Origin of the sequence: Saccharococcus sp. Marseille-Q5394 (genome assembly GCF_946901335.1) — a bacterium.
Classification (GTDB): Bacteria; Bacillota; Bacilli; order Bacillales_A; family Planococcaceae; genus Sporosarcina; species Sporosarcina luteola_C.
Genome location: NZ_CAMPPQ010000001.1, coordinates 288,357 through 345,388, shown reverse-complemented (window position 1 = coordinate 345,388; position 57,032 = coordinate 288,357). Strand labels below are relative to the sequence as shown.

Annotated in this window: 65 protein-coding genes and 2 riboswitches (2 of these 67 cut by a window edge); of the genes, 9 read left to right on the top strand and 56 right to left on the bottom strand. The window is 43.4% G+C overall.

Annotation, left to right across the window (positions count from 1 at the left end; translation table 11 throughout):
• The 7 genes from sleB to OC538_RS01690 form a co-directional block, all read right to left on the bottom strand.
• Positions 1-92, bottom strand: partial view of a spore cortex-lytic enzyme gene (gene sleB, locus OC538_RS01720; protein WP_262175082.1) — the 5' portion only. The gene continues 685 nt to the left of window position 1, outside the view; the window shows 92 of its 777 coding nt (coding positions 1-92); it begins with the start codon at positions 90-92; the stop codon falls past the left edge of the window.
• 127 nt (positions 93-219) lie between these two features.
• Positions 220-921 carry a glutamic-type intramembrane protease PrsW gene (prsW, locus tag OC538_RS01715; RefSeq protein WP_262173023.1) on the bottom strand — a complete coding sequence of 234 codons (702 nt, stop codon included), beginning with the start codon at positions 919-921 and terminating at the stop codon, positions 220-222.
• 41 nt (positions 922-962) lie between these two features.
• Positions 963-1,937 carry a YpdA family putative bacillithiol disulfide reductase gene (locus OC538_RS01710; RefSeq protein ID WP_262173022.1) on the bottom strand — a complete coding sequence of 325 codons (975 nt, stop codon included), beginning with the start codon at positions 1,935-1,937 and terminating at the stop codon, positions 963-965.
• A 43-nt stretch (positions 1,938-1,980) separates the two neighbouring features.
• Positions 1,981-2,754, bottom strand: a complete 774-nt coding sequence (locus tag OC538_RS01705) for a metallophosphoesterase (protein ID WP_262173021.1) — start codon at positions 2,752-2,754, stop codon at positions 1,981-1,983.
• Between the two features lie 212 nt (positions 2,755-2,966).
• The gene (locus tag OC538_RS01700; protein WP_262173020.1) at positions 2,967-3,662 is read right to left on the bottom strand and encodes a LysM peptidoglycan-binding domain-containing protein; all 696 of its coding nucleotides are present in this window, start codon (positions 3,660-3,662) and stop codon (positions 2,967-2,969) included.
• A gap of 80 nt (positions 3,663-3,742) precedes the next feature.
• On the bottom strand, positions 3,743-5,179 hold the full coding sequence (locus OC538_RS01695) for a RecQ family ATP-dependent DNA helicase (protein ID WP_262173019.1): 1,437 nt from the start codon (positions 5,177-5,179) through the stop codon (positions 3,743-3,745).
• The gene (locus tag OC538_RS01690; RefSeq protein ID WP_262173018.1) at positions 5,180-6,214 is read right to left on the bottom strand and encodes a helix-turn-helix domain-containing protein; all 1,035 of its coding nucleotides are present in this window, start codon (positions 6,212-6,214) and stop codon (positions 5,180-5,182) included. It lies immediately after the preceding gene.
• Positions 6,215-6,323: 109 nt separating this feature from the next.
• Between OC538_RS01690 and OC538_RS01685 the strand changes: the two genes are divergently transcribed.
• On the top strand, positions 6,324-6,584 hold the full coding sequence (locus OC538_RS01685; RefSeq protein ID WP_251694674.1) for a ferredoxin: 261 nt from the start codon (positions 6,324-6,326) through the stop codon (positions 6,582-6,584).
• 587 nt (positions 6,585-7,171) lie between these two features.
• On the opposite strand, the gene OC538_RS01680 is transcribed toward OC538_RS01685, so the two are convergent.
• The 15 genes from OC538_RS01680 to OC538_RS01610 all read right to left on the bottom strand — a co-directional run bounded on the left by OC538_RS01680 (position 7,172) and on the right by OC538_RS01610 (position 21,808).
• Entirely contained in the window at positions 7,172-7,381 is a 210-nt protein-coding gene (locus OC538_RS01680) for a DUF4083 domain-containing protein (RefSeq protein ID WP_262175077.1), read from the bottom strand.
• A gap of 116 nt (positions 7,382-7,497) precedes the next feature.
• Entirely contained in the window at positions 7,498-8,010 is a 513-nt protein-coding gene (locus OC538_RS01675) for a GNAT family N-acetyltransferase (protein ID WP_262173017.1), read from the bottom strand.
• A 156-nt stretch (positions 8,011-8,166) separates the two neighbouring features.
• A complete protein-coding gene (locus tag OC538_RS01670; RefSeq protein ID WP_262173016.1) occupies positions 8,167-9,234 on the bottom strand; it encodes a DUF4085 domain-containing protein in 1,068 nt (355 codons plus the stop codon).
• Positions 9,235-9,555: 321 nt separating this feature from the next.
• The gene (locus OC538_RS01665; protein WP_251694676.1) at positions 9,556-10,137 is read right to left on the bottom strand and encodes an ECF transporter S component; all 582 of its coding nucleotides are present in this window, start codon (positions 10,135-10,137) and stop codon (positions 9,556-9,558) included.
• Between the two features lie 217 nt (positions 10,138-10,354).
• Positions 10,355-10,486, bottom strand: a riboswitch (FMN riboswitch).
• An 80-nt stretch (positions 10,487-10,566) separates the two neighbouring features.
• The gene (locus OC538_RS01660; RefSeq protein WP_262173015.1) at positions 10,567-11,757 is read right to left on the bottom strand and encodes a hypothetical protein; all 1,191 of its coding nucleotides are present in this window, start codon (positions 11,755-11,757) and stop codon (positions 10,567-10,569) included.
• The gene (locus OC538_RS01655; protein ID WP_262173014.1) at positions 11,758-12,285 is read right to left on the bottom strand and encodes an RNA polymerase sigma factor SigX; all 528 of its coding nucleotides are present in this window, start codon (positions 12,283-12,285) and stop codon (positions 11,758-11,760) included.
• Between the two features lie 77 nt (positions 12,286-12,362).
• A complete protein-coding gene (locus tag OC538_RS01650; protein ID WP_262173013.1) occupies positions 12,363-14,165 on the bottom strand; it encodes a cell wall metabolism sensor histidine kinase WalK in 1,803 nt (600 codons plus the stop codon).
• A complete protein-coding gene (locus OC538_RS01645; protein WP_251694701.1) occupies positions 14,158-14,877 on the bottom strand; it encodes a response regulator transcription factor in 720 nt (239 codons plus the stop codon). The genes OC538_RS01650 and OC538_RS01645 overlap by 8 nt, the downstream gene beginning before the upstream one ends.
• A 103-nt stretch (positions 14,878-14,980) precedes the next feature.
• On the bottom strand, positions 14,981-16,165 hold the full coding sequence (gene ccsB, locus OC538_RS01640) for a c-type cytochrome biogenesis protein CcsB (RefSeq protein WP_251694702.1): 1,185 nt from the start codon (positions 16,163-16,165) through the stop codon (positions 14,981-14,983).
• A 2-nt stretch (positions 16,166-16,167) separates the two neighbouring features.
• The gene (locus OC538_RS01635) at positions 16,168-17,820 is read right to left on the bottom strand and encodes a cytochrome c biogenesis protein ResB (RefSeq protein WP_251694703.1); all 1,653 of its coding nucleotides are present in this window, start codon (positions 17,818-17,820) and stop codon (positions 16,168-16,170) included.
• Positions 17,821-17,836: 16 nt separating this feature from the next.
• Entirely contained in the window at positions 17,837-18,367 is a 531-nt protein-coding gene (resA, locus tag OC538_RS01630) for a thiol-disulfide oxidoreductase ResA (RefSeq protein ID WP_251694704.1), read from the bottom strand.
• Between the two features lie 234 nt (positions 18,368-18,601).
• Positions 18,602-19,333, bottom strand: coding sequence for a pseudouridine synthase (locus tag OC538_RS01625; protein ID WP_251694705.1), 732 nt, complete (start codon positions 19,331-19,333; stop codon positions 18,602-18,604).
• Between the two features lie 117 nt (positions 19,334-19,450).
• Complete coding sequence (locus OC538_RS01620) at positions 19,451-20,449, bottom strand: D-alanyl-D-alanine carboxypeptidase family protein (RefSeq protein WP_251694706.1); 999 nt, start codon at positions 20,447-20,449, stop codon at positions 19,451-19,453.
• Complete coding sequence (gene scpB, locus OC538_RS01615) at positions 20,446-21,063, bottom strand: SMC-Scp complex subunit ScpB (RefSeq protein ID WP_410055841.1); 618 nt, start codon at positions 21,061-21,063, stop codon at positions 20,446-20,448. Before scpB ends, OC538_RS01620 begins: the two co-directional genes overlap by 4 nt.
• On the bottom strand, positions 21,044-21,808 hold the full coding sequence (locus OC538_RS01610; RefSeq protein ID WP_251694707.1) for a segregation/condensation protein A: 765 nt from the start codon (positions 21,806-21,808) through the stop codon (positions 21,044-21,046). Before OC538_RS01610 ends, scpB begins: the two co-directional genes overlap by 20 nt.
• 54 nt (positions 21,809-21,862) lie before the next feature.
• On the opposite strand from OC538_RS01610, the gene OC538_RS01605 reads away from it, so the two are divergent.
• Complete coding sequence (locus OC538_RS01605) at positions 21,863-22,375, top strand: DUF309 domain-containing protein (RefSeq protein ID WP_251694708.1); 513 nt, start codon at positions 21,863-21,865, stop codon at positions 22,373-22,375.
• 14 nt (positions 22,376-22,389) lie between these two features.
• Here the strand turns inward: OC538_RS01605 and OC538_RS01600 are convergent, their stop codons facing one another.
• The 11 genes from OC538_RS01600 to OC538_RS01550 all read right to left on the bottom strand — a co-directional run bounded on the left by OC538_RS01600 (position 22,390) and on the right by OC538_RS01550 (position 33,548).
• Positions 22,390-22,758 (bottom strand): GNAT family N-acetyltransferase, encoded by a 369-nt coding sequence (locus tag OC538_RS01600; protein WP_251695291.1) that lies wholly within the window; start codon positions 22,756-22,758, stop codon positions 22,390-22,392.
• 360 nt (positions 22,759-23,118) lie between these two features.
• The gene (lysA, locus tag OC538_RS01595) at positions 23,119-24,447 is read right to left on the bottom strand and encodes a diaminopimelate decarboxylase (RefSeq protein ID WP_251694709.1); all 1,329 of its coding nucleotides are present in this window, start codon (positions 24,445-24,447) and stop codon (positions 23,119-23,121) included.
• Positions 24,448-24,506: 59 nt separating this feature from the next.
• Positions 24,507-25,955 (bottom strand): spore germination protein, encoded by a 1,449-nt coding sequence (locus OC538_RS01590; protein ID WP_251694710.1) that lies wholly within the window; start codon positions 25,953-25,955, stop codon positions 24,507-24,509.
• A 14-nt stretch (positions 25,956-25,969) separates the two neighbouring features.
• A complete protein-coding gene (locus OC538_RS01585) occupies positions 25,970-26,746 on the bottom strand; it encodes a SigF/SigG family RNA polymerase sporulation sigma factor (RefSeq protein WP_251694711.1) in 777 nt (258 codons plus the stop codon).
• A gap of 3 nt (positions 26,747-26,749) precedes the next feature.
• Complete coding sequence (gene spoIIAB / locus OC538_RS01580; RefSeq protein WP_251624179.1) at positions 26,750-27,196, bottom strand: anti-sigma F factor; 447 nt, start codon at positions 27,194-27,196, stop codon at positions 26,750-26,752.
• A complete protein-coding gene (locus OC538_RS01575; RefSeq protein WP_251694712.1) occupies positions 27,186-27,536 on the bottom strand; it encodes an anti-sigma factor antagonist in 351 nt (116 codons plus the stop codon). The genes spoIIAB and OC538_RS01575 overlap by 11 nt, the downstream gene beginning before the upstream one ends.
• Positions 27,537-28,387: 851 nt before the next feature.
• Entirely contained in the window at positions 28,388-29,686 is a 1,299-nt protein-coding gene (locus OC538_RS01570; RefSeq protein ID WP_251695292.1) for a pyrimidine-nucleoside phosphorylase, read from the bottom strand.
• Between the two features lie 14 nt (positions 29,687-29,700).
• Entirely contained in the window at positions 29,701-30,894 is a 1,194-nt protein-coding gene (deoB, locus tag OC538_RS01565) for a phosphopentomutase (RefSeq protein ID WP_251694713.1), read from the bottom strand.
• A gap of 46 nt (positions 30,895-30,940) precedes the next feature.
• A complete protein-coding gene (gene xerD / locus OC538_RS01560) occupies positions 30,941-31,840 on the bottom strand; it encodes a site-specific tyrosine recombinase XerD (RefSeq protein WP_251694714.1) in 900 nt (299 codons plus the stop codon).
• Between the two features lie 51 nt (positions 31,841-31,891).
• The gene (locus OC538_RS01555) at positions 31,892-32,350 is read right to left on the bottom strand and encodes a Fur family transcriptional regulator (protein WP_251694715.1); all 459 of its coding nucleotides are present in this window, start codon (positions 32,348-32,350) and stop codon (positions 31,892-31,894) included.
• Positions 32,351-33,002: 652 nt separating this feature from the next.
• A complete protein-coding gene (locus OC538_RS01550) occupies positions 33,003-33,548 on the bottom strand; it encodes an NUDIX hydrolase (RefSeq protein WP_251694716.1) in 546 nt (181 codons plus the stop codon).
• A 104-nt stretch (positions 33,549-33,652) separates the two neighbouring features.
• On the opposite strand from OC538_RS01550, the gene OC538_RS01545 reads away from it, so the two are divergent.
• Positions 33,653-34,555, top strand: coding sequence for an aldo/keto reductase (locus OC538_RS01545; RefSeq protein WP_262173010.1), 903 nt, complete (start codon positions 33,653-33,655; stop codon positions 34,553-34,555).
• A gap of 103 nt (positions 34,556-34,658) precedes the next feature.
• Positions 34,659-34,892 carry a hypothetical protein gene (locus OC538_RS01540; RefSeq protein WP_262173009.1) on the top strand — a complete coding sequence of 78 codons (234 nt, stop codon included), beginning with the start codon at positions 34,659-34,661 and terminating at the stop codon, positions 34,890-34,892.
• 56 nt (positions 34,893-34,948) lie between these two features.
• Here the strand turns inward: OC538_RS01540 and OC538_RS01535 are convergent, their stop codons facing one another.
• On the bottom strand, positions 34,949-36,247 hold the full coding sequence (locus OC538_RS01535; RefSeq protein WP_251694719.1) for a nucleobase:cation symporter-2 family protein: 1,299 nt from the start codon (positions 36,245-36,247) through the stop codon (positions 34,949-34,951).
• Complete coding sequence (locus OC538_RS01530; protein WP_251695293.1) at positions 36,244-36,831, bottom strand: xanthine phosphoribosyltransferase; 588 nt, start codon at positions 36,829-36,831, stop codon at positions 36,244-36,246. Before OC538_RS01530 ends, OC538_RS01535 begins: the two co-directional genes overlap by 4 nt.
• A gap of 150 nt (positions 36,832-36,981) precedes the next feature.
• Positions 36,982-37,083, bottom strand: a riboswitch (purine riboswitch).
• A gap of 306 nt (positions 37,084-37,389) precedes the next feature.
• Here OC538_RS01530 and OC538_RS01525 point away from each other — a divergent pair.
• Complete coding sequence (locus tag OC538_RS01525; protein ID WP_251694720.1) at positions 37,390-37,692, top strand: KGG domain-containing protein; 303 nt, start codon at positions 37,390-37,392, stop codon at positions 37,690-37,692.
• 85 nt (positions 37,693-37,777) lie between these two features.
• Here the strand turns inward: OC538_RS01525 and OC538_RS01520 are convergent, their stop codons facing one another.
• From OC538_RS01520 to OC538_RS01505, 4 genes are all read right to left on the bottom strand, one after another.
• The gene (locus tag OC538_RS01520; protein ID WP_262173008.1) at positions 37,778-38,536 is read right to left on the bottom strand and encodes an exodeoxyribonuclease III; all 759 of its coding nucleotides are present in this window, start codon (positions 38,534-38,536) and stop codon (positions 37,778-37,780) included.
• A gap of 291 nt (positions 38,537-38,827) precedes the next feature.
• A complete protein-coding gene (locus tag OC538_RS01515) occupies positions 38,828-39,736 on the bottom strand; it encodes a pseudouridine-5'-phosphate glycosidase (RefSeq protein ID WP_262173007.1) in 909 nt (302 codons plus the stop codon).
• Complete coding sequence (locus OC538_RS01510; protein ID WP_262173006.1) at positions 39,733-40,830, bottom strand: carbohydrate kinase; 1,098 nt, start codon at positions 40,828-40,830, stop codon at positions 39,733-39,735. The genes OC538_RS01515 and OC538_RS01510 overlap by 4 nt, the downstream gene beginning before the upstream one ends.
• A gap of 79 nt (positions 40,831-40,909) precedes the next feature.
• A complete protein-coding gene (locus OC538_RS01505; RefSeq protein WP_262173005.1) occupies positions 40,910-42,058 on the bottom strand; it encodes an NAD(P)/FAD-dependent oxidoreductase in 1,149 nt (382 codons plus the stop codon).
• Positions 42,059-42,255: 197 nt separating this feature from the next.
• On the opposite strand from OC538_RS01505, the gene OC538_RS01500 reads away from it, so the two are divergent.
• Positions 42,256-43,353 (top strand): branched-chain amino acid aminotransferase, encoded by a 1,098-nt coding sequence (locus OC538_RS01500; protein ID WP_251694725.1) that lies wholly within the window; start codon positions 42,256-42,258, stop codon positions 43,351-43,353.
• Positions 43,354-43,391: 38 nt separating this feature from the next.
• On the opposite strand, the gene OC538_RS01495 is transcribed toward OC538_RS01500, so the two are convergent.
• The 4 genes from OC538_RS01495 to OC538_RS01480 form a co-directional block, all read right to left on the bottom strand.
• Positions 43,392-43,550 (bottom strand): aspartyl-phosphate phosphatase Spo0E family protein, encoded by a 159-nt coding sequence (locus OC538_RS01495; protein ID WP_251694726.1) that lies wholly within the window; start codon positions 43,548-43,550, stop codon positions 43,392-43,394.
• Positions 43,551-43,751: 201 nt separating this feature from the next.
• Positions 43,752-44,267: a YhcN/YlaJ family sporulation lipoprotein gene (locus tag OC538_RS01490; RefSeq protein WP_262173004.1), complete on the bottom strand. Its 516-nt coding sequence runs from the start codon at positions 44,265-44,267 to the stop codon at positions 43,752-43,754.
• 119 nt (positions 44,268-44,386) lie between these two features.
• Positions 44,387-44,635: a YqkE family protein gene (locus OC538_RS01485; RefSeq protein ID WP_251694728.1), complete on the bottom strand. Its 249-nt coding sequence runs from the start codon at positions 44,633-44,635 to the stop codon at positions 44,387-44,389.
• An 18-nt stretch (positions 44,636-44,653) separates the two neighbouring features.
• Positions 44,654-45,841, bottom strand: a complete 1,188-nt coding sequence (locus OC538_RS01480; protein ID WP_316044294.1) for an acetyl-CoA C-acetyltransferase — start codon at positions 45,839-45,841, stop codon at positions 44,654-44,656.
• A gap of 105 nt (positions 45,842-45,946) precedes the next feature.
• Between OC538_RS01480 and OC538_RS01475 the strand changes: the two genes are divergently transcribed.
• Positions 45,947-46,849, top strand: a complete 903-nt coding sequence (locus OC538_RS01475) for a hydroxymethylglutaryl-CoA lyase (protein ID WP_262173002.1) — start codon at positions 45,947-45,949, stop codon at positions 46,847-46,849.
• 15 nt (positions 46,850-46,864) lie between these two features.
• Complete coding sequence (locus OC538_RS01470) at positions 46,865-47,794, top strand: alpha/beta hydrolase (RefSeq protein ID WP_251694731.1); 930 nt, start codon at positions 46,865-46,867, stop codon at positions 47,792-47,794.
• Between the two features lie 56 nt (positions 47,795-47,850).
• Here the strand turns inward: OC538_RS01470 and OC538_RS01465 are convergent, their stop codons facing one another.
• The 12 genes from OC538_RS01465 to OC538_RS01410 form a co-directional block, all read right to left on the bottom strand.
• Complete coding sequence (locus OC538_RS01465) at positions 47,851-48,051, bottom strand: cold-shock protein (protein WP_147058293.1); 201 nt, start codon at positions 48,049-48,051, stop codon at positions 47,851-47,853.
• A gap of 162 nt (positions 48,052-48,213) precedes the next feature.
• Complete coding sequence (locus OC538_RS01460; RefSeq protein WP_262173001.1) at positions 48,214-48,723, bottom strand: YfiT family bacillithiol transferase; 510 nt, start codon at positions 48,721-48,723, stop codon at positions 48,214-48,216.
• Between the two features lie 27 nt (positions 48,724-48,750).
• Positions 48,751-49,380, bottom strand: coding sequence for a kinase (locus tag OC538_RS01455; protein ID WP_262175067.1), 630 nt, complete (start codon positions 49,378-49,380; stop codon positions 48,751-48,753).
• Positions 49,381-49,421: 41 nt separating this feature from the next.
• Positions 49,422-49,886 carry an NUDIX hydrolase gene (locus OC538_RS01450; RefSeq protein ID WP_262173000.1) on the bottom strand — a complete coding sequence of 155 codons (465 nt, stop codon included), beginning with the start codon at positions 49,884-49,886 and terminating at the stop codon, positions 49,422-49,424.
• Between the two features lie 25 nt (positions 49,887-49,911).
• Positions 49,912-50,160: a hypothetical protein gene (locus OC538_RS01445; protein WP_262172999.1), complete on the bottom strand. Its 249-nt coding sequence runs from the start codon at positions 50,158-50,160 to the stop codon at positions 49,912-49,914.
• 40 nt (positions 50,161-50,200) lie between these two features.
• Positions 50,201-50,374 carry a hypothetical protein gene (locus OC538_RS01440; RefSeq protein ID WP_251694735.1) on the bottom strand — a complete coding sequence of 58 codons (174 nt, stop codon included), beginning with the start codon at positions 50,372-50,374 and terminating at the stop codon, positions 50,201-50,203.
• A 395-nt stretch (positions 50,375-50,769) separates the two neighbouring features.
• The gene (locus OC538_RS01435; protein WP_060208743.1) at positions 50,770-51,006 is read right to left on the bottom strand and encodes a YneF family protein; all 237 of its coding nucleotides are present in this window, start codon (positions 51,004-51,006) and stop codon (positions 50,770-50,772) included.
• Positions 51,007-51,127: 121 nt separating this feature from the next.
• Positions 51,128-51,574, bottom strand: coding sequence for a sporulation inhibitor of replication protein SirA (sirA, locus tag OC538_RS01430; protein ID WP_251694739.1), 447 nt, complete (start codon positions 51,572-51,574; stop codon positions 51,128-51,130).
• 170 nt (positions 51,575-51,744) lie between these two features.
• Positions 51,745-53,754 carry a transketolase gene (gene tkt, locus OC538_RS01425; protein ID WP_262172997.1) on the bottom strand — a complete coding sequence of 670 codons (2,010 nt, stop codon included), beginning with the start codon at positions 53,752-53,754 and terminating at the stop codon, positions 51,745-51,747.
• A 104-nt stretch (positions 53,755-53,858) separates the two neighbouring features.
• Complete coding sequence (locus OC538_RS01420) at positions 53,859-54,092, bottom strand: DUF896 domain-containing protein (RefSeq protein WP_251624111.1); 234 nt, start codon at positions 54,090-54,092, stop codon at positions 53,859-53,861.
• Positions 54,093-54,345: 253 nt separating this feature from the next.
• On the bottom strand, positions 54,346-55,008 hold the full coding sequence (locus tag OC538_RS01415; protein ID WP_262172994.1) for a recombinase family protein: 663 nt from the start codon (positions 55,006-55,008) through the stop codon (positions 54,346-54,348).
• 2 nt (positions 55,009-55,010) lie between these two features.
• Positions 55,011-55,325, bottom strand: a complete 315-nt coding sequence (locus OC538_RS01410; RefSeq protein WP_262172993.1) for a LysM peptidoglycan-binding domain-containing protein — start codon at positions 55,323-55,325, stop codon at positions 55,011-55,013.
• Positions 55,326-55,527: 202 nt separating this feature from the next.
• On the opposite strand from OC538_RS01410, the gene lexA reads away from it, so the two are divergent.
• The gene (lexA, locus tag OC538_RS01405) at positions 55,528-56,148 is read left to right on the top strand and encodes a transcriptional repressor LexA (protein ID WP_251694743.1); all 621 of its coding nucleotides are present in this window, start codon (positions 55,528-55,530) and stop codon (positions 56,146-56,148) included.
• Positions 56,149-56,220: 72 nt separating this feature from the next.
• Here lexA and OC538_RS01400 read toward each other — a convergent pair whose 3' ends face one another.
• Positions 56,221-57,032, bottom strand: the 3' portion of a protein-coding gene (locus OC538_RS01400; protein WP_262172992.1) for an aminotransferase class I/II-fold pyridoxal phosphate-dependent enzyme. 454 nt of this gene lie beyond the right edge of the window; the window shows 812 of its 1,266 coding nt (coding positions 455-1,266); its start codon lies off the right edge, out of view; its stop codon occupies positions 56,221-56,223.

Here is a 57,032-nt window from a genome sequence, read left to right as displayed (position 1 = left end):
GTAGCCCCTCTTGCAATTTCGCGTGAGCTGAACGCATCGATTTCAATCGGGGAAGTTGCATAAGCCGTTCCAAGCAATAATGCAACAGTCATTATACGTAATAGTAATTTCTTCACATTCATGCCCTCCTTTCTCTCAGTTTGTCCAAACAAATTCTTTTTATTATCCTCACAACATAAAAAAAGATCTGGCTTCTTTAGCCAGACCTTCTCTTGACAATCATATGCTATTATCCTTAACTTTCATTTCGTTATCAGCTTTACTCCGGAATTGCTGCATCGCGAAAGTATGGGCGAATTTCACCCGTGTCAATCCGAACCACCAGAGACAGAGCATAAATGGAATGATTAAGTACAATGAGAAATCATTCACTCCCAAGATCCCATTGTATATGAGATGGAGGATGAAGGGTGCGAAGAAGGCGAAGAACAACATGCCTTTACGGTTTGAGACGGTCGTAAACTTCGCCCTCCCTAAGTAATACCCCATTACGACACCGAACAGCGCATGGCTTGATACAGGCAAGAGGGCCCTTAGAAAAGCCGTGTCCATACCGAAAATGAATAAATAAAGGATATTTTCGACAGTCGCGAAACCGAGCGACACACTGGCACCATATAGAATTCCATCATATGCGTCTTCAAATTCGACATGCTTAAATATTGCTATTAACAGGATAAGCCATTTAAAGAACTCTTCAATCCAACTCGTAAAAATCGCATTCCTGAAAAAATCATTCGGTATGATGTTCTCCTCTTCGAAAACGTGCTGTATGAACATGATCGGAAAAGTCATCATCGCTCCATATATGAATGTATGAAACAATGTACGAGAAGGCTCTTTTGCAATCTGCTTCCTCAAATAGAAATAGCTGAAAAGCGCCAGTCCCGGCGCAATCGCGACTGTCAGCAATATGATCATTACCAGGAGGCCCCCTTCCCTGCCATTCTAACGTACTGCCATCATTTACGGTCGCTTAAAATCAACTCAATATGTTCTGCAATCAAACCGCCATGCCAACGTCCATTTTCTATGAAAATTTCGTTTGCATTATTCCCTGCAGCAATCACTCCTGCTATATATAAACCTTCCACATTGGACTCCATCGTATTTTCATTGAAAGCAGGTCGGCCGCTCTCCTCGTCGACTTTGATTCCCATCCTTTTCAGAAACTCGTGGTCAGGGTGATAACCGATCATCGCAAAAACAGCATCGTTTTCAATCGTCTTGCGCACGCCATCCGTTTCAAAACTAATGGAATCAGTTGTTATTTCGACAACATTCGCATTAAAGTACATATCAATTTCACCGCTGCGAACCAAACTATCGAAACCGGGTAAGATCCATGGCTTGACGCTAGGTGAATAATTGGATCCCCTATATATGACTGTCACAGCAGCGCCAGCTCGTGCCAATTCGATGGCAGCATCCACTGCTGAGTTTTTGCCGCCTATGACTGCTACTCTTCTCCTATAAAACGGGTGTGCTTCCTTGAAGTAATGGTACACTTTCGGTAATGAATCGCCGGGTACGTCCAACGAATTAGGGTTGTCATAATAACCTGTCGCGACGATGACGAACCTCGCATTGTAGGTCGCGACATCTGTTTTCACCGTAAAAAGACCATTTGCTTTCTCGACTGTTTCAACCGTTTCAAAACTATTGACAGAAAGGTCTTTTAGTTCTGCCACTGTCCGGTAATAGACGAGCGCGTCATTCCGTTTGGGTTTTTCTTTCGCAGTAATAAAAGGGATATTTCCAATGGATAACTTAATACTCGAACTGAAAAAAGTTTGATGAGTCGGATAACGATAAATCGAGTTGACGATATTCCCTTTCTCGATTATTAATACGTCCAACCCGATATTCTTCAATTCGATGGCGGCAGATAGACCACACGGCCCTCCACCGATCACAATTGCATCTTTATAAATCAATTTTCATCATTCTCCTTACAATCGTTCGCAACTTGCTTAGTATTCAATATTTTATCGTTATGACATGGCTTTCCGGAGCAGCCCCAAAACGAAGCGGGACTAGAGAGGTGCCATATCCATTACTGATCAATCTCGCTTTTCCGTTCACTTCGTTGAACTGTCCTAAAGGATGTAATGCAAATCTACCAAATCTGATTTGACCTCCGTGCATATGTCCAGCCACCATCAGCTCGGGTTTGCAAACCTTCTCCACTTTACGGAATAAGGATGGGGTATGAGTCGCGACAATCAAATAATCGTATGAATCTGCATTTTTCAATGCAGCGTCTATGTCCACATTACCGCTTGATGGGTCATCCGTTCCACAAATTCCCCAATGCGGATGACTTTCGATAATCGCGTCCGAATTTTCCAATATTATACCGCCATGCTTTTCAATAATACTTCGTATCTCCAGTTCCCCGACTTCCCGGTCATTATTGCCCCATATGAAAAATAATGGAGCAAGCTGTGAGAGCTGTTTCACATTCCAATCAATGCGTGAAAGAGGGACGCCGCCTTCTGCAAGATCTCCACCTATGATGATGATATCAATCTTTCCAAAAGACTTTACTCTACTCATCAGTTGTCCATCAATCCTTCTTCGGTGAATGTCCGAAATAAAAAAAACGGACAACTCCTTATCACTCAAGCCATCTTTTCGAACGGAAAATGAATGGTGAATGATATTCTTCTGACGTGCATAAATGAACATATATGCAAGAATACCAGAAATCATTCCTGCAAAGCACGCTAAACCAGTCAATACACTTTTCATTTTACACCTGCCATAAAGTGAAACTACAATCAGTGATGTTATCCACTGATTGTGTAGTTGAAACAAACGGGCATTTACTGGCTGTTGATCCCTACCTCTCATTTTATTTCTAGCTCCAACCTGAAGCGGTGATCTTACAGCCCGTTAATGCGGGATAAAAAGAAAAAGGCAAAGAGCCGACTTTGCCTTGTCTTCCATTTCTTTAGTGTCCATCAGGGAATAATCAGCTTTTGCCCCGCCATAATATCGTTTGATGAGAGGCCGTTCGCTTTTTTAATTTTATCGATTCCGGAGTCAGATCCGTAGTAATTCATAGAAATCCGGTAAAGCGTTTCATTAGCCGCGACAATATGTGTCCTAGCTTTTGTGTTATCCTCGGTCTTCTTTTCAGTCTTCGGTTTTTCTTCTGCTTTCGGAGCTTCTGTCTGCTTAGGTGTTTCTGTCTGCTTCGGAGTTTCCTTCTCAACTGCCGGTGGATTTACGCTTACAGGCGGTTTAGTGGATTCTTTCTCCGGAACTGCTGCCGTTCCCTTGTCAGCATCCCCACTCGATTGCTCTTCATCCTTATTTTCCTTATTGGAATCAACACCAACCGATCCAGGACCATCACCTTTTCCAGGTGATGCATTCGTTCCGTACTCTACAGGTGTTTGTAAATTGTCGACCTTAGCGGATCCGCTATCCGACCCAAAGTAGAAATTATAAATGACATAGACAAATATTAAGATCGGAATGAATGTAAAAATGCCTAGGATTAAATTGATCGTCGTATAGCGTGAATTTTTCTTCCTCTTCCGTCGTGTGCCATAGCGTTCCGCACGCGACGGCAGGACTACATCATCAGTACGTTCAATACCGATCTCTCTGCGATGCTCTTCGAATTCAACTTTGTAATCATTATTTTTCATCGACATATTCTCCTATTCAGTGGTGCTCTTCTTTATATTATGACGAATATTGTCGTAAAAGTAAACGGACATCAGAACTGTTATCCAAGTAGATTGGTAATTCTTTCATCCCAACTGACTTTTTTCACAGCACTTTGCTTAGTCGCTTTTTCATAAAGCCAATTTACGTGACCGAGACCGCATATTGAACAACACTCCACAGGCTTGTTCCTACCCGTTTCTCCAAAATACGACAATGCTCGTTGACGGATGCACGTTCCGCCTGTGACAAGTTGAACCATTTGCAAAAGCTGTTCGTTCTTTTCATTGGAAAGCGCATGTAACCGAAGCACAATTTCTTCAAGCGGATAATGCTCCATATAATAATCAAGTACCCGTTTGCCTGTCTCTGTCAAACTAGCAAGCTCTGAAGCTGATCCAGGAGAATGCCCCTCTAAAATCATCCTATGGTAATGGCGTATCTCCTCTTCTCGAGGCATATCCGATTGGATGATGAAACTAGTCGTCTGCTCATCAGTCGGCATATAAAGCAGCGAGGCGGCAGCAGGATGTCCGTCCCTCCCCGCCCTTCCGACTTCTTGGATATACGCAGCTATCGTCGAAGGGAGGTGGTCATGTATTACTTGACGAATATCGTCTTTATGAACGCCCATTCCGAATGCATTTGTTGCACATATCCATTCTAGGTCGCCGTTTAGGAACTGTTCCTGGATGATGGAACGGTCATCCTGTTCCTTTCCTGCATGATACGATTGTACGGCAATCCCAGCCAGTTGAAGTTCGAACGCCAATTCGTCCGCCCGCTTTCTGGAAGATGCATATATGATTCCCGGACCAACTGTTTGAGCGACCCTGTCCTTGATCCATTCTGTTTTTTCAAGCGATGAGTTCACTTCCACTATAGAATAGGAGATATTCGGCCGATCCAAGGAATGTCTTTGGACAATCGGTTTTTCCATTTGCAGATATTGCTGGATATCGTTCAATACTTTTTCATCCGCCGTAGCGGTTAATGCCAATAGAGGAGGACGCCCCTTCAGTTTCAGGAAATCACCAATCCGTAAATAATCCGGCCTGAAATCAAACCCCCATTGGGAAATGCAGTGAGCTTCATCTACGACAACGAGCGAAATCCGTATCCGGTTCAATTGACGGCCAAATGACTCCTGTGACAGCATCTCCGGAGAAATGAAGATGAATTTGTAGTTTTGAAGCTGCCCAAGAATCCTCTGCCGCTCACTATATGGCAAAAAGGAATTCAACGCGATGACCCTCTTTTCACCGCTCTGCCGCATTCGCATCGCTTGGTCTTCCATCAAGGAAACGAGCGGGGAAATAATTATAACTGATCCATCCATCACAGAACCTGGCAGCTGATAGCAAAGCGACTTACCCATTCCGGTCGGTAAAATGGCAATTGTATCCCGCTTGTCCAATAGATGACGAATCACTTCTTCTTGCCCAGGCCGGAAGTTCTCATATCCGAATCGATCCAGCAGAATTCTTTTCAAATCCATCTACTCCACTTCCTTATAAGCAGTCAAAATAAGCCTCAGCTCAAAATAGGATAATGTTTCAAACTCATCTTTCAATAGCTTAAGGCGCTTCGTTCCCAACTCTAGCGATTTTGAAACGACAGCATGGATGAGCTCTTCTGAAACGAAATGAGTAACCGGGAATCGTTTATCATTCATCGCCATCTCTATGATATGGTCTTCAATTGTACTCATCTTCAATTTTCGAATCGAAGCGATGCTTGCCATTGAATGTCCTTGGTCAAAAAGCCTTTTCGTATGCATCGCTGAATCAGTCAAATAGGAATGCACTTTTATACCGAAAGCGATTTTGTTTAGAAAAGAAAATTCATCCGAGTCTTCTACGATTGGCAAAAGTCTATGCAGGCTTTCAATGTACTGCAGACGCAGGGCATCAGTGCCCATCTCCAATTCAGAACTCAATTGATCCCATGTCTTCGCCGTTTCGGTTTTGCCAGTCAACCGGCAAACGAATATGTATTTCTGGATATCGTTCATTCCACTTTTCAAAACTGCCTTTTTCAACTCGTCGCCTATTTGCTTGGCAAATCCGGGATCGGTAATTGGTTGGCGTTCAAGAAATCTTTTAACGAAAATCTGGATATCCCGATCTTTTTGAATCGGATTGAATGAGAATTCCCCTTTCCGCACGTAGGATAGGGTTTGGACCAGTAAAGCAATTCTGCCAAAGAATATCATTTCACGTCCTCGATAGTCCCATCCTCTGAAATGAAAGTCGGGCAAATCTTTAATGCTTTTACTCCCTTCTTCAGTCAGTTTGATGAATTTCTCGTCTTGGATAATTAATCCCGAGTCGAGTAATTTGTCAATTGCTTTTGTGTAAGTCGTTTCTTCCAATTTCGGAAGAATGGCGAAGAAAGGCTTGACATTAAAATATTCCACGTCTGTCAATGTTTGGCCTGATTTTTTTCCGCGTAATAGATGGAGTCCGGCATTCAAAGTCCGTTGGCCATTCATTTTACTTATGACAAATAGAAGAATGGAAGACAAATTCATGGTTGGCCCCCCTTAAAATTAATGTTTTATTGTTGAAAACAAATGAAAACAGCTTTAGAATGGTAAGGGAACTAAATAGATAGTGCGGAGAAAAGAGGAGAGAACGTCAATGTCTACTAGCAAAAAATACACCATCGTTGACCAAGATACATGTATTGCATGTGGTGCTTGTGGCGCTGCTGCACCTGACATCTATGATTATGACGATGAGGGGATTGCCTACGTTATTCTTGATGATAACACGGGCGTTACAGAAGTTCCAGAAGAACTATTGGAAGATATGGAAGACGCTTTTGACGGTTGTCCGACGGATTCGATCAAAGTCGCTGATGCACCGTTCGACGGCGATCCGTTAAAATATGAGGACTGAAACAAAAGCGTAGGACGCTCTAACACTGCTCGTAACACTACGCTTTTACTCGCAAAAGCTGTTCTACGTTACAGCTTTAGCTGCGACAGGCATAAGACGGACATGCGAACCGGCGCTTTTTGCCGTACAGTAGGGCTGGCTTATGACCCGAGCAGCTAGCGCCCGGAGCTGGACGTAAACGCACTAACCAAGAGGCTGCCCGGAATAAAATCCGGACAGCCTTTTGGTTTTTTATTACGGATTTCCGCTTCAGACGGACGCTTTCCGCGGGCACGGCTTCAAGCTCCTCGCCACTGCGTGTCTGCGGGGCTTTCAGCTCGCGCTGTTCCCGCTGGAGTCGCCGTCTTCCGCTCCACTCCTTAGTATGTCCATATCAACAAAAGCAGCGGAAATTTTGAAGGATAAAAACCCTTACTCCTCCTCGAAGTATTAATGAATTCTAGAAAGCGCCAGATTACCAACTTAAATACTCGCTCCGTTTGCGAAATGGAATTAATATTATTTTGAGTTTATAATTTCAATATTTAATGCTTTTGCAGATGCAGGTGAAGAGGTATCTATTCCACCATCTACGCCTTTAGTGAGTCTTATTTAATCGTTTTATCTTGCTCTAACAATTCAATTATTCTATCTAGTTTTTGCTCCACTTTGATATTGTTGTCGGCTTTATTTCTTTGAGTAAACGACAATCTTCTGATGAAAACCGTAAATGAAACAAAAAATAGGATTATTAGCAGAATAAAAATCGTCGTAGATATTATATCACCAATGTTAACTGAGCTATTTATTAATTCCAAAGTAATCTCCCTCTCCACTTTACACCTTCTGCTAAATGGCTCCGATTGCATAACGGACGCAGATTGCTTCTTACGTAATCGCGCCCGTTTGCTTAAATTGATTAATGCTTTGCTTCTTAGAGAACAGGGCTTATTAATTTCGACATGTAATATTCATCAACAAACTCATCATTGATGAGTAGAGAATGTCTTTTTGTTCCCTCGACTTCGAAGCCCATTTTCTTATATAAAGACAGACCAACTTGGTTCCGAGTAACGACTGTTAGTTCCAAACGATGAATATCGTGTTGTGCAGCCCATTGTTCCAACTCTTTAAATAGTTTTGTCCCTACACCTTGTCCTCGATAATTTTCGGATATACCAATAACAATATAAGCCGAGTGCTTGCTTCTTTTCGCATTGCCCCCGATTGCAAATAAGTATCCCACAAGTTCATTATTTTTGTTTTCTGCTACTAAAATAGTTGAATTATTACTATCCTTCATACTCTCTATCATCTTTTTTTGACGTTCGCCTTCAACTTCCCTTTCCCCAGCTTCCCAAAGCATATATTCAGAACTTGCTTCTACTAGTTGAATTAGGAGGGAAAGTTTTTCGGCATCTGTAATTTCTATTTCCCTTGCTATCAAATTACTTCTCTCTCCCATCATAATTATCCAACAATCTGTCCGATTAAAGAAAAGGCGTTGTGAAGCACATTTAATTGCGAAGTATTTTATCAACACATTTGGTACCACAAGCAAGAGGCTGTTCAAAACGGTTTCCTATTTTGAACAACTCTCATCTTATTCACTAAGCCACTTATGCTTTACATCATCCTCTAAACAACCAAGTTGATCGAAATGGCTTGCTAAAATGCCAAAATACATATCTTCCTCTTCGTTTACATTGGCTTTACGTAGCGCAGCATTAACGATATATGCTACATCCTCACCCAGTGCGAAAATTGTATTGAAGGCACGTACTCGTATAGTAGGGTCTATATCAAACATAGCAAAACTCAACTCATCAGTTGGAATCGGCTCACTAAAATGAGCGTATGGATCTTCATAAGTAGCGCAATATATCCTCTCTCTCGCCTCCTCAAAATGATCACCAAGTGATATCCCACCGGCGGAAATACCATTCTCGGTTTGCGAAAGACTAGCCAAATCAACCTCTACAAAGCGCATGTCTTTTACAATATAGTATTTGTCCTCCGGATTGAGCGCAGAAACGTACTCACCCCACGTAGCGACCTCTCCCGGTTCAATATACACTGCAGGGCGATACAAGCAACTCGCTTTGACTTCTTTGAAAAAAATCGTCCATTCCCTATATGGGCTACCAAAACTAGATAAAACGCGTAATACAAATCCTTCTGCGATTTCTATTAGCTCGTCATACACGTAATTGCCTTCAAGCTTACCCTCTGTTTGTACATCATGAAAAACTAACTGCACAATCGACTCGACTGTAAACCCGCCACTCATATCTAATAGGAGTGTAAATGTATCCCCTTGTTGCTTGGCATGAATAATTTTACCGTCATGAAATGATTGGGAAAAAACAGTTTGTGCTGACGGATTAAAGCGTGTGACAATCGCTTCACGTTTTTCATAAATAGCATTGCCCTTCGTTGTGAACTGCTCAATTGTCACATTGCACCATTCTTCAAATTCATCCATTAACGTGTCATTTCGAAATAATGTACGTTCAATAATCCCCAATTGAAATTTTTGTGGTAAGACATCTATATACTGGGCTAAGTGTAAATATAAATGTTCTTCAAATTCACTATCGATCTCTTCCTCAAATGGATATGTATGTGCTGCGTCGAATACTTCCTGTCGTTCACGTGTTAGGAAAAACATCGTTTCACTCCTTCTTAGCTCTATAAGTTCTGAAATTTAATTTACTACAACCCCTTTTAATCTATGAAAAGGATTCAGATTTCTACAGCAAGTATAACACTTTACTTTCAAATTTATTAGTGCTTGCCAGTGAATTGGAGAAGAAGACGGCGACTCCTGGGGGATCAGCGGGACAGGTGAGACCCCGCAGTGGAGCGTAGCGACCGAGGAGGCTCACCGCCCGCCCCCCCGGAAAGCGTCCGTCTAGAACGGAAATTCACAGGATTAAAAAACGAGTATATGAACAATTATCTGTTCACATACTCGCATAGTTTATATTTATTACATCGTCAACTGACGGTTTTGTTGGTCAATCCATTTGCTCATGCTCTTATACAACAACAATGAAATGACCATCAGCATGATGCCTTTTATCAAGTTGAATGGAAGAATCCCTAGTACAATCACATTGAACATAGCATCGCCCGTATAGGCAGGCATATTCATGAAGTATACATACATCGGCAGGAATACGAAATAATTCAATGCGCTCATTCCGACAGCCATGGAAACCGTGCCGGCAAACAAGCCAGCAGTCAGGCCTTTTGTCGAACGGATTTTCTTAAAGATTAAATAGATCGGCATAATGAATAGGACGCCTGTTGCAAAGTTCGCAATCTCTCCTACTGGAACACCAGTCGGGCTTCCTGATAAAAACCAATGCAATACGTTCTTTAGCAGTTCTACAGCGATTCCTGCGACCGGTCCCATTGTCATGATTGCTAAGACGGCCGGAATTTCACTGAAATCAATTTTCAGGAATGCAGGCAATGCAGGCAGTGGGAAATTCAACTGCATCAATACCGTTGAAATACTTCCCAGTATTGCGATTAGAATCATCCTTCGTAATTTCTTGTTGTTCATGTTAACCCTCTCTCCTTTTGCGATTCACTTCAAAAGAGGAAAGGTCTGACCGCTATTTGTTAATTGTCCAAATTAAAATCCCTAAAGCAAATAAGCTTTAGGGAGAGTTTAAAAGGCATCACTAAATAAGGGTATGCGTGAAAGGCGGTTTCCTTTTGCACGTTCCCATACTTAAATAAGCACCCTTTTTGTGGACAACACAAAAAGACGGCTGCACCTTCACCTTCTCCCATCCAGACTATACTGTCGGCTCCGGAATCACACCGGTATCAGCTGTTAAGCTCGCGGGCTAAGAAGTGGAACTTCCATTACCGCCGGTCGGGAATTACACCCTGCCCCGAAGATGAATCAATATTATGTTACAAATCTATTGTACCGAAAAAAAAGCGCCTTGTAAACTCTACTGTTTACAAGACGCTTCTTCTATGATTATGGAGTGAACCAAGTTGGATTGCTGCCAACCGGCATTGGCAAGGGCTTTGATAGATCATACTTGCCAAAGCTCTCTTGAACTACGTTTTCAAGCCGAACTTGTATGTCATAACCTTTAGCAGTTAGCATGAATCCTTCAATCATTTGATTTACTGCGTTTTGCTCAAATGCATTGACATCCAATTGCTCTTTGAACGTAATGACAGCAATATTATCTTCTACCCGGACTTCATATTCCACATTGTCCGGAACCAATGATTCGAAAATATCACCAGTCACATTTTTCATCGCCGAGAGCCCTTGGGTTACTGTAGCTACAGACTCAATAGACTCTGCAGGAATCAAATAAACCTTACCCGAAGGTGTCGTGTATCTATAATAAGGGAACGGCCTGTTTAATTCTACTGCTTTTGAATCTCCGACACTTGGAAATGAGGTTGGTTTGCCCGTTTCATCAACAAGCTGCAGCTTTTCATATCCCGAAAAAGTTTCTCTCATCGAAGAGAAATAATTATAAACAGTCGAGCTCGACATATCATAATTATGCTCATCCGGAAGTTGATGATGGAGTATGCCATTTCCCTCATATAACCTGCCTTTATACGGATGGTAGTCATCGAAACCAAGTTCCTCTTCCGGAAACTCAGCGGCATATTTATTGTATAGTTCAACCGTTGTCGGGTTTCCTTTTGGAAAATCGGATTGAATCAGAGAATCAGGAATCAAAAATGTGATCGGAACGACATATGCAGATTGCTCCAATCCGATTTGAAAAGCTGCAGCGTCATATAACTCGTCTGCTAGTACTACATGGCTTTCAATAGTTTCAAACGACAAAGCTGCTGACTCCTTCGCTTCTGTCGCGCTAAATGTATCCGCTGATTCCTCGGCTGCTTCATTTTCACTGTCAATTGCCCGCTTCATTTCGAAAGAAATAGACTCTGCATCCTCGATCGCCCCTTCATTGTTTTTGAGCATCGAAGGGACAAGCAAACTGAGCAGGAGCAGCGCAGCCGCCGCCACAATAATAGGCATCCATTTCCTCGGTTTCATCCTGCGCGATTTTTTAAGGCGCTGATCCTGTATAAGGCGTTCCATAATTTGTTCCTTTGAACGGTTATCTTCAATTTTCGGCATTGAATGAAGAAGGCTTTCCAGCTTGTTGTCATCCCATTGATTGTTGGTCATTCATCTTTCCTCCTCTGCCGAAAGAGCATTCAATTTCTTTTGTAGTGCTTTAATTGCACGGTGTTGGGTTGTTTTCACCTTTCCCTCCGTCCAGCCGAGGGTGTCGGCGGTTTCCGCTATGGAGAGCTCTTGGAAAAACCGCAAGATTATTACCATCTTTTGATCGCCGGTGCATGTATCTAAAACTCGCAGCAACTGCCTCATCTCTTCATTTAACGATGCAATTTCTTCAGGAGTGCTTACTAGTGAGGGCAATTCGCTCTGCTCCCAGTCAAATTTATCGAAATTATGCTTCTGCCGCACATTCTTCTTTCTAAAGTGATCTATCGCAACATTTTTTGCGATGGAGAAGAGCCAGGTCTTTTCAGAGCTCTTCCCTTCAAAACCCGCATATGCCTTCAACACTCTGACGTACACTTCATGCATTAGATCCTCGGACGAATGTCGGTCCCTAGTCAAATAGATGAGGAAATTGAACACGTCCTGATGATATTGCTCGTATAGCCTGTGGAAAACGGAGTCATCCACGAAATCCCCCCGTTCATTACATTAGTCGTAATTCAAGATGAAAAGTTTCATCCCACACATTTTTCTTCAAAGCATGTTTATAGCTTTTCCTCATTGAAATCTGCAGGTCCGGCAGGCAATACGCATTTGAAGATCGTTCCGGACGTTTTGCCAAGCTCTGCGGTGATCCTGCCTCCGTGTGAGTCGATAATATTCTTCGCGATTGCAAGACCGAGTCCAGTGCCGCCTTTCCCCCTCGTCCTCGCCTTGTCGGCTTTGTAAAAACGTTCGAAAATGAAAGGCAGATCCTCTTGCGGTATGCCGCTCCCCGTATCAGAGACGGAAATTCCAACCATATCTCCTTTCTTTTCGACACCGACTGTCACTTTTCCTCCATCAGGCGTATGACGGATTGCATTATCGATTAAGTTTGTAAATACTTGCTCCAGGCGATCGTCATCTGCAAAGAGAATTATCTCTTTATCATCATCGTTAACGTCCAACGTCAGTGCAACATTCGAATCTCGGGCAATTTGCATAAATTTGTTTTGAACTCTATCTAAAAAAGGAATTAAGGGGAAATTCAACTTGTATAAGCGCATATGCCCCGACTCCATACGTGCCAGGTCAAGCAAATCTGTTACGAGACGGCTCATACGCTTCGATTCATCGTGGATAATCTGCACCATTTCATTTCGTTCCTCATCACTCGTCATTACATCATCGATAATCGCCTCACTATATCCTTGCAGTAAGGAAATAGGCGTCCTCAGTTCATGTGATACATTTGCTATGAAATCGGATCTGAGCTTTTCAAGCTTATGCTGTTCGGTCATATCACGCAATACAGCTACTGCTCCACGAATACTGTTTTCACTGTAAAGCGGGCTGATGGAAATGCCATAAAACTGGCCTCCGATTTCAAGTTCATCCTCCACTTCCTCTGCAAACGTTATGGTGTGTTCAAGCATATGAAAAATTTCTTTCGGCAACACTTTGTCATCTGCCCCATTGGCAAAATACCACTTCTGCAATAATCGCTCAGCTTGGGGATTGCTTAGCAGAATCGAATAATCACGATTGAAGGTGATGACCGCATCCGTCATTGATGTGAGAATGCTGGATAACTGTTCCTTTTCTTGTTTAATCAATTCCATCTGGTATTTCAGCTGTCGGCCCATCTGATTAAAAGCGGTCGCAAGTTGACCGATTTCATCATTTTGCATAACGGGAAGACGTGTTTCAAAATTCCCTTTCGACAATTCAAAGGCTGCTTGCTTCATTCCGCGCAATGGCGAAGTGATTTTCGTGGAAAGGAAGAAGGCGAAAATGGTCGTCAATACGAAAGCGATGAAGGCGGATAAGAATACGATATGTGTCGTCCTTTTCGTGGTGCGATGAATAGCATCAAGACTTTGGTACATAACGATGGAGTGCATGTTACCATTAACTTCAGCATACGGATACATGAGGACTAAAAATTTTTCCATGGCGTTCTCTTCAGTAAGAGAAGGAAGAATCTGTTCCTTCACGACCTTTTGATTGATTTCAATATTTGAGAAGAACTTCGGCTCGGATAAGATCTTTTGCTCTATCTTTTCCTGATTCAGCCCCCTATGGAATGAATAATAGACCTTTTTATCCGAGTCAATGATCATCGCATTCGTTTCGTTATCCAATATGTCCTGGATAATGAGTTGCATTGCGGATTCACTTTCGTGGTCTAGAACTATTTTACCGATTGTCGTTGCTTCTCTCCGGAGCGAATCCTCTGCTTGCGTCGTATGAAAATTATCAAGGAATTCAAGCAGAAAAACGGTGACGATAAAAAGGACAAAGGAAACGAGAAGCAATATGGTTGCCCATAGCTTCCCGACGATTGAATGCCATATTCTATTCATTCGGAACCTCGAATTTATAGCCGACGCCCCAAACAGTAACAATCATTTTAGCTGCACTTTCCGAAACACGGCTCAGCTTCTCCCGTAGTCTTTTCACATGTGTATCGACTGTCCGTAAATCTCCGAAGAATTCATAGTGCCAAACTTCCTTCAATAACTGCTCGCGGTCGAACACCTTATCCGGCGATTTCGCAAGGAAATAAAGCAATTCGTACTCTTTAGGTGTCAAGTTCACTTCTTTTCCTTCAGCTGTCACCCGGTGTGCATCATGATCAATTGTCAATTGCGGGAAGACGACAAGATCTTTCGAACTGTTCGTGGCCGTTGCGTCGGGGAAAGTTACCGATCTTCTCAGAATGGCTTTCACACGCAGCACAACCTCACGCGGACTGAACGGTTTGACAATGTAATCGTCTGCGCCTGTTTCAAATCCAACTACCCGGTCGGATTCCTCTCCCTTCGCTGTCAAAAGGATGACAGGTGTCATTTTCTTTTCGTCACGAAGTTCCTGCAACACTTCGAGGCCATCTTTTTCAGGCATCATCAAATCGAGTAAAATACAGTCATATTGATTAGCAAGCGCCTTTTCGATCGCTTCGGCGCCATCTACCGCCTCATCGATTTCAAAGCCTTCGCGGGATAAATACATATTCAAAAGTCGGCGAATCCGATCCTCATCGTCCACCACTAATAGCCTAACATTCTCTTCCATATTCAATGTCCCCTTTCAACAACGCTTCTGTTCCCATTGTACAAGCTGTACATAAAAAAAGAAACTGCACAGCTCCTTTTCGGCTCTGTGCAGTCCAATCGGTTCACGCGTATGAATGCAAACCGGCAATGATTAAATTCACGGCAATCAGATTGAACATGATAATGACAAATCCGATAACCGCAAGCCATGCTGATTTTTTCCCTTCCCATCCTTTTGACAATCGGAGATGGAGGAATGCCGCGTAAAATAGCCATGTAATAAGTGCCCATACTTCTTTCGGATCCCACCCCCAGAACCTGGACCAGGCTTCATGCGCCCAAATCATCGCAAAGATTAAGGCCCCTAAGGTGAAGACAGGGAAACCGATGAGAACGGAACGATAGCCGATTTCATCCATTAGCTGCGAACTGGCTTTCTTCGCGAAAGGTTGGAAAACAGCCGCAATTGGTTTACGGAATATAATCCGTAATAGAAGATAGAGAATTGCTCCCGTAGTCACTGACCAAACGAATGTCGTCAATGTTTTTGCGTTGACGATAGCTGGCATTTCGGCCCACGGAGTCATCGCTTCAGGAGTTTGGGCTTCATATTCATGCATGCCGAATAACGGCGGGTAATTATACTCGATTTTTGCAGGCGCCTGGTTTTTATCGATATACGTAAAGTGCGCTTCATAGCCCGTCAACTTGAATGTTGTCGAAGATAGGACGAATCCGAGGACAAGGACTAGTGTGAACATAACCGCTTCGAGCCAAAACCGCTGTTTTGAAGGCTTTGTCAAATCGACATTCTTCAATAAGTAAATAAGTCCCGCCACCGCACTGATTGCGAGGATTGACTCACCAAGCGCAGCAGTTATGACATGGATAGTTAGCCAGTAACTTTGGAGCGCGGGTATGAGCGGTGTAATTTCCCGTGGGAACATGCTTGCGTAACCGATAATAATGATTGCAATCGGTAATGCAAACAATCCAAGGGATGGTGTTCTATACAAGAAAAACAGTAGAATGAAAGACCCTACAAGCATCATGCCGAACGCAGTTGTAAATTCAAACATATTACTAACAGGAGCGTGGCCTGAAGCTATCCATCTTGTTATGAAATATCCGAGATGGGTGATGAAGCCGATGATAGTGATTGTAATCCCTACATTTCCCCATCTATGATTTCTATAGGATGCTTCCGATTTAGCGCCTTTCACTGCTCCACCAAAAAACAAGGTGGCTACCAAATAGGCAATGAAAGAGACTAAAAGCAGATTCGCGCTTAACGATGCTAATCCCATAATTATTTTTCTCCTTCCTCTTCCTCAGTTGACGACTCATTATCCTGCCTGTCTTCATAGTTCGGCAAGCCGGCAACATCTTTAACGGCATTCAAATCCTTTTTCAATGAGAACCAATTTTTATTCGTATGGGCGGCTACCAATAGCTCTTCGCCTTCCCCTTTCTGAATCCAAATACGTCTATGATTCCAATAGGAACCTTGGATGACGCCGATCATGAAGATGAGTCCGCCAAGTAAAAGAACATATAATGTCTTGTCTTTTCGTATCGTCAAGCCGGAAATATCCCGGGTATCTGCTCTGACGAATTTTACCTTATACGCATTTTCTTGCGTTTCAAGCGTTTGCCGTATTGCGACAAAGCTTTTTTCGCCTTGCGGTTTCTCAGGAGTTATCATATTAAAGATGAAAGCCGGGTTGTTCGGAATTGGCGACTTGGAAACCGGTTCGCCATTTTCAACACCATCGTAATCTGCATAATAGCCGATCAAATCGACACGTGCCCCATCGTTCAGTTCATAAATCCCTTCCGGATCGTCAAGGTCGATAGTGAATTCACCAAATGATTTTCCTGTTTCCTTCTCAATCAGTTCCATTGTCATCGCCTTCAACTCATCTTGACGGTAATCCATCTGGAAGATGTTGTACCCATCAAATTTCAAAGGCTTATTGACGATAATCGGATAGTCTTTGATGTGTTCCAGATCAGTCGAACCTGGTAGGTTGTTCTCTTTCGTTTTGTATAACGAGACTTCCGTCTGATATGATTTCACAATTGTGCCAACACGATCGATTGCTGTTCCGAAAACTTCATCGGCCTCTTCCTTTGAATACAGCTCCATGCTGAAATCCTTGTTCTCCAAATAATAGCCCGGAGCACCAGGTATTGATCGCAATTCACCTTCCCGTATCCACATTGTCTGGTCAACATAGAAGCCGGGGATGCCGCGCAATAAGATACCGAATAGGAAAATGATCAGTCCTGTATGATTTATATATGGACCCCAACGAGAAAAACGGTTCTTTTCGGCCAAAATCGCGCCATTTTCCGTCTTTACGTTGTATTTCATTCCCTTCAATTTCTCTTCCGCTTTCGCAAGTGACTCATCGACATTTGGAGAATGGCCAACACCGTAAATACGTTGCCGTTTCATGAATGACGGATGCCGCTTTGTCCGTTGCTTCTTCAATGATTTATAAAGTGGAATCACCCTGTCGACACTCGCAATGATAATGGAAGTTCCAAGCATGCCGATCAGTATTTTAAACCACCAGCTATTATACATATCATAGAAGCCTAATTTGTAATAGAGTGTACCTACAAATCCATACAGACGTTCATAATATGCTAATAATTCCGCCGGTGAATTCTGATTCACCGGTACATAAAACTTCTGTGGAAAAAGCGTACCGATCGCTGATGTGGTAAGAACAGCGATGATAATGCTTACCCCAATTTTGACACTGGAGAAGAAATTCCATATTTTATCGATGATTGACCGTTTATACGTCTGGGATCTGCGCGCAGACCCTTCATAACGCATATCTACGACTTCACTGTTTTTCGCTTCCTCGGTCATCGGACGGCCGCATTTTTCACAAAGCACTGTTCCAAATGGGTTGTCATGACCGCATTGGCATTTGATTTTACTCATGTGTACGAACTCCTTATCAAGGTTGGATGCTTTCCATGTACGAAATGATTTCCTTCTCCGTCATTTCCGCAGTGATGATTTTCGTGATTCGCCCGTCTTTATCGATCAGCAGAGTCGTTGGAAGCGGTAAAATGTTATATAGCTCCTTGACATCCTTGTTTTTATCGATGACGATCGGAAACGTCAGTTCATATTGGTCACGGAACGTATCCACTTTCAGGTTGGATTCGGCGATATTCACTGACAATACATGGACACCTTTTTCCTTGAAAGCTTGGTATTGATTTTCAATGTATGGCATTTCCCGTTTACAAGGTGGACACCACGTTCCCCAAAAGTTCAGGAAGACACCTTCTCCTGCATAGTCGGATAACCGATGCTTATTCCCATCCAGATCGACAAGCTCAAAATCCGGGGCTTTGTCACCTACTGCCAGGACTTTGACTTTGTCTTTTGAGAAAATGGAAAATAAAATGGCTGATGCAAGCAATAGTAAAACAACACCCCGGAAAATGAGGCGTGTACGCTTTTTATTCGCCTTTGACAATTGACAGCCCCCTATCGTAATAAGATTCCTATACCAAGTATAGCAAAACAATTATCGTAATTTTGATGGAGTCGTGATAGGTTTGTGAACTTTTCAAAAGCGCAGGGTGGCGCTTAACTACGAAAGGCATAAGTTTGATCTGCGAAACGGCGCTCTTTGCCGTGCAGCGGAGCTGACTTATGACCCGAGCAGTTGCCACCCGGAGTCTAGACGGAACAAACGTGCAATGCACGTTTATCCGATTTTCCCGGTTTCAGCAAGAACGCGCAATTGCTTTACTTCATGGGTTGTCAATTCACGCGCCTCTCCCGCATTCAATCCGTGCGTCGTCAACATCGCGAAAGACTCCCGTCTCAGTTTTTGAACCGGGCACCCGATCGCGTCGAACATTCTCCGGACTTGGCGGTTTCGCCCTTCATGGATGGTGATCTCAACAAGTGCAGTTCCTGTCTTCTTGTCGAATGACTGCATTTTCACTCGGGCAGGGGCAGTCATGCCATCCTCAAGTTCGATGCCGCGTTCTAATCTCTTTAATGCATCCCGTTCAGGTATTCCTTTCACTTTTGCAACGTACTTCTTTTGGATACCGAACTTCGGATGAGTCATCAGATAGGAGAAGTCACCATCATTTGTCATGATGATAATTCCTGACGTATCAAAATCCAATCTTCCTACAGGGAAAATTCTTTCTTCCACCATCGGAAGCAGGTCGAGAACCGTTTTTCTCCCTTTTTCATCACTGACCGTCGAAATATAGCCTCTAGGTTTGTATAGCAAATAATAGACGAATTGCTCTTTGACCAACTCCACACCTTCGACTTCCACACGGTCTGCGCGTGTAACTTTTGTACCCAATTCAGTTACAACCTTGCCATTCACTTTCACTTTTCCCTCAACGATGAGTGTTTCCGCTTTTCTTCGGGATGCAACTCCCGCCTGTGCTAATACTTTTTGTAATCTTTCCAACTCGTCACCTTCTTTCTACCTCAAAAAATTATGTCACATTTCAATGCAAATGAAAAGAAGACCGACCTAATTACAGTCAGTCTTCCCTAATTACTTCATGTTCAAATGCTGAATAATTCATTTCCGAATCTCAATTTCAGCTGTAACCAGCAATTCATTATCTAGTGATACAGCCCATGTCCCTTTTACTGTCCGATCATTCTTCCGCGGAATATAGACGACATGGGATACTTTTTCTAATTCATCCTCATTCAATAAAAGGACAATCGGCTTCTTCAATTCTCCATTCACCCCTGGAAGAATACGGTATTTACCTTTCTTCGCAACAGTGACGTTCTCGAATTTCCGGAATGTCTCATTGGCCAATTGCTCATGTGTGTTCCAGTCGTTCCCATTATTCAACGTGACGACGATTAGTTTCTTACCATCCTTTTCGAAGTAAGTTGCAAGAGTCCTGCCCGCTGCTTTCGTGAATCCAGTCTTGCCAGCGATGACATAGTCATTTGTATGGATTAAACGATGTTTATTCCGCCAGCTTCTTACCTCGTCACCTTTTCGATAGATGAAGTTTTCCGATGAAGCAATTTTATGGAACTTATCATTCTTCATAGCAAAATAAAGCATTAATGCCGTCTCATATGCAGTTGACAAATGCCGATCATCATGAAGGCCTGACGGGTTCATGAATGTAGTATGTTCTAAGCCATACAATTCAGCTTTACTATTCATCAAGTCGACAAATCCGTCTACCGAGCCGCCAGCATGTTCAGCAAGTGCATATGCAGCATCATTTCCGGATCGCAGCATAAGTCCATATAACAATGCATCTGCATCTATTCGCGTGCCATGTTCCAAGTAAATGGAAGAACCCTCAGCAGAGGCAGCCGCAGGTGATATGACAATTTCACCTTCCTCGGCTCCGCTTTCAATGAATGTCAAGGCTGTCCAGATTTTCGTCAGACTTGCTATCGGCAATTGAAGATTTTCATTTGACCCGCTTAATAGACGTCCTGTCTCTGCGTCGATAACAACCCATGCACTTCCAGACGCCGCTTCTTTCGGTACTGCAGTCAATAAGACCGATAAGAATAGTACAATGGCTACTGCATGCCTCAATCACTGTTTCCTCCTTCTTCTGTCATCTCAAATGCTTCTTGGAATTTCGTCATGAATAGATCTGTATCTCCGAATGATTCTTCATCTTCCCCCTCAACTAATGGAGGAAGCATATCGATCGACTCCAGACCGAATCTGTCCAAAAATAAATCAGTCGTCCCGTAAAGTATTGGCCTTCCGCTGCCTTCCATACGTCCTTTTTCCATAATGAAACCTTTTGCAACGAGAGTCTGGATCGGACCGTCAGACTTCACACCACGCAAATCGTCAATTTCTATACGTGTAACAGGCTGCTTGTAAGCAATGATTGCCAACACTTCCATTGAGGCTTGTGTAATCGAATTGCGTGCCGGATTTTCGAGCATCCTAAGAATATCATCAGCGAACTCGGCTTTCGTCACTAGCCTGTAGTGACCTCCGTATAGCCTGAGTGTAATTCCCGAGTCTGGTCTATCCTCATAATTCACACGCAGTCTTTCAGTGATTTCAGCCGCCACATCAGTTTCTATTTGAAGCAGTGAGGCGATCTGACTTAATGTCAACCCATCATCTCCCGCTATGAATAAAAAGCTTTCCAACATTCCAATGAGCCGTTCATCGTTTTTTTCCATCATTCTCTTCCCCTCCAACCATGACTGTCATTTTACCGAAATTATTTTCTTGCCTAACGATAATATCTAGCCGTTTCATCAATTCCAATAACGAGAGGAATGTCACGACTAAATCTTCTATGTCTTCTTGTTCAAATAAACTTTCAAAATCGCAGCTTCCGCCAAGCCTTTCAAGCGATATCATGATGTTGTCCATTTTTTCACTTACCGAAAGCTCTGTTTTTGCAATATTTGCGGTCAATGGTGCACGCAGTTTCTTTCTCTCGAGCATTTTCTGGAATGCACCGATCAAATCGAAAACATTCATCTTTTCTTCCGGAACCGTTGCAGTTACCTCACCATATTCCGATAAGTCTCCTGGCAGTTTCGTGAAATGATCCGCCCGATCTTCTGCTGATTCGAGTAAGGAATTGGCTGCTTCTTTGTACTTTTTGTATTCTATGAGACGGGCGACTAATTCATCCCGCGGATCTTCCTCGAAATCGAATTCCGAGTCTTCATCCAATGCTTCGCCCTCATGTACAGGCAATAGCATTTTACTTTTGATCTCAAGTAAAGTGGCCGCAAGTACCAAGTACTCACTTAGTTCGTCAAGTTCCAAAACACGCATTGCGTGAAGATGCTCTATGTACTGATTTGTCAGCTCTGCCATCGGGATATCATAGATATCGATTTCAAGTCGGTTGATTAAATGTAATAATAGATCTAGAGGCCCTTCAAATGCCTCCAATTTCACTTTATAAGTCAATGGGACTCCTCCTGTACGCATTATTGCTTCACCATATAGAAAGGAATGATTTGTATGAATCCATATCATCATCCGCTATTCTTGAATTTTATTGTTTATTTCAATAGGAATCAAGATTACTTCGAATGTCACGAAGTGCTTGAAGAGTATTGGAAATCCATACCTGGATATACGAAAGACCATCCGCTTACCGCTTTAATCCTTTTATCGACAGGGCTCTACCATTGGAGAAGGGGGAATGTAGAGGGAGCATACCGCACCCTTGTAAAAGCTGAAAACAAAATGCTCGACTTCCATAAGTTTGACAGTCGATATACTGAAGATATCGATTATGAACGGCTTGTACAAGATACGGCCAGGTCTGTTAATAAATTGAAAAATGGTGAGCCGTTTTCCCCGTTCCAAATATATTTGAAATCAGAAACCCTTCAACAGTCAGTTGATAAGAACGCTTCTACTATGGAGCTTCTTCCGTTTGGAAGCGATACTGTCATTCATAAACATATGCTACGGGATCGTTCCGATATTCTTGAGGAACGCGAAAAGAAAAGGCGCAGACCACATTGATCTGCGCCTTTTCCTCATTCGTCTAGTTGTGTTTCTTCCTTTTGACGGCATTTTCTCAAGAACGATTCTGTTTCCTCATTGCTCTTACATTCCAAGTCAGGAAAAAGATCTCCGAGCTTCGTGATTATTTCGCTGCCGATCCCTTCTCCCCGGAACGAAGGGTTGACAGAAAGGTGCATTACGGTATACGAATCTGCGTCCAAGATGATTCCGACGAGGCCGATGATATCTTCCTCTTGCTTCAAAAGGAATAACTGCCAATTTTCCTCATTTTCGTACTGATGAATCGTTTCTTGCAATTTTTTCACAGACTTTTCTCCGGGCATATAAGAAAGCAAGCCCATGGCGATTTTCTCATACGCCTTTTTGTATCGTAAAAGCATCATTGAAATCCCTTCTTTTCAAAAAATCCTCAGGCTTCGGCAATAAGGCTGTCCTTCATTTTTCAGAAGACCTATGCCGGATTATGATTATCCCGCATTAACTGGCAGTAAGACTCCCACCAGAGTGGGAGTTCAACTGCCAGTATATGCCCGATCGGTTCAACTAACACTCAGTGGTGGATGAAAGGAACCACCACTGAGTGAAGTTTCCCTTATCGTACATGATACCTAAGGCTTTTTCAATGATCGAGAAAGTTCATTTATTCGGTCCGGCAAAGGGGGCAATAAAGTACCAGTATACTACTCCCCAAATGGCTGCAGCAATGACTATGAGCAGGAAAAGCATCATATTGCGCTTTTTCATGTTGGGATTTCCTGCTCTGTCCTCTGTAGAGGAATGTCCAACCTGATAACATCTTCATATGTTTCCCTGCGGACTACCAATTGATGCTGGCCGTTTTCGCAAAATACGATTGCAGGCTTTGGAAGTCGATTATAATTGCTTGCCATGGAGTACGTGTAAGCCCCTGTACAGAAAACGGCAATGAGATCCCCTTCTGCAGGTTCGGCAATATACGCATCTTCAATCAATTTATCTCCTGATTCACAGCACTTCCCAGCGATTGTCACTTTGTCGGCATGAGGATCCAACATTCTGTTCGCCGTAGCAGCTGTATACTTCGCCTGGTATAGAGCTGGACGGATATTATCAGACATGCCTCCATCGACTGCCACATAAGTCCTTATACCTGGAACTTCCTTGCTACTGCCTGCCGTATATAGTGTCGTGCCTGCGTCTCCAACAAGCGATCTACCAGGCTCAATCCAAATTTCCGGTAATGGATAATTTGCTTTTCGTGACATCGATAGCACAACATCCTCCATTTCCTCAACATAGGCGGAAGGATGAAGCGGTGTATCCTCGACCGTATACTTGATGCCGAAACCCCCACCTAAATTGAGCACTGTACATACGAATTTAAATTTCTCCCGCCACTCAATCATTTTCACCATCAGCGCTTCCGCTGCGAAACGGAATGCTTCTGTTTCAAAAATTTGGGAACCGATATGGCAATGTAATCCGAGTACAGTAATATATGGATGATTAAAAAGCTTGAGGAAAGCATCATCCGCTTGGCCATTCTTTAAATCAAAGCCGAATTTCGAATCCTCTTGACCAGTTGTAATATAGTCATGGGTTGAAGCATCAACACCTGGAGTGACACGCAGCAGAACATTCATCTTCTCCTTGCGCGATTCTGAAATCTCCTTAAGCATTTCGATTTCCAGGAAGTTATCGACTACGATGCATCCGATTTTTTCATCAAAAGCGAATTGCAGTTCTGTATAACTTTTGTTATTTCCGTGAAAATGAATCTTTTCTCGCGGGAAATCTGCAGCTGCCGCCGTATAAAGCTCTCCGCCTGATACAACATCCAGTGATAGCCCCATTTGCTTAGCAAGTTCATAGATGGCTATAGAAGAAAATGCTTTACTTGCATATGCTACCTGCGCAACGATTCCAGCCTTTGCAAATGTTTCCTGGAATGCAATCGCACGTTCCTTGAATAGAGCAACATCATAAACGAGCAATGGTGTGCCATACATATGTGCAAGATCTACTGTATCTACTCCGCCTATCGTCAAGTGGCCCAGATTGTTCACCGATTGAGTTCCATATAGATGCATATTCATTCCTCCAAGTCATGTTGTTAAAACTTTATCATAACTGGAAGGCAGGAATCAATCTACGAAAGCCTATTCCGGTCAGGAGCTTTCGTAATATAAGGCCTCGGCGCATCCATCGTCATAGGATAACGGATCAATACACGCTTCATTGCCTCAGGGAAAAACGGAACCGCTGGCCATAAGTATGGTGTTCCCATTGGCTTGAGGGATGCCAAATAATAAAACAGAATAGCGATGCTCAAGAAAAACCCAGGAGCTCCAAGAATTCCCGTCAAAATAAGTATGAAGATCCTGAACACTTTCGTTGTAATGCTCAATTCGAACGATGGAATCGCAAATGTGAAGATAGCGCTCACAGCAACGTACAGTATGACTTCTCCAGTAAATAGACCGACATCTATCGCCACTTGGCCGATTACAATTGCTGCAACGAGTCCCATGGCAGTCGTCATCGGAGAAGGGGTGTGTATAGCGGCCATCCGTAAGACTTCTATGCCGATGTCTGCAATTAATAATTGTACGAGAAGAGGGACGGATCCCGGATCATTCGGACCGATATAACTAAGTGAAATCGGTAAGTATTGTTGATATGTAGCAAGTAAATACCAAAACGGAAGCAATAATAGACTGAGCGACGCACCAATCAGACGGACCCATCTCACAAACGTACCGATGAACGGTGCTTGCCGATATTCCTCAGCATGTTGCAAATGATGAAATATGGTCGTTGGTACCAAAATGACTGAAGGGGATGTATCGACTATAATTGCGATATGGCCTTCAAGAAGATGCGCGGCGCAAATATCCGGCCGTTCAGTGAAGCGGACGAATGGCATCGGGTGGAATCGTTGCTTAAATAGGAATTCTTCCAATGATTTATCTGTCATTGTCAATCCATCATGTTTAATTTCATCCAGTCTTTTCCGGATGTAGGAGAGGTGCTCCTCACTGGCAGCCCCTTTCATGAATGTGATGGCGACATCGGTCTTGCCATTCACAGTCGTTTGGTGCATTTCAAAACGGAGATTTTCCGTCTTTAGTCGCCTTCTGACAAGAGCTGTATTTGTAATGATGTTTTCTGTAAAGCCATCTCTAGATCCGCGGATGACTTTTTCAGTGTCCGGCTCTTCAGGTGACCTTCCAGGATAACTTCGGATATCCCCGATGAATACAAAACCATCGGGGAGCACGAAGCCTACCTGTCCACTTAATACATTATTGAGCAGTTTCTCTTTCTCATCGACATCCGACAAGGCATAGTAAGGGAAATACGTAAGAAACCACGCTGGATCATCCCTGTTTTCCTCTTCGGGTTTTAAGCCTTCTTGCATTTCCGTTAGCAACGTCGTCAAAATGTTTCCATCGACAAGTCCGTTAATGTAAAGCAATAATGCAGGCATCCCCCATAAATGGACGGTTTTCGCCGTAGCATCGAATGTTTCATTTTCACCGAATTTACTATGGAACCACTCTTCTCCGTCTTTCAAAGATGTAAATAACTTGGCCATGTATTATTCCGTCCTCACTTTGCTTCACTTTCCTCTGGTTGTGAACTCATCCATGTCTTCAACTGGGCTAATATCTTCTTCTCCAACCTGGAAACTTGCACTTGCGAAATGCCGATGCGTTCAGCGATGTCACTTTGCGTATAGTCCAAGTAATACCGCATATAAATGATTGTCTGGTCCCGTTTATTGAGCTTGGATACAACGTCCCGGAGCGGTATATGATCGAAGAACCTCTCTGAACGGTCATCCCTCAACTGGTCCATCAATGTTAAACTGTCACCTTCATTTTCGTATAGCTGCTCATGAAGGGATGCGGGATCTCGCAATGCATCCGATGCGAGAATGACTTCATCGATCGATACATCTAACACTTCGGCGATCTCAGAAACGGAAGGCGATCTTCCGTGGTTTTTAACGTAGTCGTCCGTCGCGTGACGTATTTTAAAACTCAATTCACGAATCGACCTGCTCACTTTCACCATGCCATCGTCCCGAAGGAAACGTTGTATTTCCCCTACAATCATCGGTACGGCATACGTGGAAAACTTCACCTCATAGGATAGATCGAATTTATCAATCGATTTCATAAGGCCTATGCATCCGATTTGGAATAGATCTTCCAGGTCGGCTCCCCGGGATGCAAATCGTTGAACGATTGACCAGACGAGCCTCGTATTCCCTTCAACCATCATTCTTCTCGCATCTTTATCGCCATCCTGAGATTGCTGGATGAGCACTCTCATTTTCTCCTGTGACAATAGGGCATCTTGTCGCTCAACTGATGTATCCATCGGTCACCTCATTCTGCTTGCTTCCGTGACCGGAGAAAACGTTTTCTCGAACCGCACTACCGTTCCATTTCCAAAGGACGATTCTACTGAGAGATTGTCCGAAAAGCTTTCCATGATCGTAAATCCCATTCCTGATCGTTCCATGAGTGGTTTTGTCGTAAACATTGGCTCCATCGCCTGTTGAACGTCAAAAATTCCTCCACCCTTATCTTCGACTGTCATCGTCACCTTATTTTCATCAATTACTGCATGGATCGTAACCATGCTTTTTCCATCATTTTCATAACCGTGGATGATGGCATTGGTGACGGCTTCCGATACGATTGTCTTGAATTCCGATATTTCTTCAAGGGTCGGGTCCAATGGCGTGATAAAACAAGTCATCGCCATCCTCGCCAGCGCTTCATTTTCTTCGATTGCAACAAATGATAATGTCATTTCATTTCTCATGTAAGACCCCTCCGATTTCACCAATTACACTGTCGACCGAGCCATGTCTGATGTTGGAACCTAAGCCGGAAAAATTGAAGATTTTCTCCATTGTCGGAGACGGGTTCAAGATTAGAGTCTCTCCATTGAACGGTGCCAAATCACGCATCCTGCCAAGTATAAGCCCGATGCCTGCGCTATCCATGAATCCGAGTCGGCTCAAGTCCCAGATGACCCCTTTCACTTTCCCTGTGAAGATTGAAGATGTGATAGTGGAACGGATCCTGTTTGCTTCAAGATTGTCCAACTCCCCTGCTAATGTTACGACCACAATGCTATCAATTTGTTTAATATCAGCCATGCTGAATCCCTCCTTCATGCAGATTAATTCAACATTGGGCAAGGGAATTCCTTTCACCTGACATAACTAGTCAGTAACTTTGTGTTTTTCCTATCTTTCGACAAAGCATTCTACCTGAAAAAGTCTATCCATTTTTAGGACGGTTTACACATGTTAGGAATAAATAGCTCACTTCTCTTTTGAATTGTAGCAATGTTGATTTTCGCTTCGGGCGGACGCTTTCTTACCTGTAGTCAAGTGTTTTACTAGTACTTTTCTACTTGAATGAAATAAAAGTGCAGAGTCTTGTCTATATACTGTTGCTTTCCGTTCCAGCGCTCGCTTTCCGCGGGCATGGCTTGAGCCAATCGAACAGCGAAGGGTTCGATTTGCCGTATTTCTGCGCTTTTGCAGAAATTAAGGCATTCTTATTCTGCTCCTTTAGGGTCGCGAAAGGCATGCGCCCTGCGGGGTCTCAAGGCTCATGCTATTCCCGCAGGAGTCGAGCACCTGCACTACAAGCAACTGGTGCCCCTACATAAATAAAAATGAATATGCCAAATAGACCCGACAAACAGTTTTTTCGCAAGGTCATATGTGCCAAGGGGCGGCCGGTGAGCCAAACGAATAGAGTAGTGTTCCATTTGCCTTAATTTGTGCGTACTTCGCAGAAATTAAGGCATCCTGGACCTTCTACTCACAGTGCTGCGTTTGCTCCCCCCCCAGATGCGCCGCCTTACGCTTCAATCAACGGAAATTCCTATTAGTCAGGAATCCTCTACAGTGATCGTAAAACGCAATCTCACATAAAAAAACTGCCTCGGAAAGTCGATTTATCGATCTTTCCGAGGCAGTCCTATGTTAAATAAGCATCAACCTGTAATCATTTCGTGGATCAAGGTTGGTTTTGCTTGTGCTTGATCTGAAATGTGGATGTGTTCTTGAATTAGTTCTATGGATTTTGCAACGTCTTCCCGGTTTGTGTGGATAATGGCAAGCGGTTCGCCAGCTGTTACTTTGTCCCCGATTTTTTTCTTCAGGACGATGCCGACAGCTAGATCGATGACGTCGTCTTTTGTTGCTCTTCCAGCTCCTAGAAGCATAGCTGCGACTCCGATTTCGTCCGCTTCCATCTTGGATATCGTTCCTGATTTTGAAGCAGGGACTTCGATTTGGAATTTTGCTGAAGGGAGCAATGATGGATCGTGGACAATCCGGGCGTCTCCGCCTTGTGCTTCGATCAATTTACCGAATAGATTCAGCGCGGAACCGTCTTTGATGACTGCTTCGAGCATTGCGCGTGCTTCTTCTACGGTTTTCGCCTTCTCGCCGGCAACGATCATTTTGCTTCCTAGGACGAGGCAAAGCTCTGTTAAGTCTTCAGGACCCTCGCCTTTCAGTGTATCGATGGCTTCTTTTACTTCAAGCGAGTTTCCAATTGCATAACCTAGAGGCTGGCTCATGTCTGAAATGACTGCCATTGTGTTTCTTCCGACTTGGCGGCCGATTGCTACCATGGAATGTGCAAGAGCTTCGGCATCTTCCAATGTCTTCATGAATGCACCATCGCCTGTTTTTACGTCCAACACGATTGCGTCCGCTCCCGCTGCTATCTTCTTGCTCATGATGGAGCTGGCAATAAGCGGTATGCTGCTGACCGTTGCTGTTACGTCCCGTAAGGAATACAAGTTTTTGTCAGCAGGCGTCAAATTGCCACTTTGTCCGATGACAGCGACCTTCAACTCATTCACTTGTTTGACGAACTGCTCCTCTGAAAGCTCGATATGGAATCCTTCGATCGCTTCAAGCTTATCAAGCGTGCCTCCTGTATGTCCAAGGCCGCGGCCGCTCATTTTTGCAACTGGCACGCCACAAGCTGCCACTAAAGGTGCCAGGATCAATGTAGTCGTATCGCCGACGCCGCCGGTTGAATGTTTGTCGACCTTCAACCCTTCAATCGCCGACAGATCAATCTGGTCGCCCGATTCAGCCATCGCAATCGTCAGGTGGCCCTGTTCCTCAGGCGTCATGCCTTGAAAATAGATCGCCATCAATAGGGCGCTCGCTTGATAATCCGGAATGGATCCGTCTGTATAGCCGTTGATGAAAAAAGTGATTTCCTCCTTGGAAAGCATTTCCCCATCTCTTTTTTTCTCGATGATATCAACCATCCTGAACACAATCATCACACCTTTTCCGTTAATGAACTTAAAAAGCTTTCTCCGAACTCTGGAGCTTTCACGTTGAAGTTATCGGCAATCGTTGCACCAATATCTGAAAATGTCTTCCGCAATGGCAATTCGCCTCCACCTTTGATAGCTGGTGAGTACATAAGCAATGGAACATACTCTCTTGTATGGTCAGTTCCGCTATGCACTGGATCATTACCATGATCTGCTGTGATGATTAACAAATCATCCTGTTTCAATGACTTGATAATTTCCGGTAAGCGCGCATCGAATTCCTGCAATGCGTTACCATAACCGATCGGATCTCTCCGATGCCCAAATAACGCATCAAAATCGACGAGATTTGTAAAGCTCAAGCCAGTAAATTCGGAATTCATAACCTCGACCAATTTGTCGACGCCGTCCATATTGCTTATCGTCCGAACTGCTTCTGTTACACCATCGCCATTGAAGATATCGGAAATTTTTCCGACGGCAATGACTGCTTTCCCAGCGTCCTTCAGTTCAGTCATGACCGTTCTTCCGAATGGCTTCAATGCATAGTCATGACGATTTGTCGTACGGGTGAAATTTCCAGGTTCTCCGACAAACGGTCTTGCGATGACGCGGCCAACTAGGAATTCAGGATCCAACGTTAGTTCACGGGCAATTTCACAAATGCGATACTGCTCTTCAATCGGAATGATCCCTTCATGAGCTGCAATTTGCAATACTGGATCTGCGGATGTATAGACGATGATCGCGCCTGTTTCCATATGTTCCGGACCTAGCTCATCAATGATTCCCGTGCCGCTCGCCGGTTTATTGCCAATCACTTTTCTCCCTGTCCGTTTTTCGAGCTCATCGATAAGCTCTTGAGGGAATCCATTCGGGTAGACTTTGAAAGGCTTAGTTATGTTCAAGCCCATCATTTCCCAATGGCCTGTCATCGTGTCTTTACCTACGGACGCTTCCTGCATCATTCCATAAATGCCGACCGGATTAGCTTCAACCGCAATGCCTTTGATTTCCTTGATGTTCGAAAGGCCAAGCCGCCCCATATTCGGCATTTTCAATCCGCCCATTTCTTCACCAATATGGCCAAGCGTATCTGCGCCTTGATCTCCGAATAAATGAGCGTCTGGCGATTCACCAATTCCAACAGAATCCAGAACGATCAAATGTATGCGTTTAAATTTCGTTTCTTCCATATCCAAACCTCCAGTAGTCATATTTCCCAAAAAGTCCACCATGTTTTCAAGCACGCGGATGGAACTTCACATAAACATCTTTTAATCTCGCTTTGCTGACGTGCGTATAAATCTGTGTCGTTGAGATGTCGGCATGTCCCAGCATTTCTTGGACAGCACGTATATCCGCCCCATTCTCAATGAGATGGGTCGCAAAAGAATGACGCAAAATATGAGGAGTCAGTACTTTTTGTATACCTGCTTCCATTGCATATCCTTTAATTATTTTCCAACATCCTTGCCGAGTCAAGCGACTCCCTCTCATGTTGACAAAAAGTGCATCTGTCCCTTTCGTTTTGGCGATGAATATAGGACGTGCTTCATGTATGTAAGTTGTACAGGCTTTCATCGCACCGCCGCCCAGCGGGATAATCCTTTCCTTTCCGCCTTTTCCGAAAACACGTACAAATCCCATGGAAATGTGAATATCGTCCACGTCCAAACCGATCAGCTCACTGACACGCATTCCGGATCCATAAAGCAATTCAAGTAGTGCAATGTCCCTTATCCCTTGTGGCTTGCTGCTTTCCGGCATGGAAATCAGTTTGTCCACTTCTTTCACGGAAAGGACTGAGGGTAGCTTTTGTTCAAGCTTTGGCATTTCCAAATGGACTGTCGGGTCTTTCGTTGTTACTTTCTCCCGTAAAAGGAACTGATGAAACGAACGAATTGAAGAGATATGCCTCGCAACGGTCCTTGACGATTTCCCTAGCTCTTTCATGCTATTCAAATAGTGCAGAATCGCGGAACGGTCAATGTCATCAACCGAGCCGACACCTGCCTTTTCCAGTTGAAGGAGATAATCGGAAAGGTCTCTTTTATAGGAAGTGACCGTGTTTTGAGACAGCTGCCGTTCCACTTTTAGAAAATGGATGTAATCTTCCAATCCAAACTTAGCATCCTCCATGCAAATCACTCCTCCAATGACAAAAAGGGACAGCTTCGCGCCATCCCCATTTCACTTTTTACTGTCATTTCCCGCGGATTTGCAACTTTCGCAAACTCCGTGGAAGGTCAACCAATGGTCTTTTACATTAAATCCATATCGGCTTTCGACAATCTTCTCGACATCGCCTAATAGATCTTCCTGTATTTCAGCGACTTTTCCACATTCAATGCAAATGAGATGATGGTGAAAACGTGATGCCCCTTCCTGACGTAAATCATAACGGGAGACGCCATCACCAAAATTAATCTTGTCGACAATCTTCAGCTCCGTCAGCAGCTCCAATGTCCGGTAGACAGTGGCAAGGCCGATTTCCGGTGCCTTCTCTTTGACAAGTAAAAAAACATCTTCAGCACTTAAATGATCTTCTTCATTCTCAAGAAGGACCAAGACCGTAGCTTCCCGCTGAGGCGTCAACTTATAGCTGGCCCCATGCAATTGCTTTTTGATCCGTTCAATCCGGCTCTCCATATGACGCCCCCCTCAACACTGAGACCATTATATCAAAGAGGCGATCTTTGTTACAACAGAAAGGAAATAGTAGACTTCCAATCGGTTAGCGAACTAGAAAATGAAAGATCGTAATCTCTACTAAAAAAATGAAGAATGCCATTCCCGCCAACACGGGAACCCCTTGTAAATTCCGCGCTTTCCTCGATACTCTGTTGAAATAAGGAGGGCTCAAAACAACACAATAAATCAGGAATAGCAGACAAGAAATAAATTGGAAAGGGAACCACCAAATTGTGTATTGCCATATTTTCATTCCCGAATAAAGGAGAAAGGACGATGACAATCCGAATATAACACATTTGATTGCACCAAAAAATAATATGGCATGTCTTGTTTTGCTATTCACAGATAGAAGGAATGTCACTACAAAAAATAACAGCAATGTTATAAAGGGTCTCCATGCGGACCCATCGGAAGTTGAAATAACTCGTGGATCGAAAAAGCCGATCCATCTTTCGGATGCTTCTATTGGGATTTCCCTGAACAACAATGCCCCGCCGATATATCCGACGGCTAGTATGATAAATAGATGGATAAAAGATAAGGAACGGACCATAGGCTTCACCTCCGCATCGTTTCTATAACGTATGCTTGTCCGTTCCAAAATAGCTCAATTATTTAAAAGTCTTTTTGCGTGAAGGATCGCGAAAGCTGTTTTGGCGTCGAAAATCCGTTGATCCAGCACCATCTCTTCCGCTTCTTCGATCGTACATTCTATTAGCTCAATGAACTCGTCTTCATCCCCTGCAGCAGGCTTGTCTATTGTATATAGTTCTTGCGCTACGAAAATATGAATGATTTCGTTTGCAAATCCGGGAGATGTTGCGAATGATTGTAGGTATTCAAATTGATTAGCTCCGTAGCCGGTCTCTTCTTCCAATTCACGAAGCGCTGTGACCCTGATATCTTCTCCAGGCTCGATCTTTCCGGCTGGAATTTCAATGATGGATCGATTTAATGCCTTTCGATATTGCTCGACAAGAACCATTTTTTCCTCATCGGTGATGGCGATGATGGCAACGGCACCTGGATGATCGATGAGCTCCCTTTTCGCCCGCTTGCCGTCGGGTAGTTCGACTTCGTCTACACGAAGGGAAATGATTTTTCCTTCAAATATTCTTTCGGATGCAACAGTCTTTTCTTCAAAACGATTCATTACGTCACTCTCCTTTTATCAACTTAAGCAACAAACTTTCCCTATTAACTTCTACATTGTACAGTTTATTTAAAGTAGATGAAAACAATTACGGAGGTGCGCCAATGAAAAAACGAGAGATTGGAAATAGCGGGATTTATGTATCTGAATTAGGACTCGGGTGCATGTCATTCCCAGACGACTTGGAAGAAGTGAAAAGCATAGTTGACATGGCGATACACGCCGGTATCAACTTCTTTGACACAGCAGACTTATATGCTGCCGGCAAAAATGAATCGCTTCTCGGCGAGGCGTTGAAAGGCAGACGTGACGATATCATTTTAGCGACTAAGGTCGGTAACCGGATGATCCCAGGTGAAGAAGGATGGCGCTGGGATGCTTCGAAAGCTTATATAATGGAAGAAGTGAAAGACAGCCTTAGACGTCTTGGCACTGACTACATCGACCTTTATCAATTGCATGGCGGTACGATGGAGGATGATGCAACGGAAACGATTGAAGCGTTTGAAGCATTGAAAAAGGAAGGGGTCATCCGGCAGTACGGCATTTCGTCCATTCGACCGAATGTCATCGAGCGCTTTTTAACGAACAGCTCTGCCGTTTCCGTCATGATGCAATATAGCCTGCTGGACCGGCGTCCGGAGGAGTGGTTCCCTATGATCCGTGAAGCGGGAGCATCTGTCATCACAAGGGGGACATTGGCAAAAGGGCTTTTGACGGATGAAGCCCCTTCTCGGGTTAGTAAGATGGACGGCTTTGTTGCGTATGATGCTGAAGACTTGAAGAGGACAGTCGGCGAATTGCATGAAACTGCCAACGATCTGCATGCGCTCGCCCTAGCATTCAACCTAAAAGAAAATGTAGTAGCTTCCGCGTTGATCGGTGCCAGCTCCAAGGATCAGCTTCTCGATTCAATCTTAGCGTATGAGAAGAAAGCCGAGCAATCCGAAATAGCCTCCATTGCGCAACTAACTGAAGTACATCAATACGAACAGCACCGGTTATGAGTTTGTAATATTGTTGTAATAAATCTGTAATGATTAGGAAACCCCTTCACGGGTATCTAACAAGTAGGCAACAATTAATGATTACACCTTGGAGGAGATTTCATTGAAACTACTTACAGAAGACAAAAAATGGTTGAAGCTTGGAGCAGCAACATTCCTTTCCGTCGGACTACTCGCAGCATGCGGTGATGGCGACGATGATACGGACGTAGATGTGAATAATCCACCAGCTGAAGTAGATGACGGCGTTAACGACGGAACAGATACAAATGTCGACCTTGACGTAGATGACGATGCTGACTTGGATACTGATACGGATGGTGACGATAGCAAATAAGCGGATGAAAAAACGAGACTCTGAATTGGAGTCTCGTTTTTTTGTTATATACTAGCTCATACTTCTTGCTCTGTTAACTGTACCTGTGCTACTTTCTTGCGCTTTTTCGAAGGAAGCATATTAAACATGATATTTAACACAATTGCTGTCAAGCTTCCGGCTACGATGCCATTGCTCGTTAACATTTGGATGCTTGCAGGAAGACTAGCGAAAATGTCTGGAACGACGGAAACGCCAAGGCCTAGGCCTACTGAACAAGCGATGATCATAGCGTTTTCCTGAGATTCGCCTACTACTTTGCTTAACATTTTAATCCCTTGTGAAATGACCATGCCGAACATTGCGACCATTGCGCCGCCCAATACGGATGTCGGGATGACGGTTGCCATCGCAGCGATTTTCGGCATAAAGCCCAATGAGACGAGCATGATGGCTGTGATTAAAATGACTTTGCGTGATTTGACACCGGACATTTGCACTAAACCGACGTTTTGTGAAAATGTCGTATATGGGAAGGCGTTGAAAATCCCACCGATCAATGAAGCCAATCCTTCGGAGCGATACCCCTTCTCCAAGTCTTTCTCAGTGATTTCCTTCTCAGTAATATCGCTTAATGCAAAATATACGCCAGTGGATTCTACCAATGAAACCATTGCGACCAACGTCATCGTTAAGATTGGAACGAGATGGAATGTCGGTGTTGCAAGATAAAAAGGAGTTAGTAAATGGAAGGCTGAAGCCTCTTTCACTGCACCGAAATCTACAATGCCAAACATCATTGCCGCTACTGTGCCTGCAGCCATTCCGAGCAGAATCGAAATGGATCGAAGGAAACCGGTTGTAAAACGGTATAGAAGAATGATGCTTAGAAGCGTTCCAAAGGAAAGAAGGATGTTCGTGCTTGAGCCGAAATCCGGAACGCCGAATCCCCCACCCATATTATTCAAAGCAACGGGTATTAACGTGATTCCGATAATCGTTACGACTGAACCCGTCACGACTGGTGGGAAGAACTTGATCAGCTTGCCGAAAAACGTACTGATAAGAACGATGATTAATCCAGAAGCGATGACCGCCCCATAAATCGCTGAAATTCCATAGTTGCCGCCGATGGAAATCATCGGACCGACCGCCGTGAACGTACATCCGAGCACGACAGGCAACCCAATTCCGAAAAATTTATTGTTCATGATTTGCAGAATTGTCGCGATTCCGCACATGAGAATATCGATGGATACAAGGTATGTCAATTGAGTAGAAGTTAAGCCGATTGCCTGTCCTACAATTAGCGGGACAAGAATCGCACCCGCATACATGGCAAGTAAATGTTGAAAACCTAATACGACCGATTTCATAATGAAGTACCTTCTTCCCTGAATTCGACTTTTCCATCTTCAAGCGATTCGAGAATTGCCAATGATTCAACCCGAATCCCTTTTTCCCGGATCATTGCGCCCCCGGGCTGGAAGCCTTTTTCGATTACGATGCCGACACCGACGAGTTCCGCTTCCGCCTGCTCTACGATATCGAGAAGCCCGAGGACTGCTTGTCCATTGGCAAGAAAATCATCTAAGACTAAAACCTTGTCCCCTTTTTTCAAGAAGTCCTTAGAAACGGAGATTTCATTCGTTTCATTTTTCGTGAAAGAATGAACGTCAGCTGTATATAAATTTTCGCTCATCGTCAATGATTTGCGTTTACGGGCAAAAATCGCAGGTACCCCGAGTACTAAGCCTGTCATCATTGCAGGGGCAATTCCCGATGATTCAATGGAAAGCACTTTTGTCACTCCGTCCACTTTGAACCGTTCTGCGAATTCCTCTCCGACCGCTTTCATAAGCGGAGGATCGATTTGATGATTCAAAAACGAATCCACTTTTAATACTTGATCGGAAAGCACTTTCCCATCCTGCATGATTTTCTCCTGTAGCTGCTTCAACATGATGCTCCTCCTTTTTCATTCACGATCAGAAGGAATTAAAAAACCCCCAATGACCGTGCATCCATTCAATACATGAGTGGAGCAAGGTCATCCGGGGTTTGAGTTAACCGAATGAATAAAAAAGCCGCATGCATAAATGCATGTTACTTTTTCTACTTTGCTTCTCATAGTCGATCCATTTACGGTGGAACGGTAGAAACTTGCAGGCCATATCCCTGCGATTATATGAGTGGATGTTATAGTAATTAGGTTTTAATTATATCATGCATAGGACAGGTTACAATGGTTTTTTATCGTTAAAATATGTTAAATCTATGAACGAAAATACTTTAAAGGATACAAAGAAGGATAATCTACTTAAATATTGATTTATCTGGTAGTTAATTCACAATTCATATTATTTATTTTACTTATTTATAACGATTATTTCAACATAATTAACAATATTTCAGTAATATTAATTACCTCGCAATCTAGTTTATCATTCAACTTTCAGGGTTATAGATGGACTGTAGGCCACTACAAATATATCAACGAATAGGAGAGATATTTATTATGGCTAAAAACAACAATAACAACTCTAACAACAATCGCGCGAAAATGTCTTTGGAAGAAGCTGGACGTAAAGGCGGAGAAGCTACTGCAAGAAACCATGACAGAGATTTCTATGAAAAAATTGGACGTAAAGGCGGAGAAGCCACAGCACAAAATCATGACAGAGATTTCTATGAGGAAATCGGACGCAAAGGCGGAGAAGCTACTGCGAAAAATCATGATAGAGATTTCTATGAAGAGATCGGCAGAAAAGGCGGAGAAGCCCGCGCTCAACAAAACGATAACAACAATAGCAACCGTTAATGGATGATTAGCTCTCCAATAACAATATGAACAAAGCAGCTGGATGCGGTTTTTCATCAACCGCTTCCAGCTGCTTTGTCGATTTTTACATAATATCCATCTCTAGAACGATCGGACAATGGTCACTTCCCATCACCTCGGCATGAATATCCGCTGTTTTCAAAGACGGCAGCAGACAATCCGATATGAGGAAATAGTCGATCCGCCAACCGATATTCCTAGCTCTCACATCTCGCATATAGGACCACCATGTGTAAGCGCCTTCGACTTCGGGGTTCAATTGACGGTATGTATCAATGAACCCTTTATCTAGTAATGCCGTAAATTCTCCTCTTTCCTCAATTGTGAAGCCTGAATTTCCGACGTTCGATTTGAAGTTACGTATATCAATATCTTGATGGGCAACATTTAAATCTCCACAAAGGATGACAGATTTTTTGTTTTTCAATTGAATCAGGTACTCCCTCATTCTACTTTCCCAATCCAACCGTACAGGAAGGCGGGCCAAATCCCGTTGCGCATTTGGCGCGTACACATTCACCAAGTAAAATTGAGGGAATTCCAGCGTTAAAATCCGGCCTTCATCTTCAGTTTCTGAATCCCCTACTCCATATGTTACGGCAATCGGCTCTTCTTTCGTGAAGACGGCGGTACCCGAATAGCCTTTTTTCAATGCATAGTTCCAGTATTGATGGTAACCCCCAAGTTCGAGCTCAATTTGACCACTTTGCAGCTTCGTCTCCTGGATGCAGAAGATATCGGCATCCTGTTCTTTGAAATAGTCCAGGAACCCTTTCCGGACGCAAGCTCGTAACCCATTGACATTCCATGAGATCAGTTTCATGCTAAAAACTCCTTCATCACACAATACTTTTCATTGTACTAAAAAAGGGAGTATCCTCAAAGAATAATAGCTGCAGGATACGCGAGGAGTTCTCGTTAAGTCTTTTGGAGTGCTCGTTTTTCCATGAAAAGTTCTCGTTCAACCTTGAATAGTTCTCGTTAAGTCGCTCAGAGTTCTCGTTAACGTATCAAAAGTTCTCATTCTTGTTGGAAGAGTTCTCGTTATGGCCGCCCGTGACAAAAAAAGCTGTCCGGACGACTTCCCGGACAGCTTCTATACAAGATTATATTATTATGCGTTCAATGCAACTGCAATTTGTGCACCGATAACTGCATTGTTTTTCACTAATGCGATATTCGCATCTAGGCTGCGGCCTTCTGTCAGGTCTTTCACTTTGCCTAACATGAATGGTGTAACGTCTTTCCCAGCGATGTGAAGCTCTTCCGCTTCTTTAAGCGCAGCTTCGATGATGCCGTCAATAAACGACTTGTCCATTGCATCAGCTTCCGGAATTGGGTTAGCGATGACTGCGCCGCCTTTCAATCCGAGGTCCCATTTTACGCGAAGCATGTCAGCGACCGTCTCCGGTTTGTCCGCACGGATATTCAGTCCGAAATCACTCTCGCGTGTAAAGAATGCTGGAAGGACATCTGTGCCGTAACCGACAACTGGAACGCCGTTCGTTTCCAAATACTCAAGCGTCAAGCCAAGGTCAAGGATGGATTTTGCACCAGCACAAATGACAGCAACATCTGTTTGCGCAAGCTCTTCCAAATCTGCAGAAATATCCATTGTCGTTTCAGCACCTCGATGGACGCCACCGATTCCGCCAGTTACGAAAATCTTGATGTCTGCAAGTGCTGCACAGATCATCGTAGCGGCAACTGTAGTCGCTCCTAGCTGCTTCGTAGCGATTAAGTACGCAAGATCCCTTCTCGATGCTTTTGCGACGCCTTGGCTATTTCCGAACATCTCAAGCTCTTCGTCAGAAAGGCCGATTTTAATTTTCCCATCGATGATGGCGATTGTCGCAGGAACAGCCCCGTTATCGCGGATGATTTGCTCTACTTCGCGGGCAGTTTTCACGTTTTGTGGATACGGCATTCCGTGTGAAATGATTGTGGATTCCAAAGCGACAATCGGTTTTCCTGCCGCCATAGCTTCTTGCACTTCGTTTGAATACGTTAGATATTGTTTCATTGTAATTCCTCCAATTCTTTTTTGAGAAGTTCTTTTGTCAGTTCAGGTCTTACTGTAAAGGAGCTTTCCAACGTTTTGGCCGCATTTAACAATCCCATGCGGACATTTTCGTTTAATGTTTCCCCTATCAAATGTCCATGAAGCAATCCAGATACGAATGCATCCCCTGCACCAGTTACATCCTCAACATGCACGTCTTCCACTGCAGGGAAGTGAATCGGTTCTTCGCCCGCACTCGCAGCCATGATTCCTCTCGACCCAGAAGTGACGACGACATTTTCAGCGCCAAACGCAAGCAACTCCTGGACAGCTTTCTTCCAATCCCCGTCATTGTCAATCGACCGGCCTGTGTACGTCTCCGCTTCATCCTGATTGCAGATGAACCATGTGACACCTTTCAGATCACTCGGCATCCTGTTCATTTTCGGTGAAGAGACAGGAATGATAACGAGTGGATTTCCTTTTTGGCTCGCGAGTTTTTTTATATAATCGACGGATTCCTTCGGACAGTTCAAATCGATAATAATCATCGCAGCGTTTGAGATCACTCTCGATTTTTCTTCAAAGTAGACTGGGGTCAAATAATCATAGATTTCCATATTCGCCATAGCTATGACAAGCTCTCCGTCGTGATCCAATACAGCCGAATAGGAACCAGTCGATTTCCCGATCAATTGACCAACGTCCGTTACATCCATATGCGAAGATGATTCCCGTACAATCACGTCCCAGTCACTATCATTTCCTGCAACCGTTAGAAGCCGGACATTGTGGTCGAGCCGACCTAAATTCTCCGCAATATTTCGGGCAACGCCCCCAACTGAAACTGTCATGGTGGCCGGATTGGAAGTTCCAAGTTGTGTTTCTTCATTTATATGGAATTTCCGGTCTATGTTCGCTCCACCAATGCAAATGATTTCCTTTTCTTCGGGAAGAATATATGCCCGTCCTGAAATCCTTCCCTGTTTAATTAAACCGGAAATGATATTCGCCAAGGACGGTCTGGAAACTCGGAGGGCATCCGCCATTTCCTGTTGTGATAAATAAGGGTTGGCTCGAATTAAGTCAAGAACAGCCCTTTCCTTTTCATTCAATTCCATCACCCTTTAAACATTTGTTTTAATTGTAAACTTTTGTTTGGCCGATTGCAACAAAAAAATAGTACTTGTTCAGTTACATTTCCAACTCGTCATCATCTTGCACACTTATTGCTTTTTCGACTTCATACAAAGATAGGTCGATATCGACTTTATTCCCAATAGCAATACTCGCCAGCTGCTTTCCGAGATACGGACCGACCGTTAGTCCTGAAGCACCTAATCCGTTTGCAAAAAGCAGCTCAGGATAGCCCGGCACCGCCCCGATGACAGGCAGGAAACCAGGTGTGAACGGCCGAACACCGACACGTACTTCTTCAAATATCGCTTCCTTCAAACCAGGTGCCACTTTCAAAGCCTTATCCAGTACCTCATGAATACCACCAGCTGTCGGGTTACCCATTATGTCCGCTTCCACCTCATCTTCATGAGTTGCCCCAACGATCACTTTCCCATTATCTGACGGCAAAATATATTGATCGGTTGGAGGCATGATGACCGGCCAACGGGATGTGTCACGCCCGCACATATGTAAATGGACGATTTGCGCCTTTTGCCCGGTAACCTGTACATTCAACTTGAGCGGTTTCAATAATTCACCAGCCCACGCACCAGCCGCAATAATCACTTTCGATGCCAATATCAATTCCCCGTTGACATAGATGCCTGCAACCTTTCCTTCTTCTACAGCAAGCGTTGCGGAGCCATGTATAAGAGTGGCTCCATTTTTTTCAGAAGCATTGAGCAGTGCCTTTCTCAGCGCCCTGCCATCGACCCGAGCAGCTCCTTCTACGTGTACAGATGAGAAACCTTCTTCTAATAGAGGGAACAGAGTTGATGTTGCACGTTCATGCAACAGTGTTACTTCCCCTATTTCAGGAGCTTCTTCCCTTCTCTCCAAAGCGCGTGCTTCCATCTTCTCAAGCTTAGCCCATTCCGTATGCAAACTGATCGCACCGACTTTCCGATAACCAGTTTCGCCCTCGCCATCTTCTTTCAACCGTAGAATCATTTCAGGATAATAGGATGCTCCTCCTTTTGCCAAAGCATACCAAGCTTTATTTCTACGCTGCGATAACCACGGGCAAATGATTCCGGCAGCCGCATCCGTCGCCTGTCCTTTGTCAATTCGGTCGACGAGAACCACTTCCGCTCCCTGCTTTGCCAAGTGATAAGCTGTGGATGCGCCAAGAATTCCTCCACCGATAACAATGATCCGTTCCATGTCAAACACCTTTTTCTATTTTAGTTCTATTGTACAAGCGGGAAAACATACATACAATCAAGCCAACTTGTAACCGTTTTCAAAATCGTAACAATAATATAATAACTCGACTCTTCCATTTTTCTAAAAATGCAGTATACTTATTCTATTCAATAATAAATGGTCTTTAAGACTATTCATAAGGAGATTTGATCCGAATGACAAGAACACCCATCCAGATTAAACTAAGCGATTCTAAAAAAGAAAAGCCAAATCCCGAGCATCTCGTATTCGGCAGAAGTTTCACCGACCATATGTTTGTTGCGGATTTTGATGAAGGAAGAGGTTGGCATAGCCACCGAATAGTCCCTTACGCTCCGGTCACATTAGATCCTGCTTCCATCGTCTTGCATTACGGGCAAACGGTATTCGAAGGCATGAAAGCATATCGCTCAGCAGAAGATGGTACTGTGCGGTTATTCCGTCCTGAGGAGAATATGAAAAGGCTTAATCTTTCATTGGATCGGCTTTGTATGCCCCGAATCGATGAAGATGCAGCATTAAATGCATTGACACAGCTCATTCATATTGAAAAGGACTGGATACCGACGTTGGAAGGCACCTCTTTGTACATACGACCTTTCGTCATAGCAAATGAAGCATTCCTAGGTGTTGCTCCTGCGAGAAAATATCAGTTCTTCATCATCCTATCTCCAGTAGGTTCCTATTATAAAGAAGGCATTCATCCGGTAAAAATCCTTGTAGAAAACGAATTTGTCAGAGCAGTGAAAGGCGGTACAGGCGGCGCGAAAACTGCAGGCAATTATGCGGCAGGCCTAAAAGCCCAGCAAGTTGCAGATCAGCGGGGCTATTCACAAGTGCTCTGGTTGGACGGCGTCGAACGGAAATATGTCGAAGAAGTGGGAAGCATGAATATCTTCTTCAAAATTGATGGCGAAATCATTACCCCTGCTATCAACGGAAGTATTTTGGAAGGAATTACGCGGAAATCGATTTTGCAGCTTTTGCGGCATTGGGATATTCCTGTTTCAGAACGAAAAATAGGAATGGATGAAATTAGGGCAGCCTATAATGAAGGAAAGCTTGAGGAAGTCTTCGGAACAGGAACGGCGGCTGTCATCTCTCCTGTCGGTGAATTGAATTGGGATGGCTACAAGATGGTCGTTAACAACTGTGAAACAGGTCCATTGGCGAAGCGTCTATTCGACACCCTTTCCAACATTCAGGCTGGACATGAAGCTGATCCATTCAATTGGATAGTGGAATTGAAAAGCCAACTTGTAAAATTGGCGTAACAAGAAAAGACATACCACAAATCGCGGTATGTCTTTTTTTACGCTATATTTTGATAACGATTCAGTAAAGAATCCAATTCTTGGCTGCATGCTACAACTGCTGGATGAGTAAATCCACGGTCTTTTGCTATCTTGACCATCTTCGATCTTTTCATGTGGATCTTAAAAGATAAAAGCTGTTTTCCTATCAATCGCATCGCGCATTTCCTCCGTCAATTTTTTTACCTTTGCCTATCATAATGTAGACCGTTAAAAAAAAATGTCGAATTGTGTGTTAAATTCTTGAAATAAAACACTTGTCACAGATTTGTCACAATAGAAAGGAAGAGGTATGCATAAACTACCCCTTCCTGTCGTCCTCTAAACCTTTAAATGGTAATCAAACGATTATTTAATTTTTATTTAGCTTCTGGGAACATCCGATTAATACTCGTTGTAAATTCTTCAAAGAACCCTTCGGCCGGTTCTCCTGCACGGAGCTGATTTCCATATTCAGTGAAACGCTTGGCGACATCGGGGTTGAACGACACGTATACATTGTTGAAATCGTTATGCATGCGTCGGACCTCATCGGCTACCTTCTTTTTTAAATCTTCATTCTCGTTAACGCCTTCCTTTAAAGCGACACCGACATAAGCATTTTGGTCAGTTACAAGAACGTTTGCAGCTGACACTTCTTCCATCGCTGTAATCTTTTCCGCTGCGTCATCTGCCACTTCCACTTTTGATTGGCCGTTGTTAGTGGTCGTATTATCATTGTTTCCTTGAGCAGATTCTCCAACACCGGTATTTTCCGTAGCATTGTTATTGCCGTTTGTCGTATTTCCATTCGTGTTGTTATTGTCCTTGTTGTTAGCACACCCAACTATAGCAAGCATGAGTAGCAACGAGAGAGAAATCGCTAATTTTTTCATCCTTTTCACTCCTTGTCATATGGTCAGCAATAGAGTGTGTAAGATTCGCTCTTCTATTCGTCACTTTTCTTTTAGATAAAGAAAAACCGGATGGACAAAACCACCCGGCAATCAAAATTTCAATATTTTGTGCCGTTATCCCCAAATTCATCGAGCAACTCGGCAAAGCTTTTGTTCTTCTCACGTTCGATACGTTCGCGTCGAATCATCTCTTGACGCTCCGCTTCTTCCGCCTCAGCTTTTGCCGTCATTTCCTTCTTGGCGGCTTTCAATTTTACTAATATATCATTATCAAGCGTCTCAGAGAGCGTCGCTTTTTCATCTTCGCGTTTTATTGGAGTTGCTGGCCTTGATTTTTTCTTTGCCATTCAGTACACCTTCTTTCCTTAAGGACGTCGAACGATTGTGGCGACGCCTTGTCCGCCCCCGATGCACAATGTAGCAAGACCCGTTTTGGCATCGCGACGCTTCATTTCATGCAACAACGTGACAAGTATCCGCGCACCGCTTGCGCCGATCGGATGGCCCAGAGCGATTGCGCCTCCGTTGACATTCAATTTTTCCTTATCGAACTTCAGCTCGCGATCAACTGCAAGTGATTGTGCCGCAAATGCTTCATTTGCTTCAATCAAGTCGATATCAGCCAGATTCATTCCTGATTTTTTGAGTACATTTTTTACTGCTTGCACAGGTCCGATGCCCATGACTGACGGATCGACTCCTGCATTTGCGTTAGCGGTCAAGATTGCTAACGGTTCAATGCCGAGTTCTTCCGCCTTCACTCGTGACATAATGACAAACGCAGCTGCTCCATCATTAATGCCTGAAGCATTGCCTGCTGTTACACTGCCGTCCTTTTTAAATGCTGGACGTAATTTCCCTAATTTATCGGTTGTCGTTCCTGCTTTTACATATTCGTCTGTATCAAACACGATCGGATCGCCTTTACGTTGAGGAATTTCCACAGGAATTATTTCATCTTTGAATTTGCCGTTTTCAATCGCAGCTGCTGCCTTCTCTTGAGAAGCAGCCGAAAATGCATCTTGTTCTTCCCTTGTAATCGAATAGCGGTCACAAAGATTTTCCGCCGTGATTCCCATATGATAGTCATTGAATGCGCACCAAAGTCCGTCAGAAATCATACTGTCGACGAGTTTCTGATCACCCATCTTGAAGCCTTCCCTTGGATTGCGAAGTAAGAATGGTGCTTGGCTCATATTTTCCATCCCGCCTGCGACGACGATATCCGCATCACCTGCAAGTATCGCTTGTCTAGCCAAATGAACCGCTTTCAAGCCGGAACCGCATACTTTATTGATCGTCATGGCAGGGACCGTTTCAGGAAGTCCGCCTTTAATTGCCGCTTGCCGGGCCGGATTTTGACCTAGACCTGCTTGCAGTACATTCCCCATAATTACTTCATCCACATCTTCCGCCTTCACTCCCGAACGCGAAAGTGCTTCCTTAATGACAATTCCGCCGAGCTCTGAGGCGGAGACGTCCTTCAAAGATCCTAAAAAAGACCCGATTGCCGTACGTACGGCGCTTACAATCACTACTTCGTTTGACATAATGTTTCCCCCTATCCCTTGTTTGCATTTTCATAAATTCAGAGATTTCTTCATTCTTCGTTTCCATTCAACGCATCCCTTCAGTACAATATAAAGAGGAGGGATGATATGTTCATTTTACCAAAGAACGTTACAATTATCGAGGTCGGGCCAAGAGATGGCCTACAAAATGAAAAGAATCATGTAGATGAAAAAAACAAATTGGATTTCATCCATTCATTGCAAGCTGCAGGAATCCAGGAAATGGAGCTAACATCCTTTGTTTCACCAAAATGGGTACCACAAATGGCTGACGCAAAAAACATTGTAGCAAAAACAGAGAAGATTGGACGCCAATTTGTATTGGCACCAAATGAAAAAGGGGCTGATCTTGCTATTGAAGCAGGTGCGGAAAGTATCGCCGTCTTTGTCGGTGTCAGCAATACTTTCAATAAAAAGAACATTAACCGGACGACAGCTGAGAGTATGGACGCACTTGAACCTGTCATCGCAAAATTGAAAAGAGATGGCCTTTTCGTGAGGGCATGCATTTCAACCGCGTTTTATTGTCCGTATGAAGGGAAGATAGAGAGAGAGGAAGTTAGTAACCTGTGCAGACGATTCGTTTCGATCGGAGTGGATGAACTGAGCGTAGCAGATACGATCGGGATGGCAAATCCGGTTGAAAGCTACGAGCTGTTCACATTGTTAAGAGAGCAATTTCCGGAAGTTCTTTTGACAGCTCATTTTCACGATACACGGAAAATGGCAATCGCAAATATTTTTTCTGCATTACAGGCAGGAATCGACCGTTTTGATACTTCCGCTGGCGGCCTGGGTGGTTGTCCTTTCGCACCCGGCGCAACAGGCAATGTAGCGACAGAAGATGTTGTCCATATGCTTGATTCCTTAGGGATTGAAACGGGGGTCAATGTTGAAAAGATTTGTGAAGCTGTCGGAATGATTGCTCCTCTTGTTTCGCATCCTATCGTCACAGGAATGTACAAAATGTACAAAAATCGCAGCTGCTGAAGGAGTTGAAGTTAATTGAAACGGCGCTTCCTATATATAACAGGCATTATTGGAAGCATATACACCGCCATTCTGACAATTCTTGGTTTTTACGCGGCAAATCGTTTGATGTTCATGAAACTGAAAGATCATGATTTGATTGTAAAACGAGAAATTATTGCCAAAAGGTTTGATGAACATTGGTATGGAACGGTGCGGAAAGAGGATTTTTGGGTGGACTCCCCGAATGGTTACCCGTTGCGTGCGGTTTTTTTACAACCGCTTGATACGACAAGGACAGTTATCATTTGCCATGGCGTGACGGAAAATAAGATCAACTCGATTAAATATGCACGATTATTTGAACGGCTGGGATTCAATTCAGTCATTTACGATCACCGCCGCCATGGGGATTCGGGGGGAAAGACGACAAGCTTCGGTTTTTATGAAAAGGTCGACTTGAATGCACTAGTCTCCGCTGTACGCGACCGGATTGGCAGCCGGGCATTGCTCGGCGTCCACGGTGAATCGATGGGAGCTGCGACGACGATCCTATATGCGGGAGAGTATGAAGATGAAGCAGACTTTTACATTGTCGATTGTCCATTCTCCGATTTCACCGAGCAGATCCTTCATATCATGCGTACGAGCACACCTCTTCGGTCGTCAATGACATTGCGGGCCGCCAATCTGTTCCTGAAGATCAGAGACGGCTACACGACAGGTCTCATTTCGCCGAGGGAAGCGATTGTAAACATTAAAAAACCGATGCTGTTCATCCATAGTATGGAAGATGATTTCATTCTGCCGGAAATGACGAAGGAACTGTACGAGTTGAAGGATGACAAGAAGATGATAAAGCTATTCGATAAGGGTGCCCATGCGAAGTCATTCAATGAGAATCCAGAGGAATACGAACAGGAAGTCTTGCACTTCCTACATAATTTCGGTTTTCAGACTTCATGACATGACAAAAAAACCTCTTTCCAGTATATCGGAAAGAGGGTTTCTTTTAGCTATAATTAAGCTTTTTGAACGTTTGTAGCTTGTAGGCCACGTTGTCCTTGCTCAATTTCAAATGTTACGCTTTGACCTTCGTCTAAAGATTTGAAACCGTCGCTTTGGATTGCTGAGAAGTGTACGAATACGTCTTCTCCACCTTCACGCTCGATAAATCCAAAACCTTTTTCTGCATTAAACCACTTAACTGTACCTTGTTCCATAATTGTTGCCTCCTAGTGCGGTTATCCACACAATGTGTTATTATCCTTGCTCAAATACTTTAGACGAAAAACAAAATCTAATCTCGATCTGAAACAGAACAAAAATAATTCTTCTTAAGAATAACAGATGCACAAGGAAATAGCAAATGATATGTGGCAAGTTTATTTGGACAATGCAATTTTTATATGCGCCAAGTGATGATTTTCATGCCAAGCTAATTTTGCAACTTTTGTTCCAACTGTTATTTCACCGTTTTTCTGGTGAGTAAAAACTCGATCCAGCTGTTCTTCAGATAAACTCTTTCCTAATGCTACGATTCGCTCATTAATCCCTTCAAGCATTTTAATGGAGCTTTCCACTGGAAGCTGTGTATCCGGTTGAATCGCCCACTTTTCTTCATCAAACGCCGGTACTGTTGAATTTTCATCAGTTAATGCAAGTTTTAACCGTTGATACATGTTCAACTGAGAATCTGCAATATGATGAACGAGCTGACGTACTGTCCAGGCACCATCCCGATAAGTTTTTCTTAATTCCTCTTCATTTAATGAATCAACAACTTCTCGTAATCGAATCGTGTACGTTTCGATGTCCTTTAGCCATTCTTGCACATTTGCTAGTGTTGCTTTTTCAGGAACTTGTAATGCCCCTATTGGATATTTAACGTCCATTTTTCATTCCCCTTTTCCTTATTAAAATTATGCGTTATGTACTAAATCTGCAATCATAGTTGGTTTTACGATCTCGATGTAATGCTTTTCAGCTAACCAGTATCTACTTTGATACTTAGTAAGTCGTTCTTCATACTTCCCGATATACAAATCACGATTTAATACTCTCTCATACCTCAGTTCCCATGGGCAATCTAGATATATGACAAAATTGTAGAACCCTTTCCATTCTTGTCTTTGTAGGAATATACCTTCAATGAGAACTACACTGGCGGATGGTACATTAATATAATTGGTTGTAGTTGTGTCAGTAAATTTGTCATAAAAATCAAGCTGAATATTGTCACAACCACTAGACAGCGGTTCAAATAAAGTAGCCCTCAACTTAGTAACATCCCATTGTAAGTAATAATATTCATACCACTCTTCATGTCCTGTTTGATATCGGTTTTTCCTTTCAACAATGTGGTCATCTAGATGAAAAGAGACAGCTTGGCAATTGTGATAACTTAATTCCTGTTCAATTTCTTTAACTAATGTAGTTTTTCCAGAGCCGCCTAAACCATCTATTCCAATTATTAAGGGACATGCTTGATTTGGACGTATTGAGAATTGAAAGAGAATCCTTTCAACCATATCTTTAATAGATATTAACATCGCCCCCAATTTATTCTCCTTCATACACCGGGATTACAAAGTTAACTAATCACAGGCAAAGTTTTATTCTCAGCCCAATGGCGTATAAGCTGTTCTTGGCGCGGGTTCAAGTTAGCAGGTAATTCATTTTTCCTGAAAAACAGATGCTCTTTACTTTCAATTCCTTGCTGCTTTAGTTCACCGCTAAATGTAGTTGTCGTAAAGATGATTTGAACACTGTATACTTGATCTTTATTTGGATATTGTACAAAACAACTCTCTCCTGAGTATATACCGAACAACTTCAACTCACCAATATCCAATCCTGTTTCCTCGTAAGTTTCTCTTTTGGCTGTTTGCTCGAATGTTTCCCCGATCTCCATTACTCCTCCTGGAATACACCAATTTTCTTCATCAGTACGATGCTGCAGTAATATACAGCCTTCATTTTCTATTATTACACCACAACCAACCGTGAAGAGGGTTTCGTGACCAATCAGTTCTCTCATATTTCTAATATAGTTCATACAATTCCTCCTCATATTTCTACTCTTACTCCAATGAATCTTTAATCTGTCTTCTCTTATAAATAAATCGCCAAATGAAAAAAGAAATCCAAGAAACAATGGGAATCGCGGACGTGGCATACCAAGAAGGGATGTCAGTCAAAAATAAGAATAAGCTAGCTATTATGAAAGAAGGCAACATGATTGCGATCCATACACGGACTTCTGGATTTCTAAAACTTAAGTCAAACCCATCCATTTGTTTGCTCTCTGTCTCTTTATATTCGTTATTCATAAAAGTTCCTCCTTTAAGACTTCAAGAAACGTCGATTAAATTACTTGTTATCTTTACCTTTTGTTTTTTTACTCGCACCCCAAAATGCCAGTCCAATTAGTGGAATGGCAATGATCCACGGTATGTCAATTTGGCTTTGCAGCATGAATGACATAAGCATCAAGACTACTACGCCAACAATAATATAAAAGCACCCTCTCCCAAATGTTTCCATAAAGTTCACTCCCCTACCTGTTGGTTTTCCATATAGCTAGTTTCCCTTGCCTATCAATTATACGGATTACAATTCAAATCGTTTCATTATTCTTGATTTTCTTTTAGTACGTAACCAACCCGATTTAAGGACAATAAAACCTTCCACCGGCTTATCAAACAGCATAAACATGTCTTTAAAATACGTTTCATCGACCAACTTGTACAGGATCAGAAAGGATACTCAAAGTTGAAATTTATTCAAAATACCCCTTAATACCATGAGTGATTGCATAAAAAAACCACTTTCCTGATTTTATCATCAGTAAAAAGTGGTTTTTGTCGATTGTATCATTATGATAGCTTGTACAAATAACTCAAATGAAAATAACATTTATAGAAGGAAAATAAGCTAGCTTATTTTTTCTTACCCGCATTGTCACTAACTTTGTTCATTTGTGCCATCATTTGATTAATCTTCTTTTGTGAAGGTTTTTGTCCCATTTGCATCATCATCATACGTAACATTTGCTCATTGATCGGCGGGTTTTCCTTCAAATATTTCATCATATATTGACGTGCAATGAAAAATCCGAGGGCCACACCTGCGATTAACGCGACGACGGCAATGAGGATTACCCAAATCGTGCTCATCCGCTATACCTCCTTCACTACCGTGATTCGAGAATACTCTACCATGATGGATTATACAACAAAGAGGCCGCGGATAGCAATGACCGGCTGTGAATATTTCTATATTATACCGAATTAAAATTTAAAATAAGAAAGTATGATCATTTCCGAGATGATTTTCCTGTTTGACAGGTTTCAGCCATCCCCACTCGCCATGCTTGTCCATCACAGCAAAAAAACGATCATCCGATCCGGATAATGCGACAAATAAATCTAGATCCAACATCCGTGAACCATCGCAATAAGCTTGAAGGGAATATGGGTTAAGTGAAATGTGAATGGATCCTTTCACTGGATGAGATAATTTATATTCTCCATCATCGCTTTCGACCGTCGTAAAACTTTTCCCCAAATTGCTGAGGATCGCTTGGTCAATCGCTGATTCTTCAATTTCATCACATAAATAACGGACTTCTTGTAAAGGTTGCTCCTGTGCATGATCTTTGAGCAAATCATAGAGAAGCCCTTCCCTTCCAAGAATGAACGATTGGTATCTCTTTTTCACTTTATAAATATCATAAGTTCTCATGACCGTCACTCCTTTTTACATAGTCTATCCCAATAGAAGTAAAAAGTTTGTCAAAACACGGTAAAGAAAGGCACTATTGTTGTCGAAAACTTTCCAATAGTGTATCAATAAAGCAGCGAAAAATACCGCTCCGGAATAAGTAGTCTTATGACATTCCGAAGCGGTATAGATTAATTACGACCGAGGATCGTTTTCATCTCACGAACGACATTTTCTTCAGTGAAGCCATATTCTGCAATAACCTTTTCCCCTGGAGCGCTTGCTCCAAACGTGTCAATTGCAATGACTCCGCCTTCGTCACCAACATATTTATGCCACCCGAGGGAAGCACCCATTTCAATGGATAGGCGTTTTTTGACTGCTTTCGGCAGTACGCTTTCTTTGTATTGCTCATCCTGCTGCTCGAACAAGTCCCAAGAAGGCATGGATACGACGGCAACGTCAATTCCCTCTTCCCGGAGTTTCGCTTGAGCTGCAACAGCAAGGTTTACTTCAGAGCCTGTCGCAATGAGGATTCCGTCTGCCACATCTTTTTCGGCAGGAGAAATCGTGTACGCTCCACGTTTCACGCCATCCATTGCAAGTTCACCGGATTTCGGCAACACTTGCAAATTTTGACGCGATAATACAAGTACTGTCGGTCTGTTTTTCGATGATACCGCAATATTCCATGCAGCCGAAGTTTCATTGCCATCCGCAGGGCGGATGACCGTTAATCCAGGCATTGAGCGAAGGGATGACAGATGTTCCACAGGCTCATGTGTTGGACCATCTTCACCTACTGCGACGCTGTCATGCGTAAATACATATGTGACAGGCATTCCCATTAGGGCAGACAATCTGATGGCCGGTCGTACATAGTCGCTGAATACGAAGAATGTACCGCCGAACACATGCAAGCCACCGTGAAGTGCCATTCCGTTCAATGCAGTACCCATCGCGAATTCACGGACGCCGAACCAGATATTGCGGCCGCTGTAATCGCTTGGAAGGAAGTCTCCCGCACCTTTGATTGTCGTCTTATTTGAACCTGCAAGGTCTGCACTTCCTCCGAAGAAAGAAGGTAGTACATTTGCAATGGCGTTGATGGCATCTCCTGAAGCGGAGCGAGTAGCATGTGAAGAACCTGCCTCGTAAGTTGGAAGCGCTTCTTGAAGTCCTTCAGGCATTTCACCTTTGATTGCCGCTTTCAATTGTTTGGCCAAGTCAGCATGTTTGCTCTCGTATTGTGCAAACAGTTCGTTCCATTGCTGTTCCTTTTTGACGCCTAATTCATCGGTCGCCTCTTTGAATGCCTCGTAGACGCCTTCAGGGACACAGAAATCCTCTTCATATGTCCACTGGTAGTATTCCTTCGTAAGCTTCATTTCATCTTCGCCTAGTGGTGCACCATGGACGTCAGCTTTTCCGGATTTATTCGGCGAACCGTAGCCGATGACCGTCTTCACTTCGATCATTGTCGGGCCGCCTGAATTGCCTTTCGCCTCTTCAATCGCTTTTGAAACTAGTTCAACATCATTGCCATCTTCCACACGGATATAGTTCCATCCGTATGATTCAAAACGTTTTCGGATGTTTTCTGTGAATGACATATCTAGTTCTCCATCCAGGGAGATGTCATTGCTGTCATAGAGGACGATCAATTTTTCCAATTGGAGATGACCTGCAAGGGAAATCGCTTCTGCTGCAACGCCTTCCATAAGGTCGCCGTCGCCGCAAAGTGCAAAGGTATGATGATCGACTATGTCGAACCCCGGGCGGTTATAAAGTGCAGCCAAATGCTTTTCAGCCATGGCCATTCCGACTGCCATTCCGATTCCCTGTCCGAGTGGACCTGTCGTTGCTTCGACACCGACTGTATGGCCGTATTCCGGATGACCAGGTGTTTTCGATCCCCATTGCCTGAAGTTTTTCAATTCCTCCATTGGCAAACCGTAGCCGCTCAAGTGAAGCAGGCTATATAACAGCATGGAGCCGTGACCTGCAGAGAGGACAAACCGATCGCGGTTGAACCATTCAGGATTGGAAGGATTATGATGCATATGCTTCGTCCATAGGGTGTAAGCCATCGGAGCTGCTCCCATTGGCAATCCCGGGTGGCCGGAATTCGCCTTTTCGATTGCATCGATAGATAACGTCCTAATCGTATTAATTGCTAATTGGTCAATCTTTTCGGTCATTCAGAACATCCTTTCCCGTGCTTTATCTTGTAGTTGCAATTGTTATAGCATCTATAGTGTAGTCAATAAATAGATGAAATACAATCCATCCTATGTTTGGTTATTCAGTTCAGGAACTTCTTGTTTCGAGCATCTTTCACTTTTTCCGGGGTGACGTCGTTACCTTCGGGATCGATCACTTTGACGTTTTCGATTGTGTCGCGCATGGACGAACGGAATGTTTCCAGGTATTCTTTGCGTAGTTGTGTTTGTTCTTTTGCTTCTTCGATTGATAGGCCGATTGTTTTTGACTTTTTGGATAGTTCGTTGATACGTTTAATTTTATCTTGGGATAACATAAAATTCCTCCAGTTGTATTGTCCATCACTCAATTGTACAATGGATTTCCGTTTTTCCAGGCGGACGCTTTCCAATCGAACAGCGAAGTGTTCGATTTGCCGTATTTCTGCACTTTTTGCAGAAATTAAGGCAGCCTAGCACTTCAATCCTTATAGCCATAATACTAATAACAATATTACCATTAACAATTGAAGTGGAACTCATTAAAACTCTACTTTGAAGGTATACAAAAAGAGCAGGAAGTGCAACTAATCACCCTTCCTGCTCTGTTTCATATTCTTTATATCTGCGATGGACCGTTGCTTTGCTTACGTTATGGCCGAGGCCTTTCAATATGCCGGCGATTTCTTCGAAGGTCAGGCCTTTTTGGCGTAAGGACACGATTTCACTGATTGGGACTTCAATCCGTTCGCGTCCTTCTAGATTCCCTTTGTTTTTCAAGTTCCGTTCTGGTTTGTAACCGTCGCGGACTGCCCGCTTCATGCCTCTACGGATTTTGGCGTTGTGCAATTTGCGTTGGTACTCTTCTACAATTGCCAGTATTTCCAGCAGCATTGTGTCCATCTCATTTAACTTCAACGCGCCGCTATCGTGGTTTGTAATGACTGCAGTATTCGTTTTGGCAAGAAGGTGAAGGATAGCGACCCTTGCGTTCCCCCTCCCTAGTCTTGTTTCATCTTGTACGAGTACCGCGTCTATCTTTTCATCACGGACGCAGTCCAGTAAGTCGAGCAATCCCTCTCGATCCATATCGTAGCCGCTATGTTTTTCCTTGAATATATGTATAGGCTTCAGCCCTAGCTCGTCCGCAAGCCGCTTCAGTTCTTCTTCCTGCCTGGACAAGGAGGCGACTTGAGAGTCTTTTTCCGTACTGACACGGCAATATAAGACACAGGTCTGCATTTTCTCTGTCATCATTAGTCTCCTGCCAATTCTGTCATCATTGGATCAGGTATTGCTGAATCAACTTTAGGCAATTTCAATATTTCTCCTGATTTGATCATAGTGGATTGCATGCCATTCAATTCCATTACTTTCGCTATCCATTTCTCCGAATGTTCATCGGAAGAATAGTCTATCGCCAATCCCCAAAGTGTATCGCCTTCTGTTATTGTTACTTCAACGAATGAAGTAGAGGCTGATTTAACTTCTTTCAAGACACCTACGAGTGTAAATGCAGTGCAAAGGAAAATAATTAATAGAATGAAGCCATATTTTTGAATGAAAGTCATTAAAAACCCCTCCAAGAATGTTTGTTCGGAATACCTGTTCCCATTATAGGACAGGTTTTTTTAGAAGTCAATCAAATCTTCGAACCTTTGTTTGCCAATCACCCGAACACCTGTTATACTCTCTTTAAGAAACAATTGTGGTGGCGGACCTTTGTTCGCACAATTGCTTATCATTGATTCTATTAATTGGAGGGGTGGAATAATGAAGAAAATTTCAAAGAGACAGCAGGATATCCTTACGTTTATCAAAGATGAAGTGAAGCTGAAAGGGTACCCGCCTTCCGTTCGTGAAATCGGAGAAGCTGTTGGACTAGCATCCAGTTCTACCGTGCATGGTCATCTGGCCAGATTGGAAAGTAAAGGTTACATTCGGAGGGATCCGACAAAACCGAGAGCAATCGAGGTGCTGGATCCCGAGGGTCTGACTGCACTGAAATCGGGAGTTGTCCACGTTCCGCTTGTCGGAAAGGTAACCGCCGGCTTGCCGATCACTGCAATTGAAAATATTGAAGAATACTTTCCTTTGCCGGATACGTACGGCACATCTGACGATAAATTGTTCATGCTTGAGATTGTCGGAGATAGTATGATAGAAGCCGGAATTCTGAATGGGGATTATGTTGTCGTCAAACAGCAGCACACTGCCCATAATGGTGAAATTGTCGTTGCCATGACAGAAGAGGATGAAGCAACAGTGAAACGCTTCTTTAAAGAGAAGGATTATTTCCGTTTGCAACCGGAAAACGAGTCGATGGAGCCAATCATCGTCAATTCTGTTTCCATCCTTGGAAAAGTAGTCGGCGTTTATCGCCAGATTCATTAATTACCATTCAGCAATTAAAAATAGAGGATGACCCTGTCGACCTGAATCGACTAGGATCATCCTCTTTTCATTTTAATTTTCCACCCTATAGTCTTTCAGCAGGTTATCCATGGAGGACATAACTGCCGCCTTAACATGTTCATATGTCAATCCGCCTTGTACATAAGCCGTATACGGCGGACGAATCGGACCGTCTGCTGTTAGTTCGATGCTAGAACCCTGTATGAATGTCCCGGCAGCCATTATCACATCATCCGAATAGCCCGGCATATACGATGGTTCTGGCGCATAATGCGCATTTATCGGCGAGTTCTCCTGGATGGTCCTACAAAATGCGATCATCTGCTCAGCATTGCTGAAATTGACGGATTGTATCAAATCGGTCCGCGCAGCTGAATAATGCGGAGTCGTATCAAATCCGAAGCTTTCCAAGAATGCCGCTGTGAAGAGAGCGCCTTTCACAGCTTGGCTGACGACGTGTGGCGCAATGAAAAAGCCTTGGTACATTTCCAATAGCGTATCAAGGGAGGCACCCGCTTCTGCACCGATGCCAGGAGATGTCATGCGATAAGCGCATTTTTTCACAAGATCGGCACGTCCTGCGATATATCCTCCGGTCCTTGCAAGTCCCCCGCCGGGATTTTTTATGAGTGAGCCCGCCATCAGATCGGCCCCAACTTCAACCGGCTCTTTCGTTTCCACGAATTCCCCGTAGCAATTATCGACAAATACGATAAGGTCCGGGTTAATCGATTTGACAAAGCGTACCATTTCCCCGATTTGTTCAATTTGGAAGGAAGGACGGTCCGAATATCCTTTTGAACGCTGTATGCCAATCATTTTCGTCTTGTTATGGATATTCTTCCTCACTTCTTCAAAATCGA

What these genes read in the sequence shown, in the direction of transcription:
- prsW (WP_262173023.1), bottom strand. Translation starts at nt 921, where the DNA reads ATGATCATATTGCTGACAGTCGCGATTGCGCCGGGACTGGCGCTTTTC.
- OC538_RS01705 (WP_262173021.1), bottom strand. Translation starts at nt 2,754, where the DNA reads ATGAAAAGTGTATTGACTGGTTTAGCGTGCTTTGCAGGAATGATTTCT.
- OC538_RS01700 (WP_262173020.1), bottom strand. Translation starts at nt 3,662, where the DNA reads ATGAAAAATAATGATTACAAAGTTGAATTCGAAGAGCATCGCAGAGAG.
- OC538_RS01695 (WP_262173019.1), bottom strand. Translation starts at nt 5,179, where the DNA reads ATGGATTTGAAAAGAATTCTGCTGGATCGATTCGGATATGAGAACTTC.
- OC538_RS01690 (WP_262173018.1), bottom strand. Translation starts at nt 6,214, where the DNA reads ATGAATTTGTCTTCCATTCTTCTATTTGTCATAAGTAAAATGAATGGC.
- OC538_RS01685 (WP_251694674.1), top strand. Translation starts at nt 6,324, where the DNA reads ATGTCTACTAGCAAAAAATACACCATCGTTGACCAAGATACATGTATT.
- OC538_RS01670 (WP_262173016.1), bottom strand. Translation starts at nt 9,234, where the DNA reads ATGTTTTTCCTAACACGTGAACGACAGGAAGTATTCGACGCAGCACAT.
- OC538_RS01665 (WP_251694676.1), bottom strand. Translation starts at nt 10,137, where the DNA reads ATGAACAACAAGAAATTACGAAGGATGATTCTAATCGCAATACTGGGA.
- OC538_RS01660 (WP_262173015.1), bottom strand. Translation starts at nt 11,757, where the DNA reads ATGACCAACAATCAATGGGATGACAACAAGCTGGAAAGCCTTCTTCAT.
- OC538_RS01650 (WP_262173013.1), bottom strand. Translation starts at nt 14,165, where the DNA reads ATGAATAGAATATGGCATTCAATCGTCGGGAAGCTATGGGCAACCATA.
- OC538_RS01645 (WP_251694701.1), bottom strand. Translation starts at nt 14,877, where the DNA reads ATGGAAGAGAATGTTAGGCTATTAGTGGTGGACGATGAGGATCGGATT.
- ccsB (WP_251694702.1), bottom strand. Translation starts at nt 16,165, where the DNA reads ATGGGATTAGCATCGTTAAGCGCGAATCTGCTTTTAGTCTCTTTCATT.
- OC538_RS01635 (WP_251694703.1), bottom strand. Translation starts at nt 17,820, where the DNA reads ATGAGTAAAATCAAATGCCAATGCGGTCATGACAACCCATTTGGAACA.
- scpB (WP_410055841.1), bottom strand. Translation starts at nt 21,063, where the DNA reads ATGATGGAAAAAAACGATGAACGGCTCATTGGAATGTTGGAAAGCTTT.
- OC538_RS01605 (WP_251694708.1), top strand. Translation starts at nt 21,863, where the DNA reads ATGAATCCATATCATCATCCGCTATTCTTGAATTTTATTGTTTATTTC.
- OC538_RS01600 (WP_251695291.1), bottom strand. Translation starts at nt 22,758, where the DNA reads ATGCTTTTACGATACAAAAAGGCGTATGAGAAAATCGCCATGGGCTTG.
- lysA (WP_251694709.1), bottom strand. Translation starts at nt 24,447, where the DNA reads ATGCATCTATATGGAACTCAATCGGTGAACAATCTGGGCCACTTGACG.
- OC538_RS01590 (WP_251694710.1), bottom strand. Translation starts at nt 25,955, where the DNA reads ATGGCCAAGTTATTTACATCTTTGAAAGACGGAGAAGAGTGGTTCCAT.
- OC538_RS01585 (WP_251694711.1), bottom strand. Translation starts at nt 26,746, where the DNA reads ATGGATACATCAGTTGAGCGACAAGATGCCCTATTGTCACAGGAGAAA.
- spoIIAB (WP_251624179.1), bottom strand. Translation starts at nt 27,196, where the DNA reads ATGAGAAATGAAATGACATTATCATTTGTTGCAATCGAAGAAAATGAA.
- OC538_RS01575 (WP_251694712.1), bottom strand. Translation starts at nt 27,536, where the DNA reads ATGGCTGATATTAAACAAATTGATAGCATTGTGGTCGTAACATTAGCA.
- OC538_RS01570 (WP_251695292.1), bottom strand. Translation starts at nt 29,686, where the DNA reads ATGGTTGATATCATCGAGAAAAAAAGAGATGGGGAAATGCTTTCCAAG.
- deoB (WP_251694713.1), bottom strand. Translation starts at nt 30,894, where the DNA reads ATGGAAGAAACGAAATTTAAACGCATACATTTGATCGTTCTGGATTCT.
- xerD (WP_251694714.1), bottom strand. Translation starts at nt 31,840, where the DNA reads ATGGAGGATGCTAAGTTTGGATTGGAAGATTACATCCATTTTCTAAAA.
- OC538_RS01555 (WP_251694715.1), bottom strand. Translation starts at nt 32,350, where the DNA reads ATGGAGAGCCGGATTGAACGGATCAAAAAGCAATTGCATGGGGCCAGC.
- OC538_RS01550 (WP_251694716.1), bottom strand. Translation starts at nt 33,548, where the DNA reads ATGAATCGTTTTGAAGAAAAGACTGTTGCATCCGAAAGAATATTTGAA.
- OC538_RS01545 (WP_262173010.1), top strand. Translation starts at nt 33,653, where the DNA reads ATGAAAAAACGAGAGATTGGAAATAGCGGGATTTATGTATCTGAATTA.
- OC538_RS01535 (WP_251694719.1), bottom strand. Translation starts at nt 36,247, where the DNA reads ATGAAATCGGTCGTATTAGGTTTTCAACATTTACTTGCCATGTATGCG.
- OC538_RS01525 (WP_251694720.1), top strand. Translation starts at nt 37,390, where the DNA reads ATGGCTAAAAACAACAATAACAACTCTAACAACAATCGCGCGAAAATG.
- OC538_RS01520 (WP_262173008.1), bottom strand. Translation starts at nt 38,536, where the DNA reads ATGAAACTGATCTCATGGAATGTCAATGGGTTACGAGCTTGCGTCCGG.
- OC538_RS01515 (WP_262173007.1), bottom strand. Translation starts at nt 39,736, where the DNA reads ATGAAACAATATCTAACGTATTCAAACGAAGTGCAAGAAGCTATGGCG.
- OC538_RS01505 (WP_262173005.1), bottom strand. Translation starts at nt 42,058, where the DNA reads ATGGAACGGATCATTGTTATCGGTGGAGGAATTCTTGGCGCATCCACA.
- OC538_RS01500 (WP_251694725.1), top strand. Translation starts at nt 42,256, where the DNA reads ATGACAAGAACACCCATCCAGATTAAACTAAGCGATTCTAAAAAAGAA.
- OC538_RS01495 (WP_251694726.1), bottom strand. Translation starts at nt 43,550, where the DNA reads ATGCGATTGATAGGAAAACAGCTTTTATCTTTTAAGATCCACATGAAA.
- OC538_RS01490 (WP_262173004.1), bottom strand. Translation starts at nt 44,267, where the DNA reads ATGAAAAAATTAGCGATTTCTCTCTCGTTGCTACTCATGCTTGCTATA.
- OC538_RS01485 (WP_251694728.1), bottom strand. Translation starts at nt 44,635, where the DNA reads ATGGCAAAGAAAAAATCAAGGCCAGCAACTCCAATAAAACGCGAAGAT.
- OC538_RS01475 (WP_262173002.1), top strand. Translation starts at nt 45,947, where the DNA reads ATGTTCATTTTACCAAAGAACGTTACAATTATCGAGGTCGGGCCAAGA.
- OC538_RS01465 (WP_147058293.1), bottom strand. Translation starts at nt 48,051, where the DNA reads ATGGAACAAGGTACAGTTAAGTGGTTTAATGCAGAAAAAGGTTTTGGA.
- OC538_RS01460 (WP_262173001.1), bottom strand. Translation starts at nt 48,723, where the DNA reads ATGGACGTTAAATATCCAATAGGGGCATTACAAGTTCCTGAAAAAGCA.
- OC538_RS01455 (WP_262175067.1), bottom strand. Translation starts at nt 49,380, where the DNA reads ATGTTAATATCTATTAAAGATATGGTTGAAAGGATTCTCTTTCAATTC.
- OC538_RS01450 (WP_262173000.1), bottom strand. Translation starts at nt 49,886, where the DNA reads ATGAACTATATTAGAAATATGAGAGAACTGATTGGTCACGAAACCCTC.
- OC538_RS01445 (WP_262172999.1), bottom strand. Translation starts at nt 50,160, where the DNA reads ATGAATAACGAATATAAAGAGACAGAGAGCAAACAAATGGATGGGTTT.
- OC538_RS01440 (WP_251694735.1), bottom strand. Translation starts at nt 50,374, where the DNA reads ATGGAAACATTTGGGAGAGGGTGCTTTTATATTATTGTTGGCGTAGTA.
- OC538_RS01435 (WP_060208743.1), bottom strand. Translation starts at nt 51,006, where the DNA reads ATGAGCACGATTTGGGTAATCCTCATTGCCGTCGTCGCGTTAATCGCA.
- sirA (WP_251694739.1), bottom strand. Translation starts at nt 51,574, where the DNA reads ATGAGAACTTATGATATTTATAAAGTGAAAAAGAGATACCAATCGTTC.
- tkt (WP_262172997.1), bottom strand. Translation starts at nt 53,754, where the DNA reads ATGACCGAAAAGATTGACCAATTAGCAATTAATACGATTAGGACGTTA.
- OC538_RS01420 (WP_251624111.1), bottom strand. Translation starts at nt 54,092, where the DNA reads ATGTTATCCCAAGATAAAATTAAACGTATCAACGAACTATCCAAAAAG.
- OC538_RS01415 (WP_262172994.1), bottom strand. Translation starts at nt 55,008, where the DNA reads ATGACAGAGAAAATGCAGACCTGTGTCTTATATTGCCGTGTCAGTACG.
- OC538_RS01410 (WP_262172993.1), bottom strand. Translation starts at nt 55,325, where the DNA reads ATGACTTTCATTCAAAAATATGGCTTCATTCTATTAATTATTTTCCTT.
- lexA (WP_251694743.1), top strand. Translation starts at nt 55,528, where the DNA reads ATGAAGAAAATTTCAAAGAGACAGCAGGATATCCTTACGTTTATCAAA.